This window comes from Umezawaea sp. (assembly GCF_036375055.1).
Lineage (GTDB): Bacteria > Actinomycetota > Actinomycetes > Mycobacteriales > Pseudonocardiaceae > Umezawaea.
In genome coordinates this window covers 1-55,153 of record NZ_DASUSQ010000087.1, presented here as the reverse complement: position 1 = coordinate 55,153, position 55,153 = coordinate 1, and the positions used below count along the sequence as shown (strand labels likewise).

Annotated in this window: 53 protein-coding genes, 3 tRNA genes, 1 rRNA gene and 1 other RNA gene; 36 read left to right on the top strand and 22 right to left on the bottom strand. The window is 70.8% G+C overall.

Annotated features, from left to right (window positions below; translation table 11 throughout):
* Both rrf and VFZ92_RS24560 read left to right on the top strand, forming a co-directional pair.
* A 5S ribosomal RNA gene (gene rrf / locus VFZ92_RS24565) occupies positions 1–91 on the top strand; the annotation flags it as partial.
* A 70-nt stretch (positions 92–161) separates the two neighbouring features.
* Positions 162–1,016 carry a GNAT family N-acetyltransferase gene (locus VFZ92_RS24560; protein ID WP_330878376.1) on the top strand — a complete coding sequence of 285 codons (855 nt, stop codon included), beginning with the start codon at positions 162–164 and terminating at the stop codon, positions 1,014–1,016.
* Between the two features lie 21 nt (positions 1,017–1,037).
* Here VFZ92_RS24560 and VFZ92_RS24555 read toward each other — a convergent pair whose 3' ends face one another.
* Positions 1,038–1,502: an Lrp/AsnC family transcriptional regulator gene (locus VFZ92_RS24555; protein ID WP_330878375.1), complete on the bottom strand. Its 465-nt coding sequence runs from the start codon at positions 1,500–1,502 to the stop codon at positions 1,038–1,040.
* A gap of 80 nt (positions 1,503–1,582) precedes the next feature.
* Here VFZ92_RS24555 and VFZ92_RS24550 point away from each other — a divergent pair, with 80 nt between their 5' ends.
* The 6 genes from VFZ92_RS24550 to VFZ92_RS24525 all read left to right on the top strand — a co-directional run bounded on the left by VFZ92_RS24550 (position 1,583) and on the right by VFZ92_RS24525 (position 8,202).
* Positions 1,583–2,002, top strand: coding sequence for a rhodanese-like domain-containing protein (locus VFZ92_RS24550; RefSeq protein ID WP_330878374.1), 420 nt, complete (start codon positions 1,583–1,585; stop codon positions 2,000–2,002).
* Between the two features lie 25 nt (positions 2,003–2,027).
* Positions 2,028–2,783: a type 1 glutamine amidotransferase gene (locus VFZ92_RS24545; protein WP_330878373.1), complete on the top strand. Its 756-nt coding sequence runs from the start codon at positions 2,028–2,030 to the stop codon at positions 2,781–2,783.
* 94 nt (positions 2,784–2,877) lie between these two features.
* Positions 2,878–4,017 carry an inorganic phosphate transporter gene (locus VFZ92_RS24540; RefSeq protein ID WP_330878372.1) on the top strand — a complete coding sequence of 380 codons (1,140 nt, stop codon included), beginning with the start codon at positions 2,878–2,880 and terminating at the stop codon, positions 4,015–4,017.
* A complete protein-coding gene (locus tag VFZ92_RS24535; RefSeq protein WP_330878371.1) occupies positions 4,014–4,238 on the top strand; it encodes a hypothetical protein in 225 nt (74 codons plus the stop codon). Before VFZ92_RS24540 ends, VFZ92_RS24535 begins: the two co-directional genes overlap by 4 nt.
* Positions 4,239–4,277: 39 nt before the next feature.
* Complete coding sequence (locus VFZ92_RS24530) at positions 4,278–7,229, top strand: bifunctional [glutamine synthetase] adenylyltransferase/[glutamine synthetase]-adenylyl-L-tyrosine phosphorylase (RefSeq protein WP_330878370.1); 2,952 nt, start codon at positions 4,278–4,280, stop codon at positions 7,227–7,229.
* A gap of 43 nt (positions 7,230–7,272) precedes the next feature.
* Positions 7,273–8,202 carry an NADP-dependent oxidoreductase gene (locus tag VFZ92_RS24525; protein WP_330878369.1) on the top strand — a complete coding sequence of 310 codons (930 nt, stop codon included), beginning with the start codon at positions 7,273–7,275 and terminating at the stop codon, positions 8,200–8,202.
* Between the two features lie 53 nt (positions 8,203–8,255).
* Here the strand turns inward: VFZ92_RS24525 and VFZ92_RS24520 are convergent, their stop codons facing one another.
* On the bottom strand, positions 8,256–8,513 hold the full coding sequence (locus tag VFZ92_RS24520; protein ID WP_330878368.1) for a hypothetical protein: 258 nt from the start codon (positions 8,511–8,513) through the stop codon (positions 8,256–8,258).
* A gap of 250 nt (positions 8,514–8,763) precedes the next feature.
* Between VFZ92_RS24520 and VFZ92_RS24515 the strand changes: the two genes are divergently transcribed.
* The 3 genes from VFZ92_RS24515 (at position 8,764) to VFZ92_RS24505 (ending at position 11,150) form a co-directional block, all read left to right on the top strand.
* Complete coding sequence (locus VFZ92_RS24515) at positions 8,764–9,408, top strand: hypothetical protein (protein WP_330878367.1); 645 nt, start codon at positions 8,764–8,766, stop codon at positions 9,406–9,408.
* A gap of 366 nt (positions 9,409–9,774) precedes the next feature.
* Complete coding sequence (locus VFZ92_RS24510; protein ID WP_330878366.1) at positions 9,775–10,107, top strand: type VII secretion target; 333 nt, start codon at positions 9,775–9,777, stop codon at positions 10,105–10,107.
* A complete protein-coding gene (locus tag VFZ92_RS24505; RefSeq protein ID WP_330878365.1) occupies positions 10,104–11,150 on the top strand; it encodes a hypothetical protein in 1,047 nt (348 codons plus the stop codon). Before VFZ92_RS24510 ends, VFZ92_RS24505 begins: the two co-directional genes overlap by 4 nt.
* A gap of 66 nt (positions 11,151–11,216) precedes the next feature.
* Here VFZ92_RS24505 and glnA read toward each other — a convergent pair whose 3' ends face one another.
* Entirely contained in the window at positions 11,217–12,641 is a 1,425-nt protein-coding gene (glnA, locus tag VFZ92_RS24500) for a type I glutamate--ammonia ligase (RefSeq protein ID WP_330878364.1), read from the bottom strand.
* Between the two features lie 231 nt (positions 12,642–12,872).
* Here glnA and VFZ92_RS24495 point away from each other — a divergent pair, with 231 nt between their 5' ends.
* Complete coding sequence (locus VFZ92_RS24495) at positions 12,873–13,346, top strand: RDD family protein (protein ID WP_330878363.1); 474 nt, start codon at positions 12,873–12,875, stop codon at positions 13,344–13,346.
* A 126-nt stretch (positions 13,347–13,472) separates the two neighbouring features.
* Here VFZ92_RS24495 and VFZ92_RS24490 read toward each other — a convergent pair whose 3' ends face one another.
* Positions 13,473–14,219: a DUF4191 domain-containing protein gene (locus VFZ92_RS24490; RefSeq protein WP_330878362.1), complete on the bottom strand. Its 747-nt coding sequence runs from the start codon at positions 14,217–14,219 to the stop codon at positions 13,473–13,475.
* A gap of 81 nt (positions 14,220–14,300) precedes the next feature.
* On the opposite strand from VFZ92_RS24490, the gene VFZ92_RS24485 reads away from it, so the two are divergent.
* The 5 genes from VFZ92_RS24485 (at position 14,301) to VFZ92_RS24465 (ending at position 18,455) form a co-directional block, all read left to right on the top strand.
* A complete protein-coding gene (locus VFZ92_RS24485; RefSeq protein WP_330878361.1) occupies positions 14,301–16,352 on the top strand; it encodes an ATP-dependent DNA helicase UvrD2 in 2,052 nt (683 codons plus the stop codon).
* 150 nt (positions 16,353–16,502) lie between these two features.
* On the top strand, positions 16,503–16,748 hold the full coding sequence (locus VFZ92_RS24480; protein ID WP_330878360.1) for a hypothetical protein: 246 nt from the start codon (positions 16,503–16,505) through the stop codon (positions 16,746–16,748).
* A 118-nt stretch (positions 16,749–16,866) separates the two neighbouring features.
* On the top strand, positions 16,867–17,268 hold the full coding sequence (locus VFZ92_RS24475) for a WhiB family transcriptional regulator (RefSeq protein WP_330878359.1): 402 nt from the start codon (positions 16,867–16,869) through the stop codon (positions 17,266–17,268).
* Positions 17,265–17,492 carry a hypothetical protein gene (locus VFZ92_RS24470; protein ID WP_330878358.1) on the top strand — a complete coding sequence of 76 codons (228 nt, stop codon included), beginning with the start codon at positions 17,265–17,267 and terminating at the stop codon, positions 17,490–17,492. Before VFZ92_RS24475 ends, VFZ92_RS24470 begins: the two co-directional genes overlap by 4 nt.
* Positions 17,493–17,561: 69 nt before the next feature.
* Positions 17,562–18,455 carry a class I SAM-dependent methyltransferase gene (locus VFZ92_RS24465; RefSeq protein WP_330878357.1) on the top strand — a complete coding sequence of 298 codons (894 nt, stop codon included), beginning with the start codon at positions 17,562–17,564 and terminating at the stop codon, positions 18,453–18,455.
* Positions 18,456–19,132: 677 nt separating this feature from the next.
* Here VFZ92_RS24465 and VFZ92_RS24460 read toward each other — a convergent pair.
* From VFZ92_RS24460 to VFZ92_RS24445, 4 genes are all read right to left on the bottom strand, one after another.
* Complete coding sequence (locus tag VFZ92_RS24460; protein ID WP_330878356.1) at positions 19,133–19,690, bottom strand: hypothetical protein; 558 nt, start codon at positions 19,688–19,690, stop codon at positions 19,133–19,135.
* Positions 19,691–19,751: 61 nt separating this feature from the next.
* Positions 19,752–21,086 (bottom strand): AarF/ABC1/UbiB kinase family protein, encoded by a 1,335-nt coding sequence (locus VFZ92_RS24455; RefSeq protein ID WP_330878355.1) that lies wholly within the window; start codon positions 21,084–21,086, stop codon positions 19,752–19,754.
* A gap of 60 nt (positions 21,087–21,146) precedes the next feature.
* Positions 21,147–22,205: a thiamine biosynthesis protein ThiF gene (locus VFZ92_RS24450; RefSeq protein ID WP_330878354.1), complete on the bottom strand. Its 1,059-nt coding sequence runs from the start codon at positions 22,203–22,205 to the stop codon at positions 21,147–21,149.
* Positions 22,206–22,352: 147 nt separating this feature from the next.
* Positions 22,353–22,508, bottom strand: a complete 156-nt coding sequence (locus VFZ92_RS24445) for a DUF5679 domain-containing protein (RefSeq protein WP_170156312.1) — start codon at positions 22,506–22,508, stop codon at positions 22,353–22,355.
* A gap of 237 nt (positions 22,509–22,745) precedes the next feature.
* Here VFZ92_RS24445 and VFZ92_RS24440 point away from each other — a divergent pair, with 237 nt between their 5' ends.
* Positions 22,746–23,288, top strand: coding sequence for a M48 family metallopeptidase (locus VFZ92_RS24440; protein WP_330878353.1), 543 nt, complete (start codon positions 22,746–22,748; stop codon positions 23,286–23,288).
* A gap of 295 nt (positions 23,289–23,583) precedes the next feature.
* On the opposite strand, the gene VFZ92_RS24435 is transcribed toward VFZ92_RS24440, so the two are convergent.
* Positions 23,584–24,915: a zinc-dependent metalloprotease gene (locus tag VFZ92_RS24435; RefSeq protein WP_330878352.1), complete on the bottom strand. Its 1,332-nt coding sequence runs from the start codon at positions 24,913–24,915 to the stop codon at positions 23,584–23,586.
* Between the two features lie 102 nt (positions 24,916–25,017).
* Here VFZ92_RS24435 and VFZ92_RS24430 point away from each other — a divergent pair, with 102 nt between their 5' ends.
* The gene (locus tag VFZ92_RS24430; RefSeq protein WP_330878351.1) at positions 25,018–26,145 is read left to right on the top strand and encodes a PDZ domain-containing protein; all 1,128 of its coding nucleotides are present in this window, start codon (positions 25,018–25,020) and stop codon (positions 26,143–26,145) included.
* A gap of 58 nt (positions 26,146–26,203) precedes the next feature.
* Here VFZ92_RS24430 and VFZ92_RS24425 read toward each other — a convergent pair whose 3' ends face one another.
* Positions 26,204–26,737: a PPA1309 family protein gene (locus tag VFZ92_RS24425; protein WP_372507026.1), complete on the bottom strand. Its 534-nt coding sequence runs from the start codon at positions 26,735–26,737 to the stop codon at positions 26,204–26,206.
* A 172-nt stretch (positions 26,738–26,909) separates the two neighbouring features.
* Between VFZ92_RS24425 and VFZ92_RS24420 the strand changes: the two genes are divergently transcribed.
* The 3 genes from VFZ92_RS24420 (at position 26,910) to VFZ92_RS24410 (ending at position 30,390) form a co-directional block, all read left to right on the top strand.
* Positions 26,910–29,912: a UPF0182 family protein gene (locus VFZ92_RS24420; protein WP_330878350.1), complete on the top strand. Its 3,003-nt coding sequence runs from the start codon at positions 26,910–26,912 to the stop codon at positions 29,910–29,912.
* A 101-nt stretch (positions 29,913–30,013) separates the two neighbouring features.
* Positions 30,014–30,087, top strand: a tRNA-Met gene (locus VFZ92_RS24415).
* 229 nt (positions 30,088–30,316) lie between these two features.
* A tRNA-Met gene (locus tag VFZ92_RS24410) sits at positions 30,317–30,390 on the top strand.
* An 897-nt stretch (positions 30,391–31,287) separates the two neighbouring features.
* Here the strand turns inward: VFZ92_RS24410 and VFZ92_RS24405 are convergent.
* Positions 31,288–31,500 (bottom strand): hypothetical protein, encoded by a 213-nt coding sequence (locus tag VFZ92_RS24405; RefSeq protein WP_330878349.1) that lies wholly within the window; start codon positions 31,498–31,500, stop codon positions 31,288–31,290.
* 415 nt (positions 31,501–31,915) lie between these two features.
* Here VFZ92_RS24405 and VFZ92_RS24400 point away from each other — a divergent pair, with 415 nt between their 5' ends.
* The 6 genes from VFZ92_RS24400 (at position 31,916) to VFZ92_RS24375 (ending at position 36,713) form a co-directional block, all read left to right on the top strand.
* Entirely contained in the window at positions 31,916–32,416 is a 501-nt protein-coding gene (locus VFZ92_RS24400; protein WP_330878348.1) for a PadR family transcriptional regulator, read from the top strand.
* A 60-nt stretch (positions 32,417–32,476) separates the two neighbouring features.
* Positions 32,477–33,580, top strand: a complete 1,104-nt coding sequence (prfB, locus tag VFZ92_RS24395; RefSeq protein ID WP_330878347.1) for a peptide chain release factor 2 — start codon at positions 32,477–32,479, stop codon at positions 33,578–33,580.
* Positions 33,581–33,659: 79 nt separating this feature from the next.
* A complete protein-coding gene (gene ftsE / locus VFZ92_RS24390) occupies positions 33,660–34,349 on the top strand; it encodes a cell division ATP-binding protein FtsE (RefSeq protein WP_259629886.1) in 690 nt (229 codons plus the stop codon).
* 41 nt (positions 34,350–34,390) lie between these two features.
* The gene (gene ftsX / locus VFZ92_RS24385; protein WP_330878346.1) at positions 34,391–35,293 is read left to right on the top strand and encodes a permease-like cell division protein FtsX; all 903 of its coding nucleotides are present in this window, start codon (positions 34,391–34,393) and stop codon (positions 35,291–35,293) included.
* A gap of 29 nt (positions 35,294–35,322) precedes the next feature.
* The gene (gene smpB, locus VFZ92_RS24380) at positions 35,323–35,808 is read left to right on the top strand and encodes an SsrA-binding protein SmpB (protein ID WP_330878345.1); all 486 of its coding nucleotides are present in this window, start codon (positions 35,323–35,325) and stop codon (positions 35,806–35,808) included.
* Positions 35,805–36,713, top strand: a complete 909-nt coding sequence (locus VFZ92_RS24375; protein ID WP_330878378.1) for an amidohydrolase family protein — start codon at positions 35,805–35,807, stop codon at positions 36,711–36,713. Before smpB ends, VFZ92_RS24375 begins: the two co-directional genes overlap by 4 nt.
* Here VFZ92_RS24375 and VFZ92_RS24370 read toward each other — a convergent pair.
* Complete coding sequence (locus VFZ92_RS24370) at positions 36,695–37,339, bottom strand: response regulator transcription factor (protein ID WP_330878344.1); 645 nt, start codon at positions 37,337–37,339, stop codon at positions 36,695–36,697. The two genes, VFZ92_RS24375 and VFZ92_RS24370, sit on opposite strands and share 19 nt — an antisense overlap.
* Positions 37,327–38,580 carry a sensor histidine kinase gene (locus tag VFZ92_RS24365; protein ID WP_330878343.1) on the bottom strand — a complete coding sequence of 418 codons (1,254 nt, stop codon included), beginning with the start codon at positions 38,578–38,580 and terminating at the stop codon, positions 37,327–37,329. Before VFZ92_RS24365 ends, VFZ92_RS24370 begins: the two co-directional genes overlap by 13 nt.
* 171 nt (positions 38,581–38,751) lie before the next feature.
* Between VFZ92_RS24365 and ssrA the strand changes: the two genes are divergently transcribed.
* Positions 38,752–39,125: a transfer-messenger RNA gene (gene ssrA, locus VFZ92_RS24360) on the top strand.
* A gap of 107 nt (positions 39,126–39,232) precedes the next feature.
* Here the strand turns inward: ssrA and VFZ92_RS24355 are convergent.
* From VFZ92_RS24355 to VFZ92_RS24340, 4 genes are read right to left on the bottom strand one after another with little or no spacing between them, the layout of a single operon-like run.
* Complete coding sequence (locus VFZ92_RS24355; RefSeq protein ID WP_330878342.1) at positions 39,233–40,483, bottom strand: multidrug effflux MFS transporter; 1,251 nt, start codon at positions 40,481–40,483, stop codon at positions 39,233–39,235.
* A gap of 60 nt (positions 40,484–40,543) precedes the next feature.
* Positions 40,544–41,704: an NAD(P)/FAD-dependent oxidoreductase gene (locus VFZ92_RS24350; protein ID WP_330878341.1), complete on the bottom strand. Its 1,161-nt coding sequence runs from the start codon at positions 41,702–41,704 to the stop codon at positions 40,544–40,546.
* Complete coding sequence (locus VFZ92_RS24345; protein ID WP_330878340.1) at positions 41,704–41,898, bottom strand: ferredoxin; 195 nt, start codon at positions 41,896–41,898, stop codon at positions 41,704–41,706. Before VFZ92_RS24345 ends, VFZ92_RS24350 begins: the two co-directional genes overlap by 1 nt.
* A gap of 28 nt (positions 41,899–41,926) precedes the next feature.
* Complete coding sequence (locus VFZ92_RS24340) at positions 41,927–43,144, bottom strand: cytochrome P450 (RefSeq protein ID WP_330878339.1); 1,218 nt, start codon at positions 43,142–43,144, stop codon at positions 41,927–41,929.
* A 159-nt stretch (positions 43,145–43,303) separates the two neighbouring features.
* On the opposite strand from VFZ92_RS24340, the gene VFZ92_RS24335 reads away from it, so the two are divergent.
* Positions 43,304–43,903 (top strand): TetR/AcrR family transcriptional regulator, encoded by a 600-nt coding sequence (locus tag VFZ92_RS24335; protein ID WP_330878338.1) that lies wholly within the window; start codon positions 43,304–43,306, stop codon positions 43,901–43,903.
* Here VFZ92_RS24335 and VFZ92_RS24330 read toward each other — a convergent pair.
* Entirely contained in the window at positions 43,894–44,904 is a 1,011-nt protein-coding gene (locus tag VFZ92_RS24330; protein WP_330878337.1) for a hypothetical protein, read from the bottom strand. The two genes, VFZ92_RS24335 and VFZ92_RS24330, sit on opposite strands and share 10 nt — an antisense overlap.
* Positions 44,905–45,005: 101 nt before the next feature.
* Between VFZ92_RS24330 and VFZ92_RS24325 the strand changes: the two genes are divergently transcribed.
* Positions 45,006–45,572, top strand: coding sequence for a TetR/AcrR family transcriptional regulator (locus tag VFZ92_RS24325; protein ID WP_330878336.1), 567 nt, complete (start codon positions 45,006–45,008; stop codon positions 45,570–45,572).
* Here the strand turns inward: VFZ92_RS24325 and VFZ92_RS24320 are convergent.
* On the bottom strand, positions 45,545–46,078 hold the full coding sequence (locus VFZ92_RS24320) for a DinB family protein (RefSeq protein ID WP_330878335.1): 534 nt from the start codon (positions 46,076–46,078) through the stop codon (positions 45,545–45,547). The genes VFZ92_RS24325 and VFZ92_RS24320 overlap by 28 nt on opposite strands.
* 36 nt (positions 46,079–46,114) lie before the next feature.
* Positions 46,115–48,502 (bottom strand): ATP-dependent helicase HrpB, encoded by a 2,388-nt coding sequence (gene hrpB, locus VFZ92_RS24315; RefSeq protein WP_330878377.1) that lies wholly within the window; start codon positions 48,500–48,502, stop codon positions 46,115–46,117.
* A gap of 27 nt (positions 48,503–48,529) precedes the next feature.
* On the opposite strand from hrpB, the gene VFZ92_RS24310 reads away from it, so the two are divergent.
* The 5 genes from VFZ92_RS24310 to VFZ92_RS24290 all read left to right on the top strand — a co-directional run bounded on the left by VFZ92_RS24310 (position 48,530) and on the right by VFZ92_RS24290 (position 52,932).
* The gene (locus tag VFZ92_RS24310; protein ID WP_330878334.1) at positions 48,530–49,630 is read left to right on the top strand and encodes a glycosyltransferase; all 1,101 of its coding nucleotides are present in this window, start codon (positions 48,530–48,532) and stop codon (positions 49,628–49,630) included.
* Between the two features lie 4 nt (positions 49,631–49,634).
* Entirely contained in the window at positions 49,635–50,456 is an 822-nt protein-coding gene (locus VFZ92_RS24305) for a GNAT family N-acetyltransferase (protein WP_330878333.1), read from the top strand.
* Between the two features lie 106 nt (positions 50,457–50,562).
* Entirely contained in the window at positions 50,563–51,819 is a 1,257-nt protein-coding gene (locus tag VFZ92_RS24300; RefSeq protein WP_330878332.1) for an MFS transporter, read from the top strand.
* Between the two features lie 74 nt (positions 51,820–51,893).
* Positions 51,894–52,694 (top strand): DsbA family protein, encoded by an 801-nt coding sequence (locus tag VFZ92_RS24295; protein WP_330878331.1) that lies wholly within the window; start codon positions 51,894–51,896, stop codon positions 52,692–52,694.
* A gap of 165 nt (positions 52,695–52,859) precedes the next feature.
* Positions 52,860–52,932 (top strand) — tRNA-Ala (locus VFZ92_RS24290).
* A gap of 389 nt (positions 52,933–53,321) precedes the next feature.
* Here VFZ92_RS24290 and VFZ92_RS24285 read toward each other — a convergent pair.
* A complete protein-coding gene (locus VFZ92_RS24285; protein ID WP_330878330.1) occupies positions 53,322–54,482 on the bottom strand; it encodes a hypothetical protein in 1,161 nt (386 codons plus the stop codon).
* Positions 54,479–54,841 (bottom strand): hypothetical protein, encoded by a 363-nt coding sequence (locus VFZ92_RS24280; RefSeq protein ID WP_330878329.1) that lies wholly within the window; start codon positions 54,839–54,841, stop codon positions 54,479–54,481. Before VFZ92_RS24280 ends, VFZ92_RS24285 begins: the two co-directional genes overlap by 4 nt.
* Between the last annotated feature and the right edge of the window lie 312 nt (positions 54,842–55,153).

Here is a 55,153-nt window from a genome sequence, read left to right as displayed (position 1 = left end):
ACCCGGTCCCATTCCGAACCCGGTAGTTAAGCCCTCCTGCGCCGATGGTACTGCACTGGTGACGGTGTGGGAGAGTAGGTCGCTGCGGGACAATTTTTCCCTCAGGGGGAGTTCCTTTATGGGACTCCCCCTGAGGGCTTTGTGCGTTACGGTCCGATGTCATGCCCGACTTCGTGGTGCACGACGAGCTGGCCGACTTCTGGGCCGCGACGGAGGCGTTCTACACGGCCGACCCGGTGCGGCACACGGTGGCGCTCACCGCCATCGCCCACAGGCTGGCCCGCTCGACCTCCGAGGCGCCCCCGGACACGTTGATCACCGCCCACCGCGGTTCCGACCTCGTCTGTGCCGCGTTCCGGATGCCGCCCCACCCGCTGGTCGTGAGCGCCGCACCCCTCGACCTGGTCGACGACCTCGTACGGCTCCTGCTGGAACTCGACCGTGAACCCACCGGCGTCACCGGCGACCGCCGGACGGCTGAGGCGTTCGCCGCGGCCTGGAGCGCCCGGACGGGGTGCGGCGTCACCGAGGCGATGGCGTTGCGCCTGTTCCGCCTGGACACCCTGGTCGTCCCGGACGTGCCGGGGCGGATGCGCCTCGCCACCGCGGACGACGCGGACCTCCTGGGTCGCTGGCGTCGCTCGTTCATCCAGGAGGCCATGTCCCACCTGCCCGCCGACGCCGACCACGCCGCCGAGATCCGCGCCCAGATCGACCACGGCGACGCCCACGTGCTCTGGGAGGTCGACGACGTGCCGGTCTCCTGGGCCGCCACCAGCGCACCGGTGCACGCGATGTCCCGCATCGCCCCCGTCTACACCCCGCCCGAGCACCGCGGTCACGGGTACGCCGCCGCCGTCACCGCCGCCGTCTGCGCCTGGGCCAGGAAGGCGGGCTCCACCGAGGTCCTGCTCTACACCGACCTGGCCAACCCCACGTCGAACGCCCTCTACCAGCGCGTGGGCTTCCGGCCCGTCCTGGACGCCACCGAACTCGCCTTCACCACCGAACCCTGAGCCGGTCCCGGTCGAACACCGTCACGGGTGGGGGACGCCGTTCACCGTCTCCCGCCCGACCGCCCGGTTCCGCACCGGCGACGAGAACACCAGCGACGTGGTCGTGTCGCCGTACCTCTGGGCCTGCTCGACGAACGCCTCCAGGTCGCCGGTCGACCGGCACACGACCCGCAGCACCCAGCAGTCGTCGCCGGTCACGTGGTCGGCGTCCAGCACCTGCGGCAGCACCACGATCCGCTCCCGGAACCGCGGCGTGTCCAACGACCGCACGCGCACCCGCACCACGGCCTCGACGGGCAGCCCCAGCCGTCGCACGTCCACGACCGCGCGGTACCCGACGATCACGCCGAGCTGCTCCAGCCGCCGCACCCGCTCGGTCGTGGCGGGCGCGGACAGCGACACCCGCCTGCCCAGTTCGGTGAACGTCAGCCGCCCGTCCTCCTGGAGCAGCCCGATGAGCTTCCAGTCGACCTCGTCGAGTTCCACGGGGGAATCGTAGGCAGAACCCGCTCGACGGCTGGACTTCCGCATGGGACCGGGACGCCCGACCGAGCAGGATCGTGGACGTGACGAACACGCTGCGCTTCCCGCCCGCCGACCCCGCCACCGCCGCCGCGTTCTTCGCGGCCGAACTCGCCTTCGACGCCGATCCCGAAGACGTGGTCCGCGACCTGCGGGCGGGCACGGCCGCCGGCTTCCAACTCGTCGAGACCCGTGGTGCGCAAGCGTTCGCGGACGCGCGCATCCCCACGGCGATCAACCTCCCCTACCGCGAGGTGGACGAGACGACCACGAAGGACCTGGACCGGAGCCTCGTCTACGTCTGCTACTGCGAGAGCTTCCAGTGCAACGCCGCCACCAAGGGCGCGTTGGCGCTGGCGGGGCTGGGCTTCCGGGTCAAGCGGCTCTCCGGCGGCATCACGGCGTGGCGGGCGGCGGGCTACCCCGTCGAGGGCGCCCTGAGCGGGGCCACCTGCGCCTGCTGAAGGGGTCCGACCTACGCTCGAACGCGTGACCGCACCTCGTTTGCTCGTGCTCCAACCCGACGCGTCCGACCCGCTGGGCACGCTCGAAGAATGGCTGACCGGAGCGGGCGCCGAACTGGACGTCGTCCGGCTCTACGAGCAGCCAGCCCCGGAGTCCCTCGACGGCTACCAGGGCCTGGTCTGCCTGGGCGGCCCGATGGGCGCGCTGGACGACGCCCGGTACCCGTGGCTGGCCGACGCCCGCAAGCTGCTGTCCCAGTCGGTGGCCAGGAAGGTGCCCGCCCTCGCGATCTGCCTCGGCGCGCAGCTGCTGGCAGCGGCGACCGGCGGGCAGGTGCGCCGCGGTCCGAAGGGGCCGGAGGTGGGCGTGATGCTGGTCGCGAAGCGGGACGTCTCCAGCCGCGACCCGCTGTTCGCGGACCTGCCGTGGACGCCGGACGTCATCCAGTTCCACGAGGACGAGGTGCACGTGCTGCCGCCGAGCGCCGAGCACCTCGCGGCGTCGCCCAAGTACGACAACCAGGCGTTTCGCGTCGGTCAGAGCGCGTACGGGTTGCAGTTCCACATCGAGACGACCCCCGAGATCGTCCTGGAGTGGGCGCTGCACGCACCCGACAGCGCGGCGCTCGCGAGGCCCGGCACGTTCGACGCCGAGCGCCTCGCCGAGGCCCACGCCGACGTCGCCGAGGTGTGGCAGCCGTTCACGGAGCGCTTCGTGCGCTTGACCAGCGGCGAGCTGGAGCCCGGCGGGCACACGGGCATCGAGCTGCCACTGGTGTGATGAACCTTTCTCCCTGCGTTCGCAGGGCCTGCGTTTACCGGAACGACAGGTAGCGTTCACCCACGACTGTGTCGGTTCAGCCGGGGGAATCAGAGTGGATGCCTCACTTCTAGTCATCATCGTGGTCATCACGGCGTTGGCCTTCGACTTCACCAACGGTTTTCACGACACCGCGAACGCGATGGCCACGTCCATCGCGACCGGTGCCCTCCGTCCCAGAACCGCCGTCGCGCTGTCGGCGGTGCTGAACCTGGTCGGCGCGTTCCTGTCGGTCGAGGTGGCGAAGACCATCTCGGGCGGCATCGTCGACGACACCAAGATCACCCCGGCGATCGTGTTCGGCGGCCTCATCGGCGCCATCGTGTGGAACCTGGTGACCTGGTACGCCGGTCTGCCGTCGAGTTCGTCGCACGCGCTGTTCGGCGGCCTCATCGGTGCGACCTGGGTGTCGTCGGGCGCGGACGCCGTGCACTTCGCGAAGGTCGTGGACAAGGTGCTGGTGCCCGCCATCGCGGCACCGCTGGTCGCGGGGATCGTGGCGCTGCTGGCGACGTTCCTGACCTACCGGCTGACCCGGAAGACCCGTCCGTCGGTGGCGGACAAGGGCTTCAAGGTCGGCCAGGTGGCGTCCGCGGCGCTGATGTCCGTCGCGCACGGCACGAACGACGCCCAGAAGACGATGGGCATCATCACGCTGACGCTGATCACCGCCGGGACGCTCGACCCCGGTGCCGGTCCGCCCACGTGGGTGATCCTGAGCGCGGGCATCGCCATCGCCCTGGGCACCTACCTCGGCGGCTGGCGGATCACCCAGACCCTGGGCAAGGGCCTGACCACCATCGAGGCGCCGCAGGGCTTCGCGGCGCAGACCAGCGCGGCGACCGTGATCATGGCGTCGTCGCACCTCGGCTTCGCGCTGTCCACGACGCACGTGGCGTCCGGCGGCATCATGGGTTCCGGTCTCGGCCGCCAGCGCGACGGCGTGCGGTGGGGCGTCGCCGGCCGGATGGCGATGGCGTGGCTGTTCACGCTGCCCGCCGCGGGCATCGTCGGCGCGCTCGCGGGCCTGCTCGCGGGACAGGGCACGTTCGGCGTGGTGCTGGTGGCGGTGCTCGGCCTCGCCGTCGCGGTCGGTGTCTGGCTGCTGTCCCGGCGCGAGCCGGTGCGGCCGGAGCACGTCGTGGACGAGATCGCGGCCCAGGCCGAGACGCACAAGCTGGACGTGGCGGCATGAAGGTCGACTGGATGGCGCTGGCCACGGTCTTCGCGGTCAGCATCGGGGTCGTGCTCGGGCTCGTCGTGCTGTTCTCGGTCGGCCTGCGCGGGGTGTCCGCGCGGGAGGCCGCCCGCGAACGCGGCGAGAACGGCGTGAACGGCACGATCACCGCGGGTGTCAGCTTCGCGGCCTGCACGGCCGTGGTGCTGTTCGGGCTCTACCTGATCGTGGCGGGCTGACCGCTCGTCCCCCGGTGACCCGGACTACGGTGGGAAGTGATGAGCGATCCGTCCCGCACGTCCGCTTCACCCGCCAGGTTCGGGCTGACCGGGCCGCGCAGTGAAGAACACCTCCGGGCGACGGGCTGGTGGTCGGACGGCCGTCCGGCCGACGGCGCGGAGCCGGTGCTGCTGGCGCTGTCCCGCAGCCCCGACCCCGACCTCGCGCTGCGCGGCGTCGACCGCGTCCGCGAAGCGCTCGGTGACGGCTGGGCGGAGCTGACCGGGGCGCTCCGGACCGACCAGGTGCTCCGGGCCCGGTTCCTCGCGCTGCTCGGCTCGTCCACCGCGCTGTCGGACTTCCTCGTCGCCGACGCCGGGCGGTGGCGGCTGCTCGCGGGCACCGAGTCCGTCGACGTCGAGCGGTTCACGCCGACGCTGGTCGACGCCGTCGCGGAGCTGCGCGACCAGGAGGCGATCCGCGTGCTCCGGCAGGAGTACCGGTCGCTGCTGTGCCTGGTGGCGGCCGACGACCTGGCGCACGTGGTCGACCCGGACCTGCCGTTCGTCGGCTACGACGACGTGGCCAGCCAGATCTCCGACCTCGCGGTGGCGGCGCTGCGGGCCGCGCTGGCCGTGGCGTTCGCCCAGACCCACCGCTCGGCCGAGTGCACGCTGTCGGTGATCGCGATGGGCAAGTGCGGCGCCCGCGAGCTGAACTACGTGAGCGACGTCGACGTGGTGTTCGTCGGCGAGGGCGACCTCGGCGCGGCGACCCGCGTGGCCAGCACGATGATGCAGATCGCGGGCCAGGCGTGCTTCGAGGTCGACGCCGCGCTGCGTCCCGAGGGCAAGGCGGGCGCGCTGGTCCGCACGCTCGACGGGCACACCTCGTACTACAAGCGGTGGGCGCGGACGTGGGAGTTCCAGGCGCTGCTCAAGGCCCGCCCGGTCGCCGGTGACGAGGAGCTGGGGCGGCAGTACCTGGAGGTCGTGCGGCCGATGGTGTGGACGGCGGCGGACCGCGACAACTTCGTGCCGGAAGTGCAGGCGATGCGCCGCCGCGTCGAGGAGCACGTGCCGAGCGAACTGGTGCGGCGGGAGCTGAAGCTCGGCCGCGGCGGACTGCGGGACGTGGAGTTCGCGGTGCAGCTGCTGCAACTCGTGCACGGGCGCGGTGACGAGTCGTTGCGCACCACGGCGACCACGCAGGCGCTGGCGGTGCTCGGCAAGGGCGGGTACATCGGCCGTGAGGACGCGGTGGACTTCGGCCGCTCCTACCGGTTCCTGCGGACGTTGGAGCACCGGCTCCAGCTCCAGCGGATGCTGCGGACGCACCTGTTCCCTGCGGACGACGACGTGGCCGGGCTGCGCTGGCTCGCCCGTGCCACGGGCCTGTCGGCGGAGGGGCGGCTGTCGGAGAGCCAGGTGCTGCTCGCGGAGTTCCGCAGGCACGGCAACCAGGTGCGGAGGCTGCACGAGAAGCTGTTCTACCGGCCGCTGCTGGAGGCCGTCGCGAACGTGCCGACCGAGGCGATGCGGCTGACGACGAAGGAGGCCGTCGCCCGGCTGGCCGCGCTCGGGTACGCCGCGCCTGACGGGGCGCTGCGGCACATCCAGGCGCTGACGGCGGGGATGTCGCGCCGGTCGCGCATCCAGGGTGCGCTGCTGCCGCTGCTGCTGGACCTGTTCGCCACCACGCCCGATCCGGACGGCGGGCTGCTGGCGTACCGCAAGGTGTCCGAGGCGCTGGCCGAAACCCCCTGGTACCTCAGGCTGCTGCGGGACGAGGGCGCGGTCGTGCAGCGGCTCGCGGCGCTGCTGGGCACCTCGAAGCTGGTGCCGGACCTGCTGGTGCGCGCCCCCGAGGTGCTGCCGATGCTGGCGGACACCGAAGCGCTGGTCGGGCGCGACCCGATGACGGTGGGGAACCCGCTGCGCAGCGCGGTCGCCCGGCACAACGCGCTGGAACGGGCGGTCGCCGCGGCGAGGTCGTTGCGGCGGCAGGAGTTGCTGCGCATCGCGAGCGCGGACCTGCTGGGGCTGGCGACGTTGCGGACGGTGTGCGTCTCGCTGTCCGAGGTGTGGGTCGCGGTCGTGCAGGCCGCGCTGGACGCCGCCGTGCGCGCGTCGGGTGACGTGCGGCCCGCGCGGGTCGCGGTGATCGGCATGGGCAGGCTCGGCGGCCGGGAACTGGGCTACGGGTCGGACGCCGACGTGCTGTTCGTGTGCGAGCCGGTGGAGGGCGCGGAGGACGGGGAGGCGTTGAAGTACGCCAGTTCCCTCGCCGAGACGGTGCGGCGGCTGCTCGGCTCGCCGAGCCAGGACCCGGCGCTCCAGGTGGACGCCGACCTGCGGCCCGAGGGCAGGCAGGGGCCGCTGGTGCGGACGTTCGAGTCCTACCGCGCCTACTACCGGCAGTGGGCCGAGGTGTGGGAGGCGCAGGCGCTGCTGCGCGCGCGGCCCATCGCCGGTGACGAGGGCCTCGGGGAGCGGTTCGTGGAGATGATCGACCCGATCCGCTACCCCGAGGGCGGGTTGGACGCGAAGGCCGTGCGCGAGATCCGGCGGATCAAGGCCCGCGTCGACGCGGAACGGCTGCCGCGCGGTGCCGATCCCAGCACGCACACCAAGCTCGGGCGCGGCGGGCTCGCCGACGTCGAGTGGACCGTCCAGCTGCTCCAGCTCCAGCACGCGCACGCCGTGCCGTCGCTGCGCACGCCGTCGACCATCCGCGGCATCCAGGCGGCCACGGAGGCGGGTCTGCTCGACGAGGGGGACGCCGAGGAGCTGAAGCACGCCTGGCTGATGGCGACGCGGGCGCGCAACGCGGTGATGCTGGTGAAGGGCAAGCCCGGTGACCAGCTGCCGACCACCGGCCGGGACCTGACCGCCGTCGCGGCCGTCATGGGCCACGCGCCGGGCACGGATCCGGGGGAGTTCCTCGACGAGTACCGGCGCACGACCAGGAGGGCCCGCGCCGTCGTCGAGCGCGTCTTCTACGAGTCCTAGACACTGGAGTCGATCACTGCCGGAACCGGGGTGAGGGGCTGCTGTGAAAGCGATCGCGTACGACGCGTTCGGCGATGCCGAGGTCATGACGCTGCGAGACCTGCCGGAGCCGCTGGTCGGACCGGACCGGGTGCTGGTCGAGGTCAGAGCCGCGGGCGTGAACCCGGTCGACGCCGCCGTGCGCGCCGGGCACCTCCGGGGTCTGCTGCCGCACCACTTCCCGCTGGTGCCCGGCTGGGACGTGGCGGGTGTGGTCGTGTCGACCGGGTTGGCGGTGACCGGGTTCGCGCCGGGTGACGAGGTGTTCGGCTACCAGCGCCAGGACCACGTGCGGGACGGCACGTACGCGGAGCTGGTCGCGGCCACCGAGCGCGGCCTGGCGCACAAGCCGGCGTCGCTCGGCTTCGCGGAGGCGGGCGGGCTCGCGCTGTGCGGGCTCACCGCTCTCCAGTCGCTGCGGGCCGTCGGCGTCGGGCCGGGTGACGCGGTGCTCGTGCACGCCGCCGCGGGCGGGGTCGGGCACCTCGCGGTGCAGGTCGCCAAGGCGTTGGGCGCCAGCCGCGTGATCGGCACCGCGTCGCCGCGCAACCACGACTTCGTGCGGTCGCTGGGTGCGGAGCCGGTGGCGTACGGCGACGCGCTGGTCGACAACGTGGCCGACCTGGTCGGTGGTGACGGGAAGGTCGACGTGGCGCTGGACTGCGTGGGCGGTGCCGCGCTCGGCGATTCTCCCGCTCTGGTGCGGGATCCGGCGCGGGTGGTGTCCATCGTGGACACCAACGTCGTCGGGCTCGGTGGGCGCTGGGTGTTCGCCGCCCCCGTGGCCGCCGACCTGGAGTGGCTCGCGGGGCAGGTCGACGCGGGTGCGCTGCGCGTCGAGGTGCAGCAGGTGTTCCCGCTCGCCAGGGCCGTGGAGGCGCACCGGCTGCTCGAAGGCGGCCACGTGCGCGGCAAGGTCGTGCTGGAGGTCTGAGAACGCCGGTGGGCCCGTGCTGCTCGCACGGGCCCACCGGTTCGTTCGGTCGATCAGCTCTCGGCGGGGGCCTCGTCCTCGTCCTCGTCGTCGTCGGGGTCGACGGCCGGGGCGTTGGTGTAGATCTCGATGACCCACTCCTCGACCAGCGTGTCGTCGGAGTCGTCGTCGGGCACCAGGCGGTTGTAGACGCGCACACCGAGGTCGAGCGTGTCGGCCGCGAGCACCGCCTCGACGGCCTCGGCCGCGGAGTCGACGATCTGGGTGGAGAGCAACTGCGGGGCGTGGAATTCAGCTACGTCATCAGACACCGCGCGACCCTAACCCCCGCATCGCCGCGGCGCGTGGTCAGCCCCGCGGCGTTCACCGGATGTTCCGCCGGACGGGTGTAGGACCGGTCGGTCTGCGACAGCGGGTTCGGTTTCGCTCACACAGCGTCGAATAGTGTGAACTATATCCCGGATCGCATTGACGGGAACCGTTGTTGGTGTCAAGACTGGCTCGGTTCAACACCGACAAGACATTCACGTCAGTACGGCGCGCGCCCGGACGAAGGACGTCATGGACGACGAGATCCAACACCTCAGGAAGACCAACACGGTCCTCAAGATCAGCTTGGTGATGCTCGGAGTGCTGGTGCTCCTCGGCGTCATCCAGGCGGTCACGGCGGGCACTGTCGGCGTAGGCGCGTTGAGCGTCGACCTGCGGGACACGACAGGCCAGAACCCGCCCGTGACGTCGAGCGAGTCACCGAGCGGCCAGGGTGGCCTCAACGGCGCGCTCGGCACCACCACCGCGGAGTCCTCGGAGACGCCCGCGTCGCCCAGCGCGGAGACGAAGGTGGTCGAAGGCTCGTTCAAGCAGTCCCGCGGACTGCTGACGGTCGAGGTCACGAGGGTCGAGAACCAGGGCGGACGGGTCAAGCTGCACATCACGGCGGTCAACGCCAGCACCGCGAAGATGGAGCTGCCCCTCGGTCCGTTCAAGGCCGTCGACGACACGAAGCGCGAGTACGGCGCGTCGCTGTCGACGAGCAAGTGGCCCGTGACCGTGGCCAAGGGGGCTGGCATCACCGGCACCGTCGAGCTCGACCAGAGCGTCGCCAAGGCCGCCACGAAGATAGACATCGCCTTCAACGGCATCACCGGTTCCCTCGCCCCGACGGGTGGGGCGGTTGCCGTCGCGGGCATCGAGATCCCCCGCTAGGCCGGTCCCGCGAAAGCCCCCGAACCCCGTGTTCGGGGGCTTTCGGCATTTCATGGCTAATTGGTGGTGAAAACGGAAAATTCTCGACGATCGCGACCTGGAATATATGTGATCGAGATCACTAATTAGTCGTGAACAATGGCTCGTCGACATTCGTACCCGGACCACCCGGATGAGCGTTCCACGACCCTCGCGGTGCTCGCGGTGGTGGTGCACAGCGGCTGAACGGGCCTAGCCCGCGACGCGGCGGGTGCGCCACCCTCGGACCCGGCGCAGGCCGGGAGCCGCGTCCGCCGTCCGCGCCCGCGCCGCGGGGAGGACCGGGACGAACACCGCCGTGGAGGACGTCCGAGAGGAGAACCCCCGATGAGCCAGTCGTACGAGGTCGTCACCGACGCGCTGTCGGGTCACGCGCGCACGCTGCGGGACCTGGCGGCGGAACTGGGGCAGGCGGCCGACACCGCGGCCGGGGTCGAGCTGACCGCCGACGCCTGCGGACTGATCGGTCAGCCGTTCGTCACCGCCGTCGCCGCGTTGGCCAGAGCGGGCCAGGAGGTGCTGCGCACCGACGTGGAGGCGCTGGAGTCCGCGGGCACGGCCCTGAGCGACACGGTCACCGCCTACCTCGGGCAGGAGGCCGACGAGGCGGCGCGGTTCGGGGCGATCGGCCGCGGCACCGCACCGGGGGCACAGGCATGAGCGGCGACCGGGTGGCCGCGCTGGCGGGCACCATCAGCGGCGGCGGATGGGTCGCGGGAGGACTCGGCGGGAGCGGGAGCACGGCGGCGCTGGACGCCACCGTGAGACCGGTCGACGCACTGGCCGCCGCCGGACTCGGCTTCCTCACCTCGCACGTCCAGCCGTTGCAGGACGTGTGCGACCGGATGGCGGGCAAGGCCGAGGTGGTCCGTACCTTCGCCGACACCTGGCAGCAGGTCGCGACGCGCGTCGAGGAGGTCCGGGAGCGGCTGGTCCGCTCGTCCGCGACCGACACCGCCCAGTGGGGCGGCGCCGCGGGCGACCGGTACCGGGCCCGCACGGCGGAGATCGCGTCCGCGCTCGCCCAGGTCGTGGCGCTGGCCCTGGCCGGGAGCGCCGCGACCACCGCCGTGGGCACCGCCGTCGCGGGCGGCAGGCAGCAGGCGGGCGACCTGCTCACCGACCTGGTCCAGCGGCTGATCTCCTTCGCCCTCCAGGCCATCGCCGTCGAGGGCGGGATCACCTCGACCGTGCTCGCCGAGAGCACCGGCATGATCAGCTCCTACCGCGCCCCGATCTCCGCGGTGGAGCAGCGGGTCCGCCAGACCATCACCAACGTCACGCCCCTGCTCACCGCCCTCGCCGACGCCGTGCGGGGCGCTCCCACCACCGCGTCCACGACCTCCGACGGCTCCACGTCGGTGGCGTCCGCGCAGTCGGCCGCGCAGGTGGCCGCGCCGAACCGCCCGGAGGCGTTCACCACCACCGCCGCGGCGGCCGACCCCGGCACCACCCGCGGCGTGGTCTTCGCCCAGGCCCAGGCGGGCGGCGGCGGTGGCTCGCGGCAGGGCGGCACCGTCCTGAACATCCCCGGCGGCAAGGTCCTGCGCCCCAAGCCCGGCGGCGTGTACACCGTGCCGTCGCAGACCGAGATCTACGAGAACGGCGTGCGCGTCAGGCCCGAGCCCAACCAGACCACGATCCGGCTGCGCGACGGCACGATCATCCGCCTGGTCCCCGAGGACCGGGTGCCGACGTCCTGACCACCAGGGCAACGGCCGAGGGCCCCGTGCGGATCGCACGGGGCCCTCGGTGTGTCCGGTCGCTCGTCACACGTCGTAGTACAGGGCGAACTCGTACGGGTGCGGGCGGAGGCGGAGCGGGTCGATCTCGTTCTCGCGCTTGAGGGCGATCCAGGTCTCGATGAGGTCGGGCGTGAACACGCCGCCCTCCAGGAGGAACTCGTGGTCGGCTTCGAGGCTGTCGAGCACGGCGTCCAGGGTGGCCGGGACCTGCTTGACGTCCTTGGCCTCCTCGGGCGGCAGCTCGTAGAGGTCCTTGTCGATCGGGGCCGGGGGCTCGATCTTGTTCTTCACGCCGTCCAGGCCCGCCATCATCATGGCGGCGAAGGCCAGGTACGGGTTGCCCGACGAGTCGGGGCAGCGGAACTCGATGCGCTTGGCCTTCGGGTTGTTGCCCGTGATCGGGATGCGGACGCACGCCGAGCGGTTGCGCTGGGAGTAGACCAGGCTGACCGGGGCCTCGTAGCCGGGGACCAGGCGGTGGTAGGAGTTCACCGTGGGGTTGGTGAACGCCAGCAGCGACGGCGCGTGGTGCAGGATGCCGCCGATGTAGTGGCGGGCCGTGTCCGACAGGCCGGCGTAGCCGGACTCGTCGTGGAACAGCGGCGCGCCGTCCTTCCACAGCGACTGGTGGGTGTGCATGCCGGAGCCGTTGTCGCCGAACAGCGGCTTGGGCATGAACGTCACCGTCTTGCCCTCGGCGTGGGCGCGGTTCTTGATGATGTACTTGAAGAACTGGAGGTCGTCGGCCGCGTGCAGCAGCGTGTTGAACCTGTAGTTGATCTCGGCCTGACCGGCGGTGCCCACCTCGTGGTGCGCGCGCTCGACGGCGAAGCCCGAGGACTCCAGGTCGAGGACCATCTTGTCGCGCAGGTCGGCGTAGTGGTCGGTCGGGCTGACGGGGAAGTAGCCGCCCTTGAACCTGACCTTGTAGCCCTTGTTGCCGCCCTCTTCCTCACGGCCGGTGTTCCACCAGCCGGAGATCGAGTCGATCTCGTGGAAGGACTTGTTCTCCTTGTTCTCGAACCGGATCGAGTCGAAGATGTAGAACTCGGCCTCGGAACCGAAGAACGCGGTGTCGGCGATGCCGGACTCGGCCAGGTACTGCTCGGCCTTGCGCGCGATGTTGCGCGGGTCGCGGCTGTAGGCCTCGCGGGTGAAGGGGTCGTGCACGAAGAAGTTGATGACCAACGTCTTCTCGATGCGGTACGGGTCGATGCGCGACGTCGCCAGGTCGGGCAGCAGCAGCATGTCCGACTCGTGGATCGACTGGAAACCCCGGACCGAGGAGCCGTCGAACGCCAGGCCCTCGCTGATCGCGTCCGCGTCGAAGGCCGACACCGGGAGCGTGAAGTGCTGCATCACGCCGGGAAGGTCGCTGAACCGCACGTCGACGAACTTCACGCCTTCGTCGGAGATGTACTTCAGGACCTCGTCGGAATTCTTGAACACGCTCGTCGACTCCTCACGTCTTGAGTGCAGTGCTGTCCGCTGGCCCTGTCGACACTGGAGGGGCGCGGTCCTGCGCGGCCGCAGGATCGCGGCCTGCCATCGGGGGTGACGCTATGTCGCTGGTGTTGCCCAGCCGTCACTCCGATGTTTCGCCAGTGTTAACGGGGCGCGCACCGAGGGCAAGCCGACCTGCCGGTACTCACCCAGTGAGCACGGCATTACTCTGTAGGTGTGAGCAAATGGACCGGTTCGTGGCTTTCGGGCCCGCGCAGCGTCCTGGAGCCGGGAGCGGACTCCGGCGACGGGACCGGGCCGCGCTTCAAGGGTGAACGCCTCGGGCTGCCGCGGAGCGGACCGGGCTCGATCGCGTCCAGCGGTCGCCGGGCGTTCGCGATCCTCACCGACTTCCTGCTCGCGGCGGGTGTCGCGGGCCTGTTCACCTACCCCGACCTGCCGCGCAACTGGAGCCTGCTGGCCTGGTTCGCGATCACCATCATCGCCGTCTCGTTCTTCGGGTTCACGCCGGGGCACGCCATCTTCGGCCTGCGCGTCGCCCGGCTCGACGGAGCCCCGATGGTGGGCATCCCGAGGGCCGCGCTGCGCACGGGGCTGATCTTCCTGGTCATCCCCGCGGTGATCTGGGACGCCGACGGCCGCTGCCTGCACGACAAGGCGAGCAACACCGTGGTCATCCGCGTCCGCTGACCAGGTGGAACGCCGGATCGGCCGGTCGTGCGGACCGCCGCGGCGCGACGTCGTGCGCGTGCGGACCTCCGTGACGCGGAAGAGGCCCCGATCACGGTGATCGGGGCCTCTCGCGTGAACGGGGTCTCAGCGCCTGCGCATGGTGCGTTGGACGCTGCGCATCTTCGCGCCCGCGGGCATCGGGCCCTTGGGCAGCGCGGCACCGCGGCTGGCGAGGGCGGACAGCCTGCCCTCGATCGTCTCGACCTGGGCGGCCGAGATGTTGCGCGGCAGCTTCATCAGGTAGCTCTGGAGCTTGCGCAGCGGGACCTGGCCCTCGTCGGCGCCGACGGTCAGGTCGTAGATCGGGGTCTCGCCGATCACGCGGGCGATGCGCTTCTTCTCCTGGGCGAGGAGCGCCTTCACCCGGTGCGGAGCGCCCTCGGCGACCAGCACGACGCCGGGCCGCCCGATCACGCGGTGGACCGCGTCGAGCTGGGTCGTCCCGGCGACGGCGGGCGTGACCCGCCACTTGCCGCGGAGGTTCTCCAACGCCCACGCCGCGGCACCCGGCTGGCCGTCCGCCTTCTTGAAGACGTTCGCCTGGACCCGGCGGCCGAAGATGATCACCGCGAGCAGCGCGCCGAGCGCGATGCCCATCGGCAGGAACACCCACTGCATGTCGAAGAAGTAGCCGATGCCGAACGCCAGCGCCGTCGCGCCGAGCACCGCGCCGAGCATCAGCGGCACCAGCGCCTTGTCCTCGCGGCGTTGCATCTTGAACGCCTCGAAGATCTGCCCGCGCTTGGCGCGTGAAGCCGCGCGCCGCGCCTTCTTCGCCTCCTTGGCAGCCGTCTTGTCCACTTTGGCAGCCTTGTCCTGCTTACCAGCCATGCCCACCAGGATACGGCCGTGGCGACACCGCGTTCACCGCCTCCCACAATCGTTGTCGGACCGTCTGCGAGACTGCTCCGCATGGACCCGCTGCTCGAGGGACTCGACCCGGAACAGCGCGCCGCGGTCGAGGCGCCGCGAGGGCCGGTCTGCGTGCTCGCGGGTGCGGGCACCGGCAAGACGCGCACGATCACCCACCGCATCGCCTACCTGGTCCAGCGCGGGCACGTCGCCCCTGGTCAGGTCCTCGCGGTCACGTTCACCGCGCGGGCGGCGGGGGAGATGCGCACGCGGTTGCGCGCGCTGGGCGTGACGGCCGCGCAGGCCCGCACGTTCCACGCCGCGGCGCTGCGGCAGCTCCGCTACTTCTGGCCGAGGGTCGTCGGCGGCGACCAGTGGCAGCTGATCGAGGGCAAGCTCCGCTACATCGCCCAGGCGGCGAACCGGGTCGGCGCGCCGACGTCACCCGAGACCCTGCGGGACATGGCGAGCGAGATCGAGTGGTCGAAGGCGTCGCTGGTCACGCCGGAGGGCTACCCGGCCGCCGCGGCGCGCACGCACCGGGACACCCCGGTGCCCGCCGAGCAGCTCACCCTCGTCTACCAGGCCTACGAGCAGCTCAAGAACAACGCGCAGCTGCTCGACTTCGACGACCTCCTCCTGCACACCGCCGCCGCGCTGGAGGAGCACAGCGAGGTCGCGGACGAGTTCCGCGACCGCTACCGGTGCTTCGTGGTCGACGAGTACCAGGACGTCACCCCGTTGCAGCAGCGCGTGCTCGACGCGTGGCTCGGGCAGCGCGACGACCTGACCGTCGTCGGCGACGCCAACCAGACCATCTACTCGTTCGCGGGTGCCTCGCCCCGCCCGCTGCTCGACTTCGGCCGCCGGTTCCCCGAGGCGCAGGTGGTGCGCCTGGAGCGCGACTACCGGTCGACGCCGGAGGTCGTGGGGCTGGCGAACGAGGTCATCAAGTGGGCGCGCGGCCGTCCGGCGGGCTCGCGGCTCCAGCTGATCGGGCAGCGCCCGTCAGGGCCGCGGCCGACGTTCACGGAGTTCGGCGACGAGCCCGAAGAGGCGGCGATGGTCGCCCAGCGCGTGCGCAAGCTGCTCGCCGAGGGCGTGCCCGCGAGCGAGATCGCGATCCTCTACCGGGTCAACGCCCAGTCCGAGGTGTTCGAGCAGGCCCTGACCGAGGTCGACATCCCCTACCAGGTGCGCGGCGGCGAGCGGTTCTTCGCGCGCACCGAGGTGCGGCAGGCGATGGTCGCCCTGCGGTCGGCGAGCCACGCGCCGCCCGACGGCGACCTGCCCGGCCAGGTGCGGCAGGTGCTCGCCCGGCTGGGCCTGACGGACGAGCCGCCCGCCGGTGGCACCGCGCGGGAGAAGTGGGAGTCGCTGCTCGCGCTCGTCGAACTCGCCGAGGAGCTGGCGAGCGCCGTCGAGGGCGCGGACCTCGCGAAGTTCGCCGTCGAGCTCGACCTGCGCGCCGAGGCCCAGCACCCGCCGACGGTCGAGGGCGTGACCCTCGCGTCGCTGCACGCGGCCAAGGGCCTGGAGTGGGACGCCGTGTTCCTCGTCGGCCTGGTCGAGGGAACCATGCCGATCATGCACGCCGACGGCGACGAGGCGAAGATCGAGGAGGAGCGCAGGCTCCTCTACGTCGGCGTCACCCGTGCGCGTGAACACCTCTGGCTGTCGTGGGCGCTGTCCCGCGCCGCCGGGGGCCGCAAGTACCGGCGGCGCAGCAGGTTCATGTACGGGCTCGTGCCCGACGACCACCCCGCCGCCCTCGGCACCAAGCGCGAACCGCTCCAGAAGAGGCCGAAGCCGGTCTGCCGGGTGTGCGAGTCGGAGCTGGTCGGCACGCAGGCCGTGAAGCTCGGCCGCTGCGCCCGCTGTCCGTCCGATGTGGACGAAGAGCTGCTGGCGCGGCTGCGGGCCTGGCGGGCCGCGCGCGCCCGTGAGCTGAAGGTGCCGTCCTACGTCGTGTTCACCGACGCGACCCTCGTGGCCATCGCCGAGGTGCGTCCGGCGGACAACGCGGGACTGGTGTCGATCTCCGGCATCGGGGCCTCGAAGCTCGACAAGTTCGGAGCCGACGTACTGGGCGTTGTCCAGGGCGAACGGTGAAAATCCATCCGATCGGAAGAGATTTGGAAAAAGCGGTTGCACGCCTCCCGCGAGGCCTCGTAACCTGCTGATGCCGGGCACGGAGTGCCCGACTGGGGATGAGAACGAACCGACTTGCCAACCACGAGCCCGTTGATGGAGGTGACCACTGTGAAGACTCTCAGCATCTTCACGACGCCCGGTCGCCTCTCGGCCGGGGTCGTTTGCGTGTCGCCGATGGATCTCGCTGCGGGGCAGAAGTCTGCCCGCGTTCGCCACGCACAGGTGTGGAACGCCGAGCGAGTCCTGCCAGTCCTGGAGCCGATCGCCTACACGGGTGGCGGCACCAGCGGTGGCCGCACCACCACCAACAACTCTATCGATGCGCCGTCCGCGCACGAGCGAAGTAGAACCTGACACAGGACTGTCAGGACTACCTGGCTCACCTAAGGCCGCGGACCCGCACAGGGACCGCGGCCTTTTTGCTGTCCCTGGGACGACAACCCCATCGCAGCACCCGACAGGAGTTCACCTGATGTTGACCGCAACCGTTCCGATAACCAGCGGAACGTTTCCCGAGCCTGCTGACCACGGCGGAGCCGGTGTCGCCTGCTTGATCGACACCGCTCCCGACGCAGGTCTCGACCTGCCCTGCCGCACCAACAACCCCGACCTGTGGTTCGCGGACGCACCCGCCGAGCTCGAGAAGGCCAAGACGTTCTGCGTCGGCTGCCCCGTGATCGCCGAGTGCCTCGCCGGAGCACTGGCTCGCCACGAGCCGTGGGGTGTCTGGGGTGGCGAGATCTTCGAGCGCGGTGCCGTCATCGCGCGCAAGCGTCCGCGCGGCCGTCCGCGCAAGGACGCCGCACCTGTAGTACCCGCGGCGCCCGCCGCGACCGTTGTCCGGGGGGCTACCAGCCAGGAGGCCGCCGCGTGACCACGAAGCGAATCACCGACGACGAACTGCACAACCTCGACCACAAGAACCAGGGGATCGGCCGAATGTTGCTCCATGAAGACCTTGCACGTGCCCGAATGCGAGATTCGGAAAACCTCGCTGAACGCCAACGACTGGCCCACCGGCTGATCGTCGCCAACCGCTGGCGCCGGTTGTCCGGGTGGGCCCAGAAGCGAGCGCTCCGCTCAGCCCGCCAGCTCTGATCCGGGCGACTCCGGCCGCTCTCCCCCTTTCGACGGGAGAGCGGCCCGAGTCATGGGTACGGTGCGGAGGTGGCACGACACACGCACGACGGAATCGACTGGCCCTCGCGGTTGATCGCGATGCGCCGGGCCGACGAACTGCACGCGGACGCCTTGCGCGTCGTCGCTCGGAGGCTCGTCCGAGCGCTGCCCGACAACCCGACCGTCATCGACGTCGGGTCGGGGGCGGGCGGCATGAGCGTCGCCCTCACCGAGGCCCTGTGCGCGCGGGGCGGCGGCACGGTCGTCCTGGTCGACGCCGTGCCCGAACTGCTCGACGCCGCCACCACCAGGGCCAGAGCCGCCGCCTCCTACGAGTCCGACAGCACGACCACCACGGTCCGGGTGCGTCCCGTGCTGGCCGACATCGCCACCGAGGAACCGACGGAGTTCGCCGCCGCCGCACACCTCGTGTGGGCGTCGAACGTCCTGCACCACCTCCCCGACCAGCGCCAAGGCGCGGTCAACCTCATCGGCGCCCTGGCACCCGGCGGCTGGTTCGCCCTCGCCGAGGGCGGCCTCGACACCCGCTGCCTCCCGTGGGACCTCGGTGTCGGCGAACCGGGCTTGCAGGACCGCCTGGCCGCGGCCCGCGACCAGTGGTTCACCCGGATGCGTGAACAAATCCCCGACGTCGTCCGCCTCACCGCAGGCTGGAACATCGTCCTGGCCGACGCGGGCCTGCACGACGTGAGCGCCTTCAGCTACCTCGTCGACCACCCGGCCCCCACCAAGCCGGTGGTCCGCGACTCCATCGAGGACTGGCTCCGCTGGCGCCACGACGTCACCGGCGACCTCCTCCACCCGGCGGACCGGGCAGCCCTCCGCACCCTCCTCGACCCGAGCGACCCGAACTACGTCGGTCTTCGCGAGGACGTCTTCTTCCTCCAGACCAACACCGTCCACACAGGACAGAAACCGTGACCGAAACCTGCTCCCGGTGCGGCCGGTCCCGAGACGCGGTCACCGACCCGGCCCAACGCCTGGCCTGGGTGAGCGACCGCGACCGAGGCCGCCGAACCTGGCTCTGCCACACCTGCGCCCGCACCCACGTCCGCGACCTGGAGGCCAAACTCCCGACCGAGTACTGGTAACCGGCCGAAACCAGGGTCCGGCGGTTGGCGGCTGGGCGGGGAGCGGCTGGGGGCGAGGTTGGGCACGGCTGGGGCTTGGCGCGGGTAGCGGCTGGCGGTTGGGGCCGTCGGGCGGCAGAGTGGGTCGGTTGCGGGTTGCGGGTTGCGGGTTGCGGGTTGCGGGTTGCGGGTTGCGGGCGGTGAGGTCGGCGGGTGCTGGCAGTGGGCGGCGGCCCGCCGTGGCGGCTGGTGGTCGCAGAGCGGATCGGTGGTCGGTGGACGGTGGGGCGGCTGGCGGTCAGTTGGTAGCGGACCAGGTCGACGGCTGCACGGCTGAGCGGCTTCGCGGTTGGTAGCCGGCGGCGGAACGGACCGCCAGTTCACGGCGAAACGGTGGGAACTGAGCCACTGGATGTCGGTTCGCTGAATTGGCCTCCTCCACCCGGGGTGGTTGGCGTCGTGCCGCTGATTGAGCCCCATCACTGCCGGACTACCGGTTGTGGTGAGCGGGCGGTGAAGAATCGCAGGTCAGACGCTTGTCAGTGCTCTCAGGGCGGCTCTGGGGGCTGCCGCGCCGCGTTTGCTGCCCGCGTCCAGTTCGGTGAGCAGGTCCGGCGCGGTGCACAGGCCCGCGCGGAGCACCGCTGCCAGCAACTGGTGCAGGCGGAGCGGGTGTTGTTCGCGGCGGGCGGCGTCGAGGGTTGCCCTGGTCGGTGTGGCCAGGGGGAGATCGGTGTTGAGGACCACCTGCGGGCGTCTGGTGGTGCGTTCCAGCAGGAGGAAGTCGTGGTTGTTGAGGCGTTGGTCCGGTTGCTGGAGCACGTGGACGCGCGGCGGTAGCGGCAGGCCCGGCAGGCCTTGGCCGTGCAGGGCGTCGATGCCGGTGATGACCGCCCGCGGGCCCGCGTAGACGAGTGCGGCCCGCAGGCGTTGTCGCCTCGTCGGCTCTCCCGGACTGAGCAGCAGGACGCCGGGCAGGAGCCTGCGCCAGGGGCCGCCGGGGCGGCACCTGGTTTCGATGGTGTACCTCGCGACACCGGATTCGAGCAGGTCAGAGGTGCTGGTCACGCCGTCGTGGATCGTCACGGTTCGATCGTGCTGGACGGCGGTGGGATGAGCGAGCGGCTATCTCGGAGCTGTGGACAACTCAGTCGCCTGTGGACAGGTCGGACTCGTCGTCGAAACCCGGTTGCCAGCGGGCGACGATGGAGCGGGTGGGCACCTCGGCGTCGAGCTGGCAGAGGATGCCGGTCGCGCCGAGCGTCACCCGGTGGATCAGCAGGTACTGCGGCGGCAGGTTGAGCGAGCGGCCGGTGCGCGAGTCCGGCTTGCGCAGGTCACCGACCCGTTCCGCCTGGCTCTGCAACCACCGGCGGGTGAACTTGAACTTCTCCGTGCGCAGCGGTTCGACGAAGGGACCGAGGTAGTTGAGGACGTCCTCGCCCTCCAACTCCGTGCCGGGACGGATGAAGTGCTCGTTGCGCAGCAGGTCGAGCAGGGCGTCCGGGCGCTTGTCGAGCGCGAGCCTGGTCATCAGGCCCAACGTCCTCGGCAGGCCGTCGGGCAGCCGGGCGCACGCGCCGAAGTCGATCGTGCGGAGCCTGCCGTCGTCACCGAGCAGGAAGTTGCCGGGGTGCGGGTCGGCGTGCAGCAGACCGGACCGGCTCGGCGCGGAGAAGTGGAACTCCGCCAAGCGCCTGCCCGCCAGGTCGCGCTGCTCCCGGGTGCCCTCGCGGATGATCGTGGCCAGGGGGGTGCCGTCGATCCACTCGCTGACCATGACCTTCGGCGCGCTGGCGACCACCTTCGGCACCAGCACGTGCGCGTCGCCGTCGAACGCCTTCGCGAACGTCCGCTGGTTGTCCGCCTCGGTCCGGTAGTCGAGCTCCTCGACCATCCGGTCGCGCAGCTCCTCCAGCAGCGGCTTCACCTCGGCGCCGGGCACGATCGCCTGCACGAGCCTGCTGAACCGCAGCAGCTGCTTCAGGTCGGCGTTCAGCGCCTCGTCCGCGCCGGGGTACTGCACCTTCACGGCGACCTGGCGGCCGTCGTGCCACACGGCCCGGTGCACCTGGCCGATGCTGGCCGACGCGGCGGGCTCGTCGTCGAACTCCACGAACCGCTTCGCCCACGCCGCCCCGAGCTGCTCGGCGAGCACCCGGTGGACGGTGCGGGTCGGCATCGGTGGAGCCCCGGCCTGGAGCTTGGTGAGAGCCTCGCGGTAGGGCGCGGCCATGTCCTCCGGCACCGCGGCCTCGAACACGCTCAGGGCCTGGCCGAACTTCATGGCCCCGCCCTTGAGCTGGCCGAGGACGGCGAACACCTGTTCAGCCGTCTTCGCGGTCATGTCGGCGGTGACCTCTTCGGAACTCATGCCGGTCAGCCGCTTGCCCCAGCCGCCGACGACACGGCCGGCCACCCCGATGGGAAGGGTTGCCAGCTTGGCGGTGCGCTGCACGGCCTTGCGCGGGATCTCGCTCACCCGGTGATTCTCCCCCGCCCCTTGTCTCGGTCGCAGTGGAACACGTGTCCACCACGAAACCTACACAGAGGACGAGAGGGCCCTCGCGCTGCCGCAGGTGCACGCGGGGTGCGGCGGGCAGTCGAGACGTTCGACCACGCCCAGTTGCGGGTTGGCCTCCAGGGTCGCGTTCCAGGTCGTCGGCGGGCTCAGCCCCACCTCGACGGGGTCCAGCGCGGCGAGCACCTGACCGACCGCGAGCGCCGCGCACACCGCGGCCGACGCCACGTCCGAGGGCTGCGTCTTGTCCGCGAGCTGGGTCGCCACCGCGGGCCAGCGGCCGTCGCGGTCCGTGCGGTGCAGGTGGGTGCACCGCACGCAGCTCGTGCGGCCCGGCACGACCAGCGGGCCGATGACGCCGGTGCCGTCGCGCACCCGCACGACGAGGTGCTGGGTGCCTTCGAGCATCAGGGTGTTCAGCAGCTGCGGGGGAGGCACGAGCGAGTCCGTCAGCACCACCATGTCCGGTGCTCCGGTGCTGGTCATCCAGCCCGTGCGCACGTCGCCCGACGCTCGGCCGACGGCGTCGACTGCCGCCTCCCGGCGCGGACGGCCGACGTCGATGTCCAGGTACCCGGACCCGGTGTCCTCCGGGCCGACGCGACCGCTCGCCACGACGTGCACCCGGCCGATGCCGGCGGCGGCCAGCAGGGACGCGAGGGCGACCGCGATCCGGCCGTTGCCGTGCACGACGACGGCTCTGCGGTCGCGGGCCGCGACGATCCCCGTGCCCGGCCGCCCGGTGCGCAGCGCCCGGCTCGTCGTGTCCGGCGCCAGGCGACCGGGGACCGGCACGGCCTCGTCGACCAGGCCGACTTCTGCCAACTGGTCCAGCAGGTCGAGGAACTCGGCCGGGTCGGTGTCCTTCGCGGCCAGACGTTCACCCAGTTCAGCGACCGTTGAACGGCCGTCGAGAGCCATCAACTCGTCCACGAAAGGGGACGGGAGGTCATCCACGACGATGGCGTGGCGGGGGTCCGTGCCGAGTTGGACCTCTCCCTCGTCGCGCAGCAGCACGGGCAGGCCGGGCAGCACGCGGAGCCTGCGGGAGGGGTCTCGGTCGGTGGTGTTGGTGCTCACGGGGTCAGCGTGCCGCCGGGATCGGCGGGGGCACAACGCTCGTCCACAGGCCCCGGAGTTGTCCACAGGGCGGGAGAAGAGGTCTTGACGGGAGATGGACGAACGTGCTGGTGGGCAACCTCGTGAGCTGCCCACCAGCAGGTTTCGTCAGACCTTGGCCTTGCCCAGGATTCGGGTGACCGTGGTGCCGCACGTGGGGCACTTGCCCTTAGCCATCCTGCGGTTGTTGTTCTCGTGGATCTCTCCGGAGAAGTCGCGCTTCTCGCGACACTTCACGCAGTAGCCGTTGTAGGTCTCGGCCACGGGTTCCTCCCTTGCTTTGGCTGACGTCCGCCGGGCGGCTGACAGCGTCGTGAGGCGGAGCGTTCTGCACCGCACTCGGGGGCCTGCGCAGCACGCTACCTCCGGATGCGTGCGGACGCCTGCATGTCCACCAGTGCGTGTCCAGCCGCCTTTCGGAGGAATCTGCCCCGACCGTGTCATCCCTCACGGCCGCTTGGCGGCCCCGAATTGTCGGTGGGTGGCTTTACCGTGGGAGCCATGGCCGAACCGCAGGTAGCCAAAACCCGTGTGGAGGTCCGCCGCAGCGCGCGGCGGCGCCGCATGGTCAGCGCGTACCGGGAGGGGGACAAGGTTGTGGTGCTGCTGCCCGCCCGCATGAGCAAGGGCGAGGAGGAGCACTGGGTGGCCGAGATGCTCAGCCGCCTGCAACGGAGCGAGACCCGCAGACGGTCACCTGCTCGCACGTCGGACGCCGCTCTGCTGGCGCGGTGCGAGGAGTTGGCCCAGCGGTACCTGGACGACGACGCGGAGCCGACGAGCGTGCGGTGGGTGCCGCCGATGCGGACGAGGTGGGCGTCGTGCACGCCCACCGAGGGCACCATCCGGGTCAGCGAGCGGTTGAGGGACGTGCCGTCCTGGGTGCTCGACTACGTGCTGGTGCACGAGTTGGCGCACCTGAGGGTGCCGGGGCACGGGAAGGACTTCTGGGAGCTGGTGCACCGGTACCCGAAGTCCGAGAGGGCCATGGGGTACCTGGAGGGTATTTCCGCGGCCGCCGGATTGGGGATCGAGGAGGATTAGGCACGGGGGAGTTTCGTGCGTGGGGGCCCTGGGTGTGCGGGGCCTTTTGATTTGGTGGGTGACGTCACCCCGCTCCTGTCATCGTCTCGATGCCTGACCAGGCCTTGTCAAGGAAGGAAAGATGCCTTGACAAGGCCTGGTCAGGCACGAAGCGGCTGGGGATCGGGGTGGCGGCAGGGGTGTCGATGACGCCTGGAGTGCCGGTTCCGTGGCGGTCGGGTTGTCGGCAAAAACGCCGATTTGTTCAAATGAACAAGGCCACCACGGATCGTGGTGGCCTTGTTTCGGGAGATTTTTAGGCGTCCGGGGAGCCGTCCGGCTTCTTGTCCTCCGCCTTCTTCTCCTCGGCGAGGGTGCGTTCCAGTTCGGCCATCGGGTCCTCCAGGGCCTTGCGGGTGTTGCCAAGGCGCTCGGCGAACTCCAGCGGGTCGTCCAGGTCGTCCGCGCTGGGGATGAGGTCGGGGTGTTCCCACAGGCTGTCGCGGACCTCGATGCCGTGCTGGTCGCCCACCAGCTTCCACAGCGCCGAGGCGGCGCGGAGGCGGCGGGGGCGGAGTTCCAGGCCCACGAGGGTGGCGAACGTCTGCTCCGCGGGACCACCGCTCGCGCGGCGCCTGCGGAGGGTCTCGCGCAGGGCCGACGCGCCGGGGAGGCGCTCGCCGACCGCGTCGAACACGACCACGTCGACCCAGCCCTCGACCAGGGCCAGCAGGGTTTCCAGGCGGGCGAGAGCGGCCTTCTGCTCCGGGGTCGTCTGGGGCTCCAGCATCCCCGACTTCATGGCCTCTTCGATGCTCTCGGGGTTCGACGGGTCGATCTGGCCCGCCATCTGCTCCAGGGCGCTGGTGTCGACCTTGATGCCCTTGGCGAACTCCTCGACCGTGTCCAGCAGGCGCTGGCGCAGCCACGGGACGTGGGTGAACAGGCGCTGGTGTGCGGCCTCGCGGGCGGCCAGGAAGACCATGACCTCGCTGGCGGGGCGCTCCAGGCCCTCGGTGAACTTCTCGATGTTCGCCGGGAGCAGGGCCGCCGCGCCCTCGGGACCCAGGGGCAGACCCACGTCGGTCGAGGTCAGGACCTCGTCGGCGAGCTGGGCGAGCGCGCCGCCCAGTTGCGAGCCGAACGCCATGCCGCCCATCTGGCCGAGCATGGACAGCAGCGGCCCCGCGGCTTCCTTGGCCTCGGCGGGCATCGCCTCGACCCAGGCGCCGGAGACGCGCCGGGCGACCGGGTCGCACAGGCGCTGCCACGTCGGCAGCGTGCGCTCCACCCAGTCGCGCGCTGTCCAGCCCTGCACCGTCCGGCTGCCCGCGGGGAGCGCGGTCGCCGGGTCCAGCCACATCTCGGCCAGGTGGACGGCGTCGGTGACGGCCTTGTCCTGGTCGGGGGCGAACCCGAGGCCCGCGCCGCCCTTGCCCGCGAGCTGCTGGAGGGCGATCTGCTTGGCGAGGTCGTAGTTCACCGGACCGGCTGACGCGTTCTGGTTGCTGAACATCGCGCCGAGCTGGCTCAACATCGCGCCGAGCTGGTTGAAGTCGAAGGGATTGCCCTGCCCGGCCTGGTCGGAGGGCTTGCGGTTGGCATCGTCCGGGTCCGACGGCCCGAACCCGAACGGCAGGTCAGTCATGCCCACAACGGTACGCGGACGCGTCTGAGAGCGCGGCTCAGGTTCGCTGCGAGCGTGAGGACGTCACGTCATCCACATGCGGTGGTCGTACTCTGTCGAACCGTGAGCGAGCACAGCGAGGGCGGCACCACGGACACCGTCGTCGGCGACGGTGGAACGACGATCGGCCCGGCCTCGCCCCCGGTGCCGCCGCCGTCGGACGACTCCGGCCTGAGCCGTCGGACCTGGACCCTCGTGTTCAGCTTCCTGGTCGTCATCGGCCTCGGCCTGGCGGGCGGCTTCGCGCGGGTGCCGTACGTGGCACTCGGTCCCGGCCCGACCTACGACACGCTCGGCCAGGTCGACGGCGCGAACGTCGTGTCCATCGAGGGCCAGGACACGTTCCCCACCGGCGGCCACCTCACGATGACGACGGTGTCGCTGATCGACGACCTCTCGCTGTTCGGCGCGCTCGGCCTGTGGGTGAGCGGCCGGTACGCGCTGGCGCCGCGCGAGGAGTTCTTCAAGCCCGGCGTCTCCAAGGACGAGGTCCGCGACCAGAACACGAAGGCGTTCCAGGACTCGCAGACCAGCGCCGAGGTCGCCGCGCTCCGCTACCTCGGCTACCCGGTGAAGGTGCTCGCCGCCGAGATCACCAAGGGCAGCGCCGCCGACGCCGTCCTCCAGCCGAACGACCGGCTGCGCGCGGTCAACGGCAAGCCGGTCGCCGTGGCCGAGGACGTGAAGACCGCGCTGGAGACCACCAAGCCCGGCGACGAGATCGAGATCACCTACGACCGCGAGGGCGAGCAGCGGACGTCACGGGTGCCGCTCGGCCGCACGGACGGCCGCGAGACCGGCTTCCTCGGGGTGCTGGCCGTCGACCGCGCCGACGCCCCGTTCGAGATCAAGATCGGGGTGCCCGAGGTCGGCGGCCCGTCCGCCGGCCTGCTGTTCGCGCTGTCCATCGTGGACAAGCTGACGCCAGGCGAGCTGAACGGCGGCCAGTCCATCGCGGGCACCGGCGAGATCAACGAGAACGGCCAGGTCGGCCCCATCGGCGGCATCCCGTTCAAGATGATCGCCGCGAAGGAGGGCGGCGCCACGACCTTCCTCGTCCCCGCCGACAACTGCGTCGAGGCCAAGCAGCAGGCACCCGAGGGGCTGCGCCTGGTCAAGGTCGAGACGCTGACCGGAGCCGTGCAGTCCATCGAGGCGATCACCGCGGGCAAGGACGCGCCGGGCTGCTGACCTGCCGCGCGGCCGGACACGCCCGGCCGGGTGTTCGCCCGTCGCGAACAGCACGCGCCTACGGCTTGAACGTGTCCAGCAGCGCGTTGGTCAGGTTCGGCGCCAGCTCGGGGTGCTCCACGACCTCGTCGGGCATCTCCGTGTTCCCGCGCAGGTGCAGCACGCACGCGGCGGTGCCGTCGCGCAGCACGGCCGCCACCAGCCGGGCCTCGCGGCGCTGCGGGTGCGCCGCGGCGAACGCGCGGGCCTCCTCGTCACCGAGTTCCTCGGCGCGCAGCTTCTCCTCGGCTTCCGGCGGCAGCACCAGGATCTCCTGCGCCAACGCGCATCCGACGACCACGTCCGGCCAGACGATGCCCAGCAGGGCCTCGGCCAGGTCGGTGTCGGGGAGCTCGTCCTGCGCGATCGGGGTCAGCGGCGACGCCTCGGGGTCGAGCTGGCCCGCCAGCTCGGGCTGCTGCGCGAGCAGCTCGGCCGTCGGCACGAGCGCGAAGAGCTGAAGCCCCTGGTCCCACCCGGCCGTGGCCACGAACTCCTCCACCTCGCGCGCGACGGCGCGGAGGAGCACGGGCGAGTTCTCCGTCGAATGAATGTCTGACACGGTCGTTATGGTCGCATCCCACAGCACCTCGGAGCGCCGGCAGGGCCGAAACGGACAACCGATCGGGGAACTCGGCACGGCCTCCGTAGAGTTGGACAGAACGTACTAATTGAAGACGTCGGCCAGCCGACTATCGACACACTGCGAACCTGGAGGGTGCACCGTGGCCACACGGCCCCCGGTCGGACTGCCCAAACTGTCCCGACGAAGCAGGCTGCTGCTCATCATCGGCGGCGTGATCCTGGTCGGGCTGATCACCGGATCACGCCTGCTGGGCACCTACGTCAACTGGTTGTGGTTCGGCGAGGTCGGGTTCCGCGGTGTGTACAGCACCGTGCTGCTGACTCGATTCGGACTCTTCCTCGGCGTGGGGCTGCTCGTGGGCGGGCTCGTCGCGATCAACCTCATCATCGCGTACCGCACCCGGCCGGTGTTCGTGCCCGTGACGGGTCCGGACGACCCGGTGGCGCGCTACCGCGCCGTCGTGTCGCGCCGCATGCGCCTGTTCGCGATCGGCATCCCCGCCGCGATCGGCCTGATCGCGGGGGCGTCGGCGCAGGCGGACTGGCAGCAGCTCCAGCTGTTCCTCAACTCCACCCCGTTCGGCGTGACCGACCCGCAGTTCGGTCACGACATCGGCTTCTACGCGTTCCAGCTGCCGTTCTACACGTGGCTGCTGTCGTGGCTGTTCATCGCCACCGCGGTGTCCTTCGTCGGCGCGGTCGTGTCGCACTACCTGTTCGGCGGCATCCGCCTCGCGGGCCGCGGCGGCCAGCTCTCCGGCCCGTCGCGCGCGCACCTCGCGATCGTCGCCGGCGTGTTCGTGCTGCTCAAGGCGGTCGCGTACTTCTTCGACCGGTACATGCTGCTGTTCTCGGACCGCAACGACAAGTTCAACGGCGCGACGTACACCGACCTCAACGCGGTGCTGCCCGCCAAGCTGATCCTGCTGTGCATCGCGGTGTTCTGCGCCATCGCGTTCTTCGTCGGCGCGGTGCTGCGCAACGTCCAGCTGCCCGCCATCGCGACGGTGCTGCTGATCCTGTCCAGCGTCCTCGTCGGCGCCGCGTGGCCCGCCGTGCTGGAGCAGTTCTCGGTCAAGCCGAACGCCATCGAGCGCGAGGCCGAGTCGATCAAGCGGAACATCAACGCGACCAAGGAGGCGTTCGGGCTCACCGACGACAAGGTCGAGACGAAACCGTACGAGGGCAAGCAGAACGTCTCGCTCGACGAGCTGAAGAAGGACCAGGCGACGCTGGGCAACATCCGGTTGCTCGACCCCGCCGTGGTGGCCAAGACCTTCACCCAGTTCCAGCAGCTGCGGCCGTTCTACGCCTTCCCGGAGAAGCTCGACGTCGACCGGTACAAGGTCGACGGGGAACTCCAGGACTACATCGTCGCGGTCCGCGAGCTGAACACCGCGGGCATCCCGCAGGGCCAGCGCGACTGGATCAACCAGCACCTGATCTACACGCACGGCAACGGCTTCGTGGCCGCCGAGGCGAGCAAGGTGAACACCCCCGCCGACAACGGCGGCAACGGTGGCTACCCGGTGTTCCAGGCCAGCGAGGTCGCGCCCGACGGCAAGGTCCAGCCCGGCCCGTTCGGCGTGCAGCAGCCCCGCACGTACTACGGCGAGCTCGGCAGCGCGGGTGACTACGCGATCGTCGGGGGCCGCGACTCCGGGGCTCCCGGCGAGTACGACACCGACAGCTCGTCGTACACCTACGACGGCGCGGGCGGCGTGCGGATCGGTGGCCTGTTCAACAAGCTGGTGTTCGCCGCCGCGTACGGCGAGCGGAACATCCTGTTCAACCAGGCGATCACGGACGAGTCGAAGATCATCTTCAACCGGCACCCGAGGGACCGCGTCGAGATGGTCGCCCCGTGGCTGACGGTCGACGGCGACCCGTACCCGGCCATTGTGGACGGCAAGATCACCTGGATCGTCGACGGCTACACCACGCTCGACAACTACCCGTACGCCAAGAAGACCCCCCTCGGCGAGGTCACCAACGACTCGCTCCCCGGCGTCGCGCAGCTGCCGAACGACGAGATCAGCTACATCCGCAACTCCGTCAAGGCCACTGTGGACGCCTACGACGGCACCGTGACCCTGTACGAGATGGACCAGCAGGACCCGGTCCTCAAGGCGTGGATGGGTGTCTTCCCCGGCACCGTCAAGGCGAACAGCGAGATCTCCCCGTCGCTGCGCGAGCACTTCCGCTACCCGGAGGACCTGTTCAAGGTCCAGCGCGAGACGCTGTCGAAGTACCACGTCGACGAGCCGAGGGACTTCTTCTCCGGCGTCTCGTTCTGGGGCGTGCCGTCCGATCCGACGATCGACAACGCGACGACCCTGGAGCAGCAGGCGCAGGCCGCTCAGCAGCCGCGCGACCAGCAGCCGCCGTTCTACGTGGTGGCGGGCGACCCGACCTCCGCGGAGCCGAACAAGGTCAGCTTCCAGCTGACCAGTTCGCTGGTCAGGCAGAACCGCGAGTTCATGGCGTCCTACGTCACGGCGAGATCGGACCCGGACAACTACGGCAAGATCAGCGTGCTGACGTTGAACAACGAGGCCAAGGGTCCGCAGCAGATCCAGACGCAGTTCCTGACGTCCGCGACGGTGAGCTCCGAGCTGAACCTGCTGACGCAGCAGAAGACGAAGGTCGTCTACGGCAACCTGCTGACGCTGCCCGTGGGCGGTGGTCTGCTGTACGTGGAGCCCGTGTACATCGAACGGGCGAGTCAGAACACGTCGTTCCCGCAGCTGTCGAAGGTGCTCGTGAGCTTCGGCGACAAGGTCGGGTACGCGCCCACGCTGGCCGAGGCCCTGGAGCAGGTGTTGACCGGGGCGTCGACGCAGGTGCCGAACGTGCCCGGCGGCACCACGCCGCCGAACACGTCGACGACACCGCCGTCGACCACGACCCCGCCCGGCAACGGGCAGGCGAGCGGTGACCTGGCGCAGGCCGTGAAGGACATGCAGGCGGCGCTGAGCGCCATCAAGTCCGCCAACGCCAGCGGTGACTTCGCGGCGCTCGGCAACGCCTACAAGGCGCTCGACGACGCCACGAAGAGGTTCGACGCCGCGAACGCGGCGGGGTCGGCCACGCCGCCTCCGTCGTCGTCCGTGGTGGCACCCACCGCGACCCCGTCGGGGTGATGGGCCGCTGAGCAGGTGAATCGGGTGGTCCCCAGTGCTGGGGGCCACCCGATTTGCATGTTTCTGGCGGGACCGCGTACAGTTCTGCTCAGCAACAACGGCGCGGGGTGGAGCAGCTCGGTAGCTCGCTGGGCTCATAACCCAGAGGTCGCAGGTTCAAATCCTGTCCCCGCTACTGGTTCGAAAGACCCCCGTACGACTTCGGTCGTACGGGGGTCTTTTGTTTGTCCGGGGGTGCGGGTGGGGTTGTAGGGCTTGGTGTGGCCGGTGGGGGCGGGGGTGGGTGCTGCGGGGCTGTGAGCTGGGGGAACGTGGCGTTGGTGGGGGTGGTGAAAAGCGGGTGCGGAAGGGTGTATAGTTGTTCTCAGCAGGACAGAGTGAAACAAGTAAATGAAGTTAAGCGGCGCGGGGTGGAGCAGCTCGGTAGCTCGCTGGGCTCATAACCCAGAGGTCGCAGGTTCAAATCCTGTCCCCGCTACTTATATGAAGATCCCCGTCTGACCCTTTGGGTCGGGCGGGGATTTTTCTTGTTCTTGTTCTTGGGTTGGGTTGGGGTTGTTGGGGTCCTGGGAATGTCGGACCCCTGTCGTAGCGTGTGTGTTGGGGGGTCCTGCTCGATGGGGGACGCCTGGTTTGGGCTGGTCAGAGGGCTGGGCGGCTTGCTGGTCAGGGGGTTGTGAGGCTTGCTGGTTCGGCGGGGCCGGCGGGTCCGGTGGGTTCTCAGGGTTCGTGAGTCTGTGGGTTTGCGGGTCCTCCGGGTCTGCGGGTCCAGCGGGTTCGTGTGGCTGTGGGTGTGTGGGCCCTCGGGTTGTGTGGGCCCTGTGGGGTGGTGGGGCTGTCCCCCCGGTGCGCGAGTGTCGTCATGGCCGGGCGTGCCGCGTCAAGGCGGGAAAGTTGCCTTGACCCGGCACGTCCGGCCATGAGGGCGCTGGGGATCGGGGGGGGGCAGGGTGGGGTGTGGGTGACAGTCGGCTTTGGCGGGTCCGCTTTGCCGTGGCCGGTTGACGTGTGCGGGTCTGGTTGGCTGTGGTCGGGCGGCTTGTGCGGGTCTGCTTTGCCGTGGCTGGTCGGCTTGTGCGGGTCCGCTCGGGCGGGGTCAATCGGCTTGTGCGGGTCTGGATGGCGGTGGTCGGGCGGCTTGGTGGGCCGTTTGGCCGCAGTGGGTTGGCCTGGTGGTTCCGCTTGGCAGGTTGTGGGCCGCTTGGGGTAGGTCCGTTGGGCTGGGTGCGGCTGTGGGTCTGGCTGGACCCCTGTGTGTCCACTTGGTGTGGTCGGGTTGTGGTTTTGAGACCGCAAAGTGCGGAAGAGGCCCGTCCCTCCTGGGGCGGGCCTCTTCCTCGTTCTCGGTTCTCGGTGCCTGCTGTCGCGATGGGTCTCAGCTCATGTTCTCGACCCAGTACTGGTTGCACGCGAGGGAGCAGATGCGGCCTTCGCCGCTGACGTTGCGGCTGCGGCGGATCTGCTTGCCGCACACCATGCACTCGTCCTTGCCCGTCTGCTCCGGGATCGTGCCGTTGGCCCACGCGCGTGCGCCGCGCACGACCTTGGCGCCTCGAGCGACCTTCCCGTCCATCCACTTGATGCCCATCTCCCGCACCTCCGACTCGGGCGAGCCCCGACCAGGCCACGCGCCAAGACTGATCGTTCCAGTCCTGGGAGGTCGCGCCAGGGGTCGCGGCGAAGTCCAGCCTGTTGTGCGAACGGTCGGGGGGCTGTCGCGGGCTGTTCGGCTGCGGCGGGTGAGATCGGGTTGGTTATTTGCTGCCGTTCGAGTGAGGAGGTCGTGCGCATGCCTAACTTCCTTGGGCGCTAAGGGGTTTTCCACGCGAGCTGGACGAGCCCGGTCAAGCGGCCGAAAGCGTGGTGTCGGCCAGGGGGTCGTCACCGTATGAAGCTTTCCGTTGCTCCGCATGGCCCAATTCCACTAGCCCGTGATCAGCCACAGTGGACAGAACGGTTGACCATTGTGGACAGCGGTCCGACATCGTGGCACCGTTGGTGTTATGTCGGACCTCAATGCGACCGCCGCCGCCCTGCTCGGGCTGCTGCACGACGGACCCAAGACCGGTGGCCAGCTCGTGGCCGAGGCCGGAGAGCGCTTCGGCGCGTTTTTCAGCGTCACCCGCAGCCAGGTCTACCGCGAGCTGCCCGCGCTTGCCGACGCGGGTCTGCTGCGGCTTGGCAAGCAGGGGCCGCGCTCCAGCCAGCAGTACGTGCTGACCGCGGCGGGCAAGAAGGCGTTCAAGAACTGGCTCCTCTCGGAGCCGGGTCCTGACCACCTCCGCAGCCCGCTCATCCTCCGCCTGGTGCACGCCGGGTCGTTGACGGCGAAGCAGCGGACGGGCCTCGTGGACACCGCGCGCGGCGTGTACGGCGCCGAGCAGGAGAGCGCCAGGACCGCCGTGAAGACGGCTGAGGACCCCTACGCGAAGGCCGTGGCCGAGTTCGGCCTCGCCCACGCGAAGGCCGTCCTGAAGCTCCTGGACGCCATTCCGACGGGCTGACGCGCCGCTTACCCGGCCACCGGTCGCTCATCGCGGCCGGTGCCGGCGTAATCTTTCGTCGTGAACCCGGACGTCGAAGCAGACATCAAGGACCTCTCCGCGACCCTCGGCAGCATCGAGGCGGTGATGGACCTCGACACGTTGCGCGCCCAGGTCGCCGATCTGGAGGAGCAGGCCGCCCTCCCCGACCTGTGGAACGACCAGGAGAAGGCGCAGAAGCTCACCAGCGAGCTGGCGCACAAGCAGGGCGAGCTCCGCCGCATCACGAACCTGCGCGGTCGCCTCGAGGACCTCGGCATCATGTACGAGCTGGCCGAGGCCGAGGACGACGCGGACAGCATCGCCGACGCCGACGCCGAGCGGGCGAAGCTGCGCGAGGAAATCGCTTCCCTGGAGGTCCGCACCCTCCTCTCCGGCGAGTACGACGAGCGCAACGCGCTCATCACCGTGCGTGCCGAGGCGGGTGGCATCGACGCGGCCGACTTCGCCGAGATGCTCCTCCGCATGTACTCCCGCTGGGCCGAACGCCACGGCTACGGCGTGGACGTGTTCGACACGTCCTACGCCGAGGAGGCGGGCATCAAGTCCGCCACGTTCCGCGTCACCGCCCCCTACGCCTACGGCACGCTGTCCGTGGAGCAGGGCACGCACCGGCTCGTGCGCATCTCGCCGTTCGACAACCAGGGCCGCCGCCAGACGTCGTTCGCGGGCGTCGAGGTCGTGCCCGTGGTCGAGCAGACCGACCACGTCGAGATCGACGAGAAGGACCTCCGCGTCGACGTGTACCGGTCGTCCGGTCCCGGTGGACAGGGCGTGAACACGACGGACTCCGCGGTGCGCCTGACGCACATCCCGACCGGGATCGTCGTGTCCTGCCAGAACGAGCGCTCGCAGCTCCAGAACAAGGCGACCGCGATGGCCGTCCTCCAGGCGAAGCTGCTCGAACGGCAGCGCCAGGAGGACAAGGACCGGATGGACGCGTTGAAGGACACCGGGTCCAGCTGGGGCAACCAGATGCGGTCGTACGTGCTGCACCCGTACCAGATGGTCAAGGACCTCCGGACCGAGCACGAGGTCGGCAACCCCGGTGCCGTGCTCGACGGCGAGATCGACGACTTCCTGGAGGCGGGCATCCGGTGGCGCAAGCAGCAGCAGTCGTCTTGATCGGTAACGGATCGTCACGCTCCGCACTTCAGCGGGCGAGACGAAGGCTTTACCGGGGCCGCGAGTAGACTCCGCCCTCGTGATTCGCCTCGAACACGTTTCCAAGGTCTACAAGACCTCCACGCGCCCCGCGCTCGACGACGTCTCGGTCGAGATGGACAAGGGCGAGTTCGTGTTCCTCATCGGACCCTCCGGGTCCGGAAAATCCACGTTCTTGCGCTTGCTGCTCCGTGAAGAGGTACCGAGCAAAGGACGCGTCTACGTGTCCAACTTCGACGTCGCGAAGATGTCCCGGCGCAGGGTCCCCCGCCTGCGCCAGTCCATCGGCTGCGTCTTCCAGGACTTCCGACTGCTCGCCCAGAAGACCGTCGCGGAGAACGTCGCGTTCGCGCTGGAGGTCATCGGCAAGCCCAAGAACACCATCGTCAAGGTGGTGCCCGAGGTGCTCCAGCTCGTCGGCCTGGAGGGCAAGGCGGACCGGCTGCCGCACGAGTTGTCCGGTGGTGAGCAGCAGCGCGTGGCCATCGCGCGCGCGTTCGTGAACCGCCCGCTCGTGCTCATCGCCGACGAGCCGACCGGAAACCTGGACCCCGACACCAGCCAGGACATCATGCTGCTGCTGGAGCGGATCAACCGCACCGGCACGACCGTCGTGATGGCCACCCACGACCACGGAATCGTCGACTCCATGCGGAGGCGCGTTGTCGAGCTCGACAACGGTCGCGTCGTCCGCGACGACGCGCGGGGCGTCTACGGCGTAGGCCGCTAGCCCCGCACACCCTTCCCCGACCCCAAGGAACGCCACCCCCGATGCGTACCAGCTTCGTGTTCAGCGAGGTCGTCACCGGCCTGCGCCGGAACGTCACGATGACCATCGCGATGATCCTCACGACCGCTATCTCGCTCGGCCTGCTCGGTGGTGGTTTGCTCGTCGTCCGCATGGTCGACAAGATGCAGGCCAACTACCAGGGCAAGCTCGAAGTAGCGGTCCTGCTCACCAACGACGTCAGCGCGAACGACCAGGACTGCTCCAGCCAGCCGTGCTCGGGTCTGCGCCAGTCGCTGGAGACGACGTCCGGCGTCGAGACGGTCGTCTTCGAGAACCGCGAGAAGGGCTTCGAGCGGTTCAAGCGGATCTTCGAGGCCCAGCCGGAGCTGGTGAAGCTGGCCCGTCCGGAAGCCATCCCGGCCACGTTCCGGGTGAAGCTGGAGGACCCGGAACGCGCGGACGTGATCGTGCGGGAGTTCTCCGGCAAGGCGGGCGTGAAGAGCGTCGACGACCAGGGCAAGTTCCTGGACCGGCTGTTCAACGTGCTCAACGGCGTGCGCGACGGCGCGCTCTTCCTGGCGCTGCTGCAAGCCCTCGCCGCCCTGCTGCTGATCTCGAACACGATCCAGGTCTCCGCGTACACGCGGCGCACGGAGGTCGGCATCATGCGCCTGGTGGGCGCGACGCGGTGGTACACGCAGTTGCCGTTCCTCATCGAGGCGGTGGTCGCGGGCATCATCGGCGCCGTCGTCTCGGTCGTGGGCCTCGTCCTGTTCAAGGCGTTCATCCTGGACAGGGTGCTCGGCGACCTGTTCACGTCCGGCATCCTGCCGACGCTGGGGCAGCTCGACGTGCTGATCATCGCGCCGATCCTGTTCGGCGTCTCGGTGCTGATCTCGGCCTTGACCGGCTACGTCACCCTGCGGCTGTACGTCCGGCTTTAACCGCTGGCCCGGTCACGTAGAGTCGCACCATGGTCAAGGAACGCGGCAGGAAGGTGATCGCGTCGAACCGCAAGGCTCGGCACGACTACACCATCCTCGACGTCTTCGAAGCGGGTGTCGTGCTCGTCGGCACCGAGGTGAAGAGCCTCAGGCTCGGGCGGGCGTCCCTTGTGGACGCCTTCGCCCAGGTCGACGACGGCGAGATCTGGTTGCACGCGCTGCACATCCCCGAGTACGTGGCGGGGACGTGGACCAACCACGAGGTGCGGCGCAGGCGGAAGCTGCTGCTGCACAAGAGCGAGATCGAGCGGCTGATCGGCAAGACCAAGGAGAGCGGTCTGAGCCTGATCCCCCTGTCGATGTACTTCAGCGACGGGTACGTCAAGGTCGAGCTGGCGCTGGCGAAGGGCAAGAAGTCCTACGACAAGCGCCAGGACATCGCCAAGCGCGACGCCGACCGCGACATCCAGAAGGCCTACGGCCGGGCGCTGAAGGGCCGCGGGGGCCGGTACTGAACGGGCCCGAGAACGACGAGGAAGTCCCAGGCTGGGTCACCGGCCTGGGACTTCCCGGTCTCGTGGACGTGCACGTGCACTTCATGCCCGAACGGGTGCTCGCGAAGGTGTGGGCGTTCTTCGACCGCGCCGCCGCGCACTACGGCACGTCGTGGCCCATCCACTACCGGCTGCCGGAACCGGAACGCCTCGACCGCCTGCGGGCGCTCGGCGTGATCGGGTTCGCGCCCCTCGTCTACCCGCACAAGCCCGGCATGGGGGAGTGGCTCACCGAGTGGGCCGTCGACTTCGGGCAGCGCACGCCGGGAGCCGTGCCGACCGCGACCGTGTTCCCCGAACCGGGCGTGGAGGTCTACCTCGCCAAGGCGCTCGCCGCGGGCGCCCGGTGCGTCAAGGCGCACGTGCAGGTCGGCGCGTACGACCCCACCGACCCCCTCCTGGACGCCGCGTGGGGGCTGCTGGCCGAGGCGGGCGTGCCCGCCGTCGTGCACTGCGGCCACGGGCCGCTGCCCGGCGCGCACACCGGGCTGGACCGCTACGAGGCCGTGCTGCGCAGGCACCCGCGGCTCACGGCCGTGATCGCGCACGCGGGGATGCCCGAGTACGGCGCGGCGCTCGACCTCGTGGCGAAGTACCCGAACGTGCACCTGGACACCACGATGGTGGGGGTGCCGTTCACCGAGCGGAGCCAGCCCCTGCCCGTGGACTGGGTGGCGCGGATCGCGGACGTGCCGGACCGGATCGTGCTCGGCACGGACTTCCCGAACATCCCGTACTCCTACGCGGAGCAGCTGAGGGCCGTCGCGGGCTGGGCGTCCTCCGACGACCGCCTCGGGACGCCGTTCCTGCGCGCGGTGCTGCACGACAACCCCGCGCGCCTGCTGGGCTACCCGATGTCGAGGTAGGCGAGCACGGCCCGGACGCGGCGGTGCTCGGACGTGCTGGGCTCCAGGCCGAGCTTCGCGAAGATGTTGCCCACGTGCTTCTCCACGGCCCCGTCGGACACCACGAGCGAGGCCGCGATGGCCGCGTTCGACAGGCCCTCCGCCATCAGGCCGAGCACCTCGCGCTCCCGCGCGGTCAGCGAGTCGACCGGGTTGCGCTTGCTGCGCGCCATGAGCTGGGTGATGACCTCGTGGTCGATGCTCGTGCCGCCGTCGGCGACCCGCCGCACCGCCGCCACGAACTCGGAGACGTCGGCCACCCGCTCCTTGAGCAGGTAACCGACGCCGCTCGCCCCGCCGGCCAGCAGTTCGACCGCGTAGCGCTCCTCCACGTACTGCGAGAGCACCAGGACCGGCAGGTCCGGGATGCGCTTGCGGGCCTCGATCGCCGCCCGCAGCCCCTCGTCGGTGAACGTCGGGGGCATCCGCACGTCCACCAGTGCCAGGTCCGGCCGGTGTTCCTCGATGGCCGCGAGCAGCGCCACCCCGTCCTCGACGGCGGCGACCGTCTCGATGCCCTCGTCGGCCAGCAGGCGCTGGACCCCCACCCGCAGGAGGACCGAGTCCTCCGCGATCACCACGCGCACGGCAGCTCCGTCCGGATCACGGTCGGCCCTCCGACGGGGCTGACCACCACGACCACGCCGTCAATGGTCGCAGCACGGTCCGCGAGCCCCGCGAGCCCACCACCCGGACGCACCTCGGCACCGCCCTTGCCGTTGTCGGTGACCTCCACGACCACCGAGTGGTCGGTCCGCGTCACCCGCACCTGCGCACGGGTCGCACCCGCGTGCTTGGCGATGTTCGTCAGCGTCTCGGCCACGGTGAAGTAGGCGGCGCTCTCCACGGCCGTCGGCGGCCGCGGCTCCACCTCGACGCTCAGGTCGACCGGGATCGGGCACTTGGAGATCAGCGACGACAGCGCCGGGTCGAGCCCCCGGTCGCCCAGCACCGACGGGTAGATGCCGCGGGCCAGGTCGCGCAGCTCGGAGATGGCGAGCTTCGCGTCGGTGTGCGCCTCGGCGATCAGCTCGCGGGCGCCGTCCGGGTCGGACTCCATCTTCGTCTTCGCGCGGCCCAGCGTCATCGCGACCGAGACCAGCCGCTGCTGCGCGCCGTCGTGCAGGTCGCGCTCGATGCGCCGCCGCTCGGCCTCGGCCGAGTCGACGCCGCGCGCCCGGCTGGCCGCCAGCCGCTTCGTCTCGGCGGACAGCACGGCGGTGCGGGACGGGCCGAGGATCGACGACGCCAGCAGGCCGTGCATGCGGCCCAGACCGCGGATCAGCGGCACCGTGAGCAGACCGAGCAGCAGCCCGAGGACCGTGACGGGGAGCGCGTTGGTGAAGGAGTTGACCTCCCACTCGCCGCCCATCGGCAGGTCCACGACGAAGTACGCGGGCAGGGTGCCGAAGTAGAGGGGGTACGCGACCATGCACAGCACGACGGGCCAGAACACGACCACCGAGACGAACTCGACGATGCTCACCGGGAACATCAGCATCCAGTAGCCGAAGTCGCGCCAGCTCGCCGGATCGGTGATGGTCCGCTTCATCCACGGCAGCAGGCCGGTCTCCTCCGACGCGGGCCGGTACGGGCTGGGGATGTCGATCTCCAGCATGGTCCGCGTCCACGTGCGCTCCAACGACGCCGCGCCGCGCGCGACCGCCAGCGTCACCGCCAGCAGCGGAACACCGATCCAGACGACGGACAGACCGATGCTGGTGGCGAACAGCGACACGAGCAGCACGAACCACAGCGTGCTGAGGAAGAAGTTCATCAACAAGAACGCGCTGGTCTTGGCGATCTTCGAAGGTGCTCGCGTCGTCATGTCCCCGCCTAGGTCCGCTCGGTGTACCGGACCAGCATCACCGGAACGCGTGCCTCGAACCATCAGGGAGACCAGCGTGCCGGGGGTGGGGCCAGCCCTACCAACCCTATTGGGATGAGACGGCGGGCTCGGAGCGTTATGCTGTACGAGGTAGACACGGCAACGCCCGACGGGGGTGAACGGTTTCGACTTTGTTCGTTGATTCAGGGGAAGCGTGCCGGTGCAGGCGAGAGACCACCGCAAGCGTCATCGCAAACCTATAAGCGCCAAGTCTAACGACCAGCGCGCGTTCGCCCTCGCCGCCTGAGGCTAGGGAAAACGCTGTCGGCCCGGAAGCGCCTCCGTTCCGGATCCCGGCATCAGCCAGGAGGCTCACCTCCAGTTCCGGGCACGGGAACTGGTTGGGAATCCCACAGTGTCTGGGCCCGTCAGACCGAACTCGTCAACGTGATCGGTCGGGTCGAGTAGAGACGTAGTTGACTGCGCACGGAGAAGCCCTGATGAGCCGGCAGAGGACCCGGGTTCGATTCCCGGCACCTCCACCCGTACGAGAGCCATGCCCGCGGAGAGCGCGGGCATGGCTCTTTTCGGTTGTCACACCGGGGCTCCCGCCCCCCGCACCCCCGGCGGCTGCCGGTCGGGTGAGATGCGGTTAGTGCGCCGCGGCTGTCGGCAGTGGTTCCCCGGAGGTTTCCGGTTCTGCTGTGATGCCCTTGTCGCCCCTGGTCAGGAGGGCGAAGGCGAGGGCTGCCGCGATGGTGAGGCCCGCCATGACAGCCGCCATCGGGATGACGCTCTCCGTGCCCGCCGCGCCCACCACCGGTGCGATGAGGCCGCCCGCGAGGAATTGCAGGACGCCGAGCAGGGCCGAGGCGCTGCCTGCCGCTTCCGGGTGGCGGTTCATGGCGAGGCTGGCGGCGTTGGGGAGCAGGACGCCCACGCTGGTGGTCAGCAGGAAGAGCGCTGGTAGGAAGGTGAGCAGGCCGCCGCCCAGCACACCCGCTGCCACCAGGCCCGCACCGCCCGCGGTGGCCATGCCCAGGCCCGCTGTGAGGAGCGTCCTGGGCATGAGCCTGCCCGTCAGCCAGGTGTTGAGCAGGCCTGCCAGGAGGATGCCCAGGGAGTTGACGCCGAAGACGAGGCTGAACTGTTGAGGGGTCAGGCCGAAGACCCCCTGCAACACGAACGAGGCGCCGGACACGTAGGCGAAGAGGCTGCCCAGCGCGAAGGACGCCGCCAGGGCGTAGCCGACGAAGTAGCGGTCCCCGAGGAGCGTGGCGAAGGTCCTGAGGGTGCCCTTGAGGTTGGCCGGTACTCGTTTTTCGGGCTTGTGGGTCTCGGGCAGGGCGAAGGCCAGGACGGCCAGCAGGACCGCGCCGATGACGGCCAGCACCAGGAAGGTGCCGCGCCAGCTCGTCAGCCTGAGGACCTGGCCGCCGAGCACCGGGGCGATGACCGGGCCCAGGCCGTTGACCAGCATGAGCAGGCTCATGAACTTGGCCATCGCGAGGCCGGAGAAGAGGTCCCTCGCCACGGCGGTGGCCACGACGAAGCCCGCTGCCACGCCCAGGGCTTGGATGAAGCGCAGGCCCGCCAGCGCCAGGGCGGTGGGGGCGATGGCGCAGAGCAGCGAGAACGTGATGTAGGTGACCAGGCCGATGAGCAGCGGTTTCCTGCGGCCGATGGCGTCGGAGACGGGGCCCGCGAGCAATTGGCCCAGGGCCAGGCCGATGATGAACGTGGTGAGGCTGAGTTGGATCTGCGGGGCCGCCGCTCCCAGTTCGGAGGCCATGCTGGGGAACGCTGGTAGGTACATGTCGATCGACATGGGGCCCAGGGTGCAGAGGGCCCCCAGTAGGCCCACTAGCTTCAACCTGGTCGGGCCTGCCTCGGTGGGCGTCATCTTCTCCCCGGCGAAAGTGTGCGGTGGCGTCACCGGGGGCAACGCCACCGCTGCGGGTTTTTAGTCCTGGGTGAGCAGGGCGCGGGCCCCGCGCAGCTCCCGCGGCATGTTCCAGCCGAGGACACCCACCAGGTCACCGTCGTGGTGGTAGTGGGCGACGAACTTGCGGTGGGCCGGATCGCCCTGGGCCACGGTCATCGTCGAGCCGGGTGGGAAGATCCCGTACGCCTGGATCCTGGCGTCGTACTGGTCGGTCCAGAAGTACGGGATCGGCGTGAACGGCTTCGGGTCGCCGAGGATGTTCCTGGCCACCGCCATCGCCTGCTCGGTGGCGTTCATCCGGTGCTCCACGCGCATCAGCGCGCCGAAGCGCTCGTTGTGCCAGCGGGCCACGTCGCCCGCGGCGTGGACGTTCGGCACGGCCTGGCAGGTGGAGTCGCAGAGGACCCCGTCGTCCAGGGGGATGCCGCTCGTCGTGAGCCAGTCGGTCGCGGGTGCGGAGCCGATGGCGACCAGGACCACGTCGGCGTCGACGGTGGTGCCGTCGGCCAACGCCACGCCGGAGACCCGCCCGTCCCCCAGCAGCGCGCTCACGCCCACGCCGGTCCGCACCTCGACGCCGTTCTCCCGGTGCAGGTCGCCGACCCAGCCGCCCAGCTCGTCGCCGAACTGGCGGGACAGGGGCACCGGCGCCAGGTCGACCAGGGTCACGTCGAGGCCGAGGGTGCGTGCCGCCGACGCCGCTTCCGAGCCGAGGAACCCCGCCCCCACCACGGCCACGGACGTGGCCCTGGCCAGCGCCGCCCGCAGCGCCAGGGTGTCGTCCAACGTGCGCAGGACGTGCACGCCCGCCAGGTCGTGACCCTGCCGCAGCCGGAGCGGACGGACCCCGGTGGCGATGACCAGGCGGTCGTAGGGGACGTGGTCGCCGGAGGCCAGCGCGACCGACCGCTTGTCCAGGTCGACGCCGGTGGCCGTCGCGCCCAGCCGCAGACCGACGTCCAGGCGCTGGTAGGTGGCGTCGTCGCGGAACGCGGTGCGCTCCGGTTCCCACGTCCCCAGGAGCACCTGCTTGGACAGCGGCGGCCGGTCGTACGGGAGGTGCAGCTCGTCGCCGATCAGGGTGATCAGGCCGTCGAAGCCCTCGCGCCGCAGGCTCTCGGCCGTGGTCAGCCCCGCCGCCGAGGCCCCCACCACGACGACGCGTCCGATGTCGGGCATCACTCGGCCAGGTGGATGACGAGCGCGGGGCAGAGCACCGCCGCCTCACGCGTCGCGTCGTGCAGGTGGGGAGCCGGGGTCTCGTCCAGCAGCACCACGATCCCGTCCTCGTCGCGCTGGTCGAAGACGTCGGGGGCGGCGAGCACGCACTGGCCCGCGCCGACGCAGCCGTCCTCGTCGATGGTCACGCGCATGGGGTGTTCTCCTTGAGGTGGGGCCCGGTCACCAGGTGACGGGGAGCGAGCGGACGCCGTAGACGAGGGTGTTGTCCTTGAACCGCAGGTCCTCGAACGGGATGTCCAGGCGCAGGGTGGGGATGCGGGTGAACAGGGTGCTGAACACCTGCTGGAGCTCGACCCGCGCGAGCTGCTGGCCGAGGCACTGGTGGGCGCCGTAGCCGAACGCGAGGTGCGTGGACGCCTTGCGGTGGACGTCGAGCTGGTCGGCGTTCGGGAAGGCGGAGGTGTCGCGGTTGCCGGACGCCAGCGACGCCACCAGCCACTCGCCCGCGCGCAGCGTCTCGTCGCCGAGCGGGATGTCCTCGGTGATGGCCCGGAACAGGCCGAACTGCACGACGGACAGGTAGCGCAGCATCTCCTCGACGGCCGAGGGCACCAGGTCGGGGTTCGCGCGCAGCTCGTCGAGCTGGTCGGGGTTGCGCAGCAGGGCGACGGTGCTCAACGCGATCATGTTCGCGGTCGTCTCGTGCCCCGCGACCAGCAGCGACAGGCCGAGGACGACGAGCTCCTCGACGGAGAGGGGCTGGCCGGAGTCCTGGGCCCGCGCGATGAGCCGCGAGATCAGGTCGTCGGTCGGGTTCCGCATCTTGTCGACGACGAGCTGCGCGACGAAGCCCTGGATCTCGGCGTTGGCCTGGATCGCGACGTCCGGGTCGACGTCGACCGAGGTCAGGATGCCGCTCTGCTGCTGGAACCGGTCGCGCTGCTCGTAGGGCACGCCCAGCAGCTCGCAGATCACCAGCGACGGGATCGGCAGCGCGAAGTCGCGCACCAGGTCGACCGGCTCGGTGCTCGCGAGCATCGCGTCGATGTGGTCGTCGATCAGCTTCTGGATGTACGGGCGCAGGGCCTGGATGCGCTTGACGGTGAACTCGGCCGTCAGCAGCCTGCGCAGGCGGGCGTGCGCCTCGCCGTCGCTCTGGATGATCGAGCCGGGGTTGATCGGGGTGTCGAAGTCGGCCTGCGGGTTGGCGTGGCCCATGACGGGCACGGCGGAGCTGAGGCCGGGGCTGTTGAGCACCGTGCGGACGTCGTCGTAGCCGGTCACGAGCCAGGCGTCGATGCCCGCCGGGCAGGAGACGCGCGCGATCGGCTCCTTCTCGCGGAACTCCAGGTAGCCCACGGCGGGGTCGAACGGGCACTCCTTCGACCGTTCCGTCGGGAACGATCCGGTGCTCGGTTTGCTCAGTGCCTCGGTCATGGCGTACCCCTCGTGGTGGTGAATTTTGTGGCAGTAACTGCCACAAGTACCACACTGCCAGTGATGGAGAGGTAACGGCAAGTGGCTGACGTCACGTGCCGGGAAGTCGCTGGTGGCGGTGCTAGCCTGCCTTTCGGGAGTCCGGCCGAGGAGGTGGACGTGGGGATCCGAGAGCTGAAGATGGCCCGGACACGTCGGCTGATCTCGGACAAGGCGTTCGAGCTGTTCACCTGCAACGGCTACCAGCGGACCACGATCGAGCAGATCGCCGCCGCCGCCGAGGTGGGCCCGCGCACCCTCTACCGCTACTTCCCGACGAAGGAGACGCTCGTCGTCGAGTTCGTCCGGACGAGCCTCTTCGACGCGCTGGAGGACCTGCGCTCCCAGCCGCCTGCGCCGCTGCCGGTGGCGCTGAACTCGGTCATCGGCAAGGTCCTCGACGTGATGGCGACCGACCCGGCGCGCGTGCTCGCCGTCTACGAGATCTCCGGGCCGAACGGGTCGGTGCGCGCGCAGCTGGGGGACGTCCTGTGGATGTGGCGCGACGCGCTGGCGGGCGAGGTCGCCCAGCGGCTCGACGACCCCTCCGACCACGTCACCGCCCAGCTCACCGCGGCGTTCGCCATCAACATCATCGAGGTCGTGGTGCGGTCCTGGGTGAACAGCGGCGGCACGGCGGACATGCGCACCCTCGCGGACGAGACGATGGCGCTGCTGCGCGACGGGAAGATCCCCGTGCCGACGCCCGGTCAGGCGTAGCGCTCGGCCAGCGCGGCGAACGCCGCCTTCGGCTCCCACCGCAGGCCGGGGTAGGTCTCGCCGAACCCGTCCTCCAGCACCCTCACCACGCCGTAGCTCGCCACGTCGAAGTTCGTCGCGGGGTCCTCGCCGTGCGGGAGGTTGTAGGTGACGAACGTGCACACGAACGCGATGTCGATGCCCGTGCTCTCCAGCACGTCCAGCACCTCCCGCAGGTAGGTCGCCTGTTCCTGCTCGTCGTGGACGAACTCGCCCCGGAGCGCCACCGGCCGGGGCCCGTCCCAGTCGACCACGAACGTGCCGCGCGCGCCGAGGTCCGCCGCGCCGCGGTGGGTCGTGCAGCCGAACTCGGTGATCGCCGCGGGCTTGTCCTGCGCGCCGAACGCCCGCATCTCGGCCTCGTACCCCTCGGCCACCTCCTTCGACCGGTAGCCGGCGTCGGTGGCGATGATGTCGAACCGGTCCCAGTCGACCTGCTCGAAACCCAGTGAGGCGTAGGTGATCCGACCGCCGAACCGCTCGCGCACGACCTCGACGGCCCGGCCGAGGAAGTCGTCGAGCAGGGCGGGGAGGGCGGCGAGCGCGGGACCGAGTTCCGGGGGCCGTCCGGTGATCAGCGCGAGCCGCTCGTCGAGCGTGTCGCCGGGCAGGAAGCCGATCGTGAACAGGGTCAGTTCGGACCCGGTGACCAGGACGACCTCGGCGCCGCCCAGGCGGATCCGCTCGGCGCGCTCCGCGGTGTCGGCGAGCAGGTCCAGGAGTTCGTCGGTCGTCAGGTCGTTGGTGAACGGCGAGATCCACACCTCGAGGCCGACCGCGGCGGCGTGGACGGCGGCGACCTCCAGCCGGTCGACGTGGCCGCCGGTGATCCGCACGGCGTCGCAGTGCAGGTCCTCCCGGATGATCCGCATCTCGCGCCGCACGACGTCCGGGTCGAACGGTTCGTGCGTGCTCGACCCCCCGCTGCGGAAGCCGGTGTCGTAGGTGATGCCGTGTCGCATGACTCCTCCTTTAGGGAACGTGCCGTACCTTGTAGGAGAAGCTAGGTGGTGAGCGATACGATGCGCAAGGTACTCTTCGTACCCAATTCAGGAGGTGGCCGATGGTCGGGGCGCGACGGCGCGGGGCCGCGCTGGAGGAGGCGATCCTCCAGGCCGCGGTGGACGAGCTGACCGAGTCCGGCTACCCCGGACTGACCATGGACCGGGTCGCGAAGCGCGCTGGCACCAACAAGAACGCCGTCTACCGGCGCTGGCCGAACCGGGCCGCGCTCGGCATCGCCGCCTACCACCGGCTGACGGCCACCACCGTCGAGGTGCCCGACACCGGCGACCTGCGCACCGACGTCCTGGAGCTGCTGCGGATGGCGAACCGCACGTGGTCCTCGCCGTACGGGGAGATCCTGCGCGGCCTGCTGGCCGACCCGGACCTGCTGGCGCAGCTGGGGGAGCGGGCCGCCGACGGCGGGTCCGCGATGTGGCTGACCGTCCTCGGTCGCGCCGTGGCCAGGGGCGAGGTGCGACCCGAGGCGCTGCACCCGCGCGTGGCCACGGTCGCGGTGGCGTTGCTGCGCAACGAGTTCGTGACCCGCGGCGTGCCGAACGCGCCCGACGAGGTGCTCGTCGAGATCGTGGACGAGGTCTACCTGCCGCTGGTCCGGTCCCGGTAGAGGTCGCGCAGGGTCGCGACCTCGGCGCCGTGGTGGATGACCTCGCGGTTGACGTGCAGCACGAGCGCGGCGAACGGGTGGGCGTGGTACGGGCCCTCCGCGGGACCGCACGGCCGCGCGAGGCCCTCGTCGTCCAGCGCCGAAACCCCCTCGTGCCACAGGGAGTACGACTCCCGCAGGTAGTCCAGCCCGGCCTGCGCGGTGCCCGGCCAGCGCACCTCGGCGAGGTCGAACCCGTCACCGAAGTGGTTGGCGGCCCGCGCTCCCAGCACGACCGAGGCGATGTGCGAGATCCGCCAGGCGATCGTCGTGAACGGCGGCACGGGCGGTTCGGCGGCCCAGTCGATCGTGAACCCGCCGTCGCCGTCCGGTCGCACGCTCCAGCACCCGTCGACCGGCTCCCAGAGGTACTCCTCGTCGGTGAGCCCCTCCAGGCGCGGCAGCAGGTGCCGGTTCCAGTGGAAGTCGAGTTGCTCGGTCAGCTCGTGCGTCCAGTTCAGGTCCATGTCCACGACCGTAGGACGCATCGCGGACAACCCCTGTCACCGACGGGCGGGCGGCGCGGTCATCGGGTCCTCCGGCCAGCGGTGCTTGGGGTACCGGCCGCGCAACTCCGACCTGACCCGCGCGTACCCGGTCCGCCAGAACGACGCGAGGTCACCGGTCACGGCCGTGGCGCGGCCCGCGGGGGTCAGCAGGTGCAGCACCACCGGCACGCGCCCGTCCGCGATGCGGGGCGTGTCGACCCAGCCGAACACCTCCTGCACCTTCACCGGCAGCGCGGGGTCGTCACCGCTGTAGTCGACCCGGATCCTGGACCCCGACGGCACTTCCAGGCGGTCCGGCGCCAGCTCGTCGAGCCGCCCGGCGGCAGGCCACGGCAGCAGCTGGCGGACCACCTTCTCCGCGTCGACCTTCGCCAGGTCCGCACGCCTGCGGGCACCGCCGAGCCAGCCGTCGACGCCCGCCAGCAGCGCCTCGTCGGTCATCTCCGGCCACGGGTCGCCGAGCACCCGGTGCAGGAACCCCACCCGTTCCCGCAGCCTCGTGGCGTCGGCGTGCCAGCGCAGCAGCCCCAGCCCCTCGGACCGCAGCCCGGCCACCAGCGCCGCCCGCACCGCGGCCGGGTCCGGATCGCGCAACGGCTTGCTGGACAGCACGATCGCGCCGAGCCTGCGGACCCGGTTCGCGACCACGTCCCCGTCCCAGCGCACGTCGTCCACAGTGGACACCAGTGCCGGAGCGGCCCGCACGGCCAGGCTCTCGTCCACCCGCGCCGCCAGCCGGATGCGGCCGTGGCTGCGACCGGGTTCGCGGTCGGCGACCGCCACGGCCAGCCACTCGGCGTCCCCGAGCCCGCTGCCGTGCGGCAGCTCGGCCGCCGTGCCGCCCGCCATCAGGTACACCCCGCCCCCGCCGGACCGCCTGCGCGCCAACCGCTCCGGGTGCGCCAGCGCCACCACCAGCGCCGGGTCGTCGTGCCCCGTCCCGCCGACCAGCTCCGCCAGCCGACGAGCCTCGCGCGACCACCGCCTGGAGCGGTCGGTGTGGCCGGACCGCAGGTCCCGCAACGCGGTCGACAGCTCCGCGCTGTCGGTGAGCGCGTCGTCGTCCAGCAGCGCCACGACCTCCGCCGCCGCCCGCGCGCCCACCTCCGCCGCGCCGTCCAGCAGCGCGCGGGCCAGCCGGGGGTGCAGGCCGAGACCGGACATCCGCCGCCCGCGGTCGGTGGCGTGCCCGTCGGCGTCGAGCGCGCCCAACGCCCGCAGCACCGAACGCCCGACCTCCAGCGCACCCGTCGGCGGGGCGTCCCACCAGCTCAGCGCCGTCCCGTCGGGCGTGCCCCAGCAGGCCAGTTCGAGCGCGAGCCTGGTCAGGTCGGCGGTCTTGACCTCGGGTTCCGGGTAGCGGGGGAGCGTGCTGTGCTCGTGCTCCGGCCAGCAGCGGTACACGTGACCGGGCGCCTCTCGGCCCGCCCTGCCCGCGCGCTGGTCGGCCACGGCCATCGACACGCGCACGGTGGCCAGGCCGGACAGCCCGCGCCGGTGGTCGACGCGCGGCACGCGGGCCAGGCCGGAGTCGACGACCGCCCGCACACCGGGCACGGTGAGGCTCGACTCGGCGATGGCCGTCGACAGCACGATCCGACGGCGCGCCCCCGGCTTCAGCGCGGCGTCCTGCGTGCCCGCCGACAGCCGCCCGTGCAGGGTGAGCACGTCCACGTCCGGCAGCGACAGCAGCGCGGCGGTGCGGCGGATCTCGGCCGCACCGGGGAGGAACACGAGCACGTCGCCGTCCACTTCGGACAGTGCCCGTCTGGTCGCGCGGGCCACGCACGCCTCGATCCGCTCCGTGCGGGCGGGTGCCACGTGGTCCGTCGTGGTCGGGTAGGTCCGGGCCTCGGCGCGCAGCACGGGCGCGTCGCCGAGCAGTTCGGCGAGCCGGTCCGCCGCGACGGTCGCCGACGTCGCCAGCAGCCGCAGGTCCGGCCGCAGCCCGGCACGCGCGTCGAGCAGCAGCGCCAGCAGCAGGTCCGCGTCCAGGTGCCGCTCGTGGCACTCGTCCAGCAGCACCGTGCCCACGCCCGCGAGTTCCGGGTCGGACTGGAGCCTGCGCACCAGCAACCCCGAGGTCACGACCTCGATCCGGGTCGCGGCCGACACCTTGCGGTCACCGCGCACCGAGTAGCCGACCGTCCGCCCCACCGGCTCGCCCAGCAGCGACGCCATCCGCGCCGCGGCGGCACGGGCCGCGATCCGCCGCGGCTCCGCCACGACCACGCGCCCGGCGTGCGCCTCGGCCAGCGCCAGCGGCACCAGCGTGGTCTTGCCGGTGCCCGGCGGCGCGACCAGCACCGCGCACCCGTGCTCGGCGAGCGCGCCGACGACGTCGCCGAGCACGGCCCGGACTGGCAGGTTCGGCAGCTCCACGGTGAGCCAGTGTGCCAACCTGGCTCCATGGGGAAGCGGGGAGTGCTCGGAGCGGGGCTGGTGGCCGCCGCGGCGGTGGTGCGGGCGGCGAACACGGTGGCGGTCTGGCGCGGGGTGCCGCGGCTGCCGGACGTGGGGGACCCGGTGTCGGGGGTGACCGCGGTCGTGGCCGCGCGCGACGAGGAGGCCACGCTGGACGCGTGCCTCACGGCGTTGCGCGGGCAGGTCGGCCGGGTCGTGGTGGTGGACGACGCGTCGACCGACGGGACCGCCGACGTCGCACGGCGCCACGGCGTCGCGCTGGTGTCGAGCGACGGACCACCGCCGGGCTGGGCGGGCAAGGTCCACGCGATGCACCTCGGCGCGCTCGAAGCCGACGGCGAGTGGCTGCTGTTCGTGGACGCCGACGTGGTCGTCGCCCCCGGCTTCGTCGGGCACCTGCTCGCCGCCGCCAGGGTCCACCAGGCCGCCCTGGTGTCCTCGGCGGGCCGCTCCACGAGGTCGGGGCCCGGCTACTGGCTGCTGCTGCCGCCGACCAACCAGCTCCTGTTCGAGAGCACGTCGCCGTCCGGCCGACCGGGGCGCAGGGCGCTCGGCGTCGGGCACTGCATGCTGGTGTCGCGCGAGGCCTACGACCACGCGGGCGGCTGGTCGGCCATCGCCGCCACGCGCGCCGACGACGTCGGCCTCGCCACGCTCGTGCGGGACTCCGGCGCGCGCACGCAGTACGTGGACGCGGGCGCCGAGCTGACCACGTCCGGGCACGACACGGTCGCGAAGTCGTGGAGGTCGCTGCGCAAGAGCACGTTCGCCGGGATCAACGAGCTGGTGGACGGCCCGGCCGCCGTGTGCGCGGTGCTCGCGGCCAGCGGTGTGGCGCACATCGCCTACGGCCTCGCGCCGGTGGCCGCCGTAGCAGGCCGGTCCAGGGCGGTCCGGGCGCTGGGCGTGCTCGGCTGGCTCGGCCAGGCCGTCGCCCACCTGGCGTACGTGCGGCGCGTCGGCCAGCCCCGGGCGACCGCGCTGCTCGCGCCCGCGGCACCGGTCGCGCTGGGACTGGTGATGCTCGACAGCGCCGCGCGGGCGTGGCGCGGCGTGACGTGGAAGGGCCGCGACGTGTCAGGCTGACCGGGTGGTTGACCCGCTGCACGACCCCGACGACCCCGACCTGCTCGACCCCTACCGCGCTCGTGAACTGGCCGGACTCGTGGAGGCGGCCAGGATCGCCTCCGGCGCGGTCCGGTACGGCAAGGTCGGGAAGGTCGGGTGCGCGACCGTCGTGGTCAACCGCGACAACCCGTTCCCGTCGGGCAACTTCGCGTGCGCCCTGTACGGGTCGTCGGCGGAGGTCGCGGGCACGCTGATGCGGCTGGAGCAGACGTTCGCCGACATCGGCCGCGCCGAGGCCGTGGTGTACGCCTCACCGACGACCGTGGCCGAGATCGAGGGCATCGCGGACGACGCGGGCTGGTACGCCGTCGAGGAGTCGATGGCCGTCGTGCACCGCGGCCGGGCCGACACCTCGCCCCGCGTCCGGCCCGCGCGGGACACGGACCTGGAGCACGTCGGCGCGCTCGTGGCCGACGAGCTGGGGCTGCGGATGAGCGGTCAGCGGCGGCTGGTGCGGCACCTCGGGCAGCGGTGGGACGACCCGCGCTGCGTGCAGCTCGTGGTCGACGACGGCGAGCGGCTCGTCGGGTTCGCGGGCGGGTTCGCCGAACGCGGAGTGGGGCTCGTGGAGCAGGTCGTGGTGCTGCCCGCCCGGCGTCGGCGCGGACTCGGGAGCGATCTGGTGTCGAGCACCGTGGCCGCCCTGCGGTCGGCGGGGGCGCTGCTCGTGGCCGCTCACGTGGACGAGGGCGGAGCCGGTGAGCGGTTCGCCGAGACGTGTGGATTCTCCGGCGGATACCCCGTTACGGCGTACGCCCGCCGGGTGGACGAGCTGCTGGATTGAGATTCCAGCCCGCGAGGCTATATCTTTAGCACAGCTAAACGATGCTGGGAGGCCGCGCGTGCAGGGGATCGCCGTAGTCAGACCACGACTTCCCAACGAGGTGTGGGTGCTCGTGGTGGCGAGCTTCATCATCGCCATCGGCTTCGGGATCGTCGCCCCGGTGCTGCCCATGTACGCGTCGAGCTTCAACGTCGGCACCTTCGCCGTCTCGGCCGTCGTCAGCGCGTTCGCCCTGGTCAGGCTGCTGTTCGCGCCGGTGAGCGGGCGCCTGGTGTCCCGCTTCGGCGAGACGCGGACCTACATCTGGGGCATCGTCATCGTCGCCCTGGCGACCGGGGCGTGCGGGTTCGCGACCCACTTCTGGCAGCTCATCGTGTTCCGCTCGATCGCGGGCGTCGGCTCCACGATGTTCACCGTCGCGGCCGTCGGCCTGCTCATCCGGCTGACCCCGGCGCCGCTGCGGGGCCGCGCCTCCGGCCTGTGGGCCACCGGCTTCCTGCTCGGCAACATCGCGGGCCCGATCGTCGGCGCAGGCCTCGTCGGCTTCTCCATCCGGACCCCGTTCGTCGCCTACGCCGCGGCCCTGTTCATCGCCGCCCTGTTCGTCTGGCTGTTCCTGCGCCGCTCCACGCTCGCCGCGCTCGACCAGAACAGGTCGCAGCCGACGATGACCGTCCGCGACGCCGTCGGCTACGCCTCCTACCGCGCCTCGCTCGCCTCCGGCTTCGCCAACGGCTGGGCCGTGTTCGGCCTGCGCATCTCCCTGGTGCCGCTGTTCGTCGTCGAAGCGCTGCACGGCAGCCCCGCCGTGGCAGGCATCTCCCTGTCCGTGTTCGCCGCGGGCAACGCCGCCGTCCTCATGCTGTCCGGCAGGCTCTCCGACAGCATCGGCCGCAAACCGATGGCCATCGCGGGCCTCGCCGTCTCGGCCGTCGGCACGGTCGGCATGGGCTTCAGCGGCACCGTGACCCTGTTCATGGTCGCCTCGCTCGTCGCGGGCGTCGGCGCGGGCCTGCTCAACCCGCCGCAGAACGCCGTGGTCGCCGACGTCATCGGGTCGAACGCCAAGGGCGGCCCCGTGCTGGCCGCGTTCCAGATGGTCACCGACCTCGGCGCCATCATCGGCCCGCTGCTCGCGGGCGTCCTGGCCGACCGCTTCTCCTACCAGGTCGCCTTCACCGTGACCGGCGTCATCATGGTCATCGCCCTGGCCTTCTGGTTCGTCGCCGAGGAAACCCTCCCCGAGGCCGACGACCCGCACGTCGGCGAGGCCGTGGCGGGCGAGTGCGGTGTGGTGGGCGAAGCCCCCGAACTGCCCACCGGCGAACGCGTCGGGGGCCGCCCGCGCCAGCCCGACGCGTGACCGCTCAGGTTCCGCTCAGCCTCCGCGGCTAGCCTGCCGGGGGAACAGGGCGGACTGGGAAGGACGCGAACGACGTGGGTGGCGCGGAGCGGAACGCTCGCAAGAAGAAGCAGCAGCAGATGGCGGCCAAGTCGGTGGCCGCCGCACGCGGGTCGTCCGGCTCCGGCGACCGCAACAAGATCCTCATCGGCGTGGTCGTCGTGGCGGTCCTCGCCGCGGGCGTCATCGGCGCCGTGCTGCTCAACAAACCGTCCGAACCCCAGGCCCTCACCCCGGCCCCGAACCTGAAACCCCTCTCCGTGCCCGTCCAGCGCCAGGCCGACGCCACCGTGCTCGTCGGCAAGGACACCGCGAAGGTCACCGTCGACGTGTACGAGGACTTCCTCTGCCCCGTCTGCGGCACGTTCGAGGAGAAGTACGGCGACCAGCTCAGGCAGCACGTGGAGGCCGGGGACCTCAGGGTCCGCTACCACCTGCTCCCGCTCCTGGTCCGCTACTCCGACCCCGAGGGCTACTCGAGCGACAGCGCCAACGCCGCCGTCTGCGCCGCCGACGCGGGCAAGTTCCCCGAGTACCACGACTCCCTCTACGCCAGCCAGCCGGAGGAGAACGGCCCCGGCTACACCATCGCCCAGCTCGTGCAGCTGGGAACCGACCTGGGCATCACCGGCGACACCTTCAAGTCCTGTGTGGAGAGTGGCACCCACCGCCAGGCCCTGGAAGCCGACCTCGACAAGGCCGACAACACCCCCCACCTCCAGGCCGAGCGCAGCGACGGCAGCAAGGGCTTCCAAGGCACCCCCTCGGTCGCCGTCGGCGACAAGCTCGTCAGCATCGACAACGAGAACTGGATCTCCGACCTCCTCAGGGGCTGAGATCGACCACCGCCGACCGGCCCTGCTGTCCAGCGGGCCGGTCGACGGGTCGTCTATCAGGGCGAATGCGGTGGGGGGACCCCCGATTTTTATTCGGTGGGGACGGTGTTGTACGGTATGGGCACACGAGAACGACGGGTGACCGGCCGGGAAACGTGGAAGCACGGGGCTGTGGCGCAGCTGGTAGCGCATCACACTGGCAGTGTGAGGGTCAGGGGTTCGAGTCCCCTCAGCTCCACAACGATATATGGAATACAAATCACCCGCTGACCTGGGATTATCTGGTTAGCGGGTGATCTTGTTTGTGTGTCCACTGTGGACTGCGGCTCCGAAACTGGAGCAAATCTGGAGCACAGCCCGGAATGACCCGAAACAGGGTCAACCGCATTGCTCCAGAACAGTTCGCCCTGTCGGGTCAGCTTCCGCACGACCTGCTCGGGGGTGTGCCGTTTCCTGGTGCTCATCGTGATCGAGCCTTTTCGCCCACGAACCGGACTGTCAGGCTCCCACTGGTCCTGGACCGACCCAATGGGGTCACGTCAGGTGCGCGTAGCGACGTTTGGTCCGCGGGCTGTGTGCCAGGCAGCCCTGTGCGAGGACATCACCAGACCGGTGGCGGGTCGGTGGTCACAGGTTCACGCGCGCCAGGCGGGCGATGAGGCTGGGCTTGTTCTTGTGCGCCTGTCGGAGGGCCGAGTGGCGTCGAGCGAACTCGTCCGGGCGGTCTTCGCGGTCGGCCAGGGCTTGCAGGTCGACGAGGAGTGCGACGGCGGCGTCGTAGTCGGCGGGTTTGCGGGTGGCGATCAGGGCGTCGATGCGTGTCCAGGCGGCTTGCTCGTCGTGCGCCAGCTCGTTCAGCCGCCGCTCGCGGGCGCGAGTCCTATCGCGCTCACGACGGGTTTTCTCCTTGGTGTGCTTGGCCTCTTCCTGTCGCTGTCGTTCGGCTCGCCCGCGTGCCGTCTCACCCAGGAGTTCGCCCACCGTGCGCCTCGGCGGTGCGGCGGCGGGTGGGGTGGTCCGGTCGCGGAACCGGCGCAGCAGTTCCGTCCGCACGGTCGCGGCCTGGTCTTGGACGACTCGCAGCAGCAGGCGGTCCTTCTCGGTACCGGGCAGCGCTCTCACCCAGGCAGCGAGTGGGTCCGGGTCGTCGGCGGTCTCGGTGAGCGGAGGGCTCGCGTTCGCCGCGACCGTGAGCAGGTCGTCGTCGAGGCGGAGGAAATCGGCCAGGGCGCGCTGCGCCGCGGTGAGCGTGCGCAATCCGGCGGGCACGGGTGGTTCCGGCTCGTCGTCCTCGTCGCGGTCGAACGCTTCCTCGTCGCGTTCCCAGGTGCCGTACCCGGCCAGCCACGCCAGGTACAGCGCGCGGTGGTCACCGGCGGCGAGTTCGCCTCGGACGCCGACGATGGCGGACAGCGCTCCCTGCGGCTCGTAGTCCCAGTCGCCGGTCTCGTCGTGGTTGTGCAGGTCGAGGACGAGGTGCGTGCTCGTCGTCCAAGCACCGACCTGCTCGTCGACGAGGTAGGGCTCGACCGCGTCCAGGTCGAGCAGACCGCGCGGCAGGCGCAACAGGAGGCGTCGGGTCCCCCAGTCGGCGAGGTAGAGGTGCGCGTCGTAATGGCGTTCCACCAACCGGACGGGGTCGCCCCGGAAGTCGCCCCACTCGTACTCGTTGACGAAGCTGGTGGCGGTGATCCGCGCGCGGGTGGACAGGGCGCGGACCTCGGCCTGAGCCTTCGCGTCGAGCGGCCGGTCCAGAGCGACGAACTCGTAGTACTGGTACTCGCTCAACGCCCGCTCCGCTTCCCGGTCTCGGTGAGCGGCGTCGCACGGAAGCCCGAACCCTCTCCCAGGTGGATGAACAGGTGCCCGGTGAGCGTGCCGTCCTCGGCGACGACAGCCCAGCCGCGCCCACAGGCCTGGTCCATCTCGTCGTTGCCCTCCCAGGTGAACTCGACGAAGGGCCGGCCGTCGCGCTCGCTCCAGCGGCAGTCCATCCGCCCGTTGACGGCGATGAACCCGAACTCACCGGTCCCGTCCCGCGTGAATTCGATGAACCCCGGCTCGACGAGGTCGATGGCGGCCTCGTCCCACTGGTTCATCTCCACGATCCGCCACCGACCGGTCGTACGCCCCGCGAGCTTCGCCACTCGTCCACTCCTCGGGCCTGAGTCGCTCTCGAAGGCCGAATTGTCGAGGGTGCAGGGTAGCGCCAGGCCGGTGGACGGTGACCGAACAGTTGCGACAGCGAGGTGAACAGGGCCTCCGGGCGGCGGTTTCTCTGTGTGCGCTGCTCAGGATGCTTGTCGAATAGTGCTGGCGGTGTTCCGGAATCATTCACGCTGTCGGGTCGGCTGTCGAACGGGTCGTCGATCAGCGTTCCGGTATGGCGTGGCCGAGCTTGAGCAGGGCCTTGTGGAACTTCAACTCCTGGTCCGGGCGGACGGCGAGGTGGCGGTCGC

Bases quoted from the DNA above. Each gene is read 5' to 3' on its own strand.
- smpB (WP_330878345.1), top strand. From the start codon at position 35,323: ATGGTCAAGGAACGCGGCAGGAAGGTGATCGCGTCGAACCGCAAGGCT.
- VFZ92_RS24485 (WP_330878361.1), top strand. From the start codon at position 14,301: ATGGACCCGCTGCTCGAGGGACTCGACCCGGAACAGCGCGCCGCGGTC.
- VFZ92_RS24435 (WP_330878352.1), bottom strand. From the start codon at position 24,915: ATGACTGACCTGCCGTTCGGGTTCGGGCCGTCGGACCCGGACGATGCC.
- VFZ92_RS24330 (WP_330878337.1), bottom strand. From the start codon at position 44,904: ATGCGACACGGCATCACCTACGACACCGGCTTCCGCAGCGGGGGGTCG.
- VFZ92_RS24340 (WP_330878339.1), bottom strand. From the start codon at position 43,144: ATGACCGAGGCACTGAGCAAACCGAGCACCGGATCGTTCCCGACGGAA.
- VFZ92_RS24350 (WP_330878341.1), bottom strand. From the start codon at position 41,704: ATGCCCGACATCGGACGCGTCGTCGTGGTGGGGGCCTCGGCGGCGGGG.
- VFZ92_RS24510 (WP_330878366.1), top strand. From the start codon at position 9,775: ATGAGCCAGTCGTACGAGGTCGTCACCGACGCGCTGTCGGGTCACGCG.
- VFZ92_RS24405 (WP_330878349.1), bottom strand. From the start codon at position 31,500: ATGGGCATCAAGTGGATGGACGGGAAGGTCGCTCGAGGCGCCAAGGTC.
- VFZ92_RS24535 (WP_330878371.1), top strand. From the start codon at position 4,014: ATGAAGGTCGACTGGATGGCGCTGGCCACGGTCTTCGCGGTCAGCATC.
- ftsX (WP_330878346.1), top strand. From the start codon at position 34,391: ATGCGTACCAGCTTCGTGTTCAGCGAGGTCGTCACCGGCCTGCGCCGG.
- VFZ92_RS24505 (WP_330878365.1), top strand. From the start codon at position 10,104: ATGAGCGGCGACCGGGTGGCCGCGCTGGCGGGCACCATCAGCGGCGGC.
- VFZ92_RS24530 (WP_330878370.1), top strand. From the start codon at position 4,278: ATGAGCGATCCGTCCCGCACGTCCGCTTCACCCGCCAGGTTCGGGCTG.
- VFZ92_RS24560 (WP_330878376.1), top strand. From the start codon at position 162: ATGCCCGACTTCGTGGTGCACGACGAGCTGGCCGACTTCTGGGCCGCG.
- VFZ92_RS24310 (WP_330878334.1), top strand. From the start codon at position 48,530: ATGGGGAAGCGGGGAGTGCTCGGAGCGGGGCTGGTGGCCGCCGCGGCG.
- VFZ92_RS24345 (WP_330878340.1), bottom strand. From the start codon at position 41,898: ATGCGCGTGACCATCGACGAGGACGGCTGCGTCGGCGCGGGCCAGTGC.
- VFZ92_RS24325 (WP_330878336.1), top strand. From the start codon at position 45,006: ATGGTCGGGGCGCGACGGCGCGGGGCCGCGCTGGAGGAGGCGATCCTC.
- VFZ92_RS24320 (WP_330878335.1), bottom strand. From the start codon at position 46,078: ATGGACCTGAACTGGACGCACGAGCTGACCGAGCAACTCGACTTCCAC.
- VFZ92_RS24475 (WP_330878359.1), top strand. From the start codon at position 16,867: ATGTTGACCGCAACCGTTCCGATAACCAGCGGAACGTTTCCCGAGCCT.
- VFZ92_RS24515 (WP_330878367.1), top strand. From the start codon at position 8,764: ATGGACGACGAGATCCAACACCTCAGGAAGACCAACACGGTCCTCAAG.
- VFZ92_RS24365 (WP_330878343.1), bottom strand. From the start codon at position 38,580: ATGACGACGCGAGCACCTTCGAAGATCGCCAAGACCAGCGCGTTCTTG.
- VFZ92_RS24440 (WP_330878353.1), top strand. From the start codon at position 22,746: ATGGCCGAACCGCAGGTAGCCAAAACCCGTGTGGAGGTCCGCCGCAGC.
- VFZ92_RS24490 (WP_330878362.1), bottom strand. From the start codon at position 14,219: ATGGCTGGTAAGCAGGACAAGGCTGCCAAAGTGGACAAGACGGCTGCC.
- VFZ92_RS24400 (WP_330878348.1), top strand. From the start codon at position 31,916: ATGTCGGACCTCAATGCGACCGCCGCCGCCCTGCTCGGGCTGCTGCAC.
- VFZ92_RS24355 (WP_330878342.1), bottom strand. From the start codon at position 40,483: ATGACGCCCACCGAGGCAGGCCCGACCAGGTTGAAGCTAGTGGGCCTA.